Origin of the sequence: Streptomyces sp. AC512_CC834 (genome assembly GCF_019049325.1) — a bacterium.
GTDB lineage: Bacteria > Actinomycetota > Actinomycetes > Streptomycetales > Streptomycetaceae > Streptomyces.
The window spans coordinates 1-46,146 of the sequence record NZ_JAGMUO010000008.1; the positions used below are offsets into that span (position 1 = coordinate 1).

The 46,146-nt window shown below is 70.9% G+C and carries 46 protein-coding genes and 1 pseudogene; 19 read left to right on the forward strand and 28 right to left on the reverse strand.

Translation table 11 applies throughout. From position 1 onward, the window contains the following. Positions 1-263: 263 nt before the first annotated feature. Positions 264-2,183 (reverse strand): NAD(P)-binding protein, encoded by a 1,920-nt coding sequence (locus KUM40_RS01195; RefSeq protein ID WP_217161931.1) that lies wholly within the window; start codon positions 2,181-2,183, stop codon positions 264-266. A gap of 233 nt (positions 2,184-2,416) precedes the next feature. On the opposite strand from KUM40_RS01195, the gene KUM40_RS01200 reads away from it, so the two are divergent. Both KUM40_RS01200 and KUM40_RS01205 read left to right on the forward strand, forming a co-directional pair. Next, on the forward strand, positions 2,417-2,926 hold the full coding sequence (locus KUM40_RS01200) for an NfeD family protein (protein WP_217161864.1): 510 nt from the start codon (positions 2,417-2,419) through the stop codon (positions 2,924-2,926). 112 nt (positions 2,927-3,038) lie between these two features. Then, complete coding sequence (locus KUM40_RS01205) at positions 3,039-4,571, forward strand: flotillin family protein (RefSeq protein ID WP_254394362.1); 1,533 nt, start codon at positions 3,039-3,041, stop codon at positions 4,569-4,571. Between the two features lie 54 nt (positions 4,572-4,625). On the opposite strand, the gene KUM40_RS01210 is transcribed toward KUM40_RS01205, so the two are convergent. From KUM40_RS01210 to KUM40_RS01220, 3 genes are all read right to left on the reverse strand, one after another. Next, complete coding sequence (locus KUM40_RS01210) at positions 4,626-5,795, reverse strand: helix-turn-helix domain-containing protein (RefSeq protein WP_308401029.1); 1,170 nt, start codon at positions 5,793-5,795, stop codon at positions 4,626-4,628. A gap of 99 nt (positions 5,796-5,894) precedes the next feature. Next, on the reverse strand, positions 5,895-6,818 hold the full coding sequence (locus KUM40_RS01215; RefSeq protein WP_217161935.1) for an MOSC domain-containing protein: 924 nt from the start codon (positions 6,816-6,818) through the stop codon (positions 5,895-5,897). Between the two features lie 8 nt (positions 6,819-6,826). Beyond that, the gene (locus KUM40_RS01220; RefSeq protein WP_217161866.1) at positions 6,827-7,159 is read right to left on the reverse strand and encodes a zinc-ribbon domain-containing protein; all 333 of its coding nucleotides are present in this window, start codon (positions 7,157-7,159) and stop codon (positions 6,827-6,829) included. A 348-nt stretch (positions 7,160-7,507) separates the two neighbouring features. Between KUM40_RS01220 and KUM40_RS01225 the strand changes: the two genes are divergently transcribed. The 3 genes from KUM40_RS01225 to KUM40_RS01235 all read left to right on the forward strand — a co-directional run bounded on the left by KUM40_RS01225 (position 7,508) and on the right by KUM40_RS01235 (position 11,129). Further along, positions 7,508-7,798: a DUF3040 domain-containing protein gene (locus KUM40_RS01225; protein ID WP_217161867.1), complete on the forward strand. Its 291-nt coding sequence runs from the start codon at positions 7,508-7,510 to the stop codon at positions 7,796-7,798. Positions 7,799-7,861: 63 nt separating this feature from the next. Further along, positions 7,862-9,403, forward strand: a complete 1,542-nt coding sequence (locus KUM40_RS01230) for a potassium/proton antiporter (RefSeq protein WP_217161868.1) — start codon at positions 7,862-7,864, stop codon at positions 9,401-9,403. Positions 9,404-9,860: 457 nt separating this feature from the next. Further along, the gene (locus KUM40_RS01235) at positions 9,861-11,129 is read left to right on the forward strand and encodes a cation:proton antiporter (RefSeq protein ID WP_217161869.1); all 1,269 of its coding nucleotides are present in this window, start codon (positions 9,861-9,863) and stop codon (positions 11,127-11,129) included. A gap of 47 nt (positions 11,130-11,176) precedes the next feature. On the opposite strand, the gene KUM40_RS01240 is transcribed toward KUM40_RS01235, so the two are convergent. Further along, positions 11,177-11,662: a TrkA C-terminal domain-containing protein gene (locus KUM40_RS01240; RefSeq protein WP_217161871.1), complete on the reverse strand. Its 486-nt coding sequence runs from the start codon at positions 11,660-11,662 to the stop codon at positions 11,177-11,179. 103 nt (positions 11,663-11,765) lie between these two features. Further along, a complete protein-coding gene (locus KUM40_RS01245) occupies positions 11,766-12,302 on the reverse strand; it encodes a helix-turn-helix domain-containing protein (protein WP_217161873.1) in 537 nt (178 codons plus the stop codon). A gap of 64 nt (positions 12,303-12,366) precedes the next feature. Between KUM40_RS01245 and KUM40_RS01250 the strand changes: the two genes are divergently transcribed. From KUM40_RS01250 to KUM40_RS01265, 4 genes are all read left to right on the forward strand, one after another. Then, positions 12,367-13,323 carry an alpha/beta hydrolase gene (locus KUM40_RS01250; protein WP_217161875.1) on the forward strand — a complete coding sequence of 319 codons (957 nt, stop codon included), beginning with the start codon at positions 12,367-12,369 and terminating at the stop codon, positions 13,321-13,323. Positions 13,324-13,412: 89 nt separating this feature from the next. Further along, positions 13,413-14,330: a CPBP family intramembrane glutamic endopeptidase gene (locus KUM40_RS01255; protein WP_254394364.1), complete on the forward strand. Its 918-nt coding sequence runs from the start codon at positions 13,413-13,415 to the stop codon at positions 14,328-14,330. 62 nt (positions 14,331-14,392) lie between these two features. Continuing rightward, positions 14,393-14,902, forward strand: coding sequence for a glyoxalase/bleomycin resistance/extradiol dioxygenase family protein (locus KUM40_RS01260; protein ID WP_217161876.1), 510 nt, complete (start codon positions 14,393-14,395; stop codon positions 14,900-14,902). A gap of 176 nt (positions 14,903-15,078) precedes the next feature. Next, a complete protein-coding gene (locus tag KUM40_RS01265) occupies positions 15,079-15,717 on the forward strand; it encodes a response regulator transcription factor (protein WP_217161878.1) in 639 nt (212 codons plus the stop codon). Between the two features lie 56 nt (positions 15,718-15,773). Here the strand turns inward: KUM40_RS01265 and KUM40_RS01270 are convergent, their stop codons facing one another. The 8 genes from KUM40_RS01270 to KUM40_RS01305 all read right to left on the reverse strand — a co-directional run bounded on the left by KUM40_RS01270 (position 15,774) and on the right by KUM40_RS01305 (position 23,990). After that, positions 15,774-16,931, reverse strand: a complete 1,158-nt coding sequence (locus KUM40_RS01270; protein ID WP_217161880.1) for an LLM class flavin-dependent oxidoreductase — start codon at positions 16,929-16,931, stop codon at positions 15,774-15,776. A 23-nt stretch (positions 16,932-16,954) separates the two neighbouring features. Then, positions 16,955-17,845: a type II CAAX prenyl endopeptidase Rce1 family protein gene (locus KUM40_RS01275; RefSeq protein ID WP_217161882.1), complete on the reverse strand. Its 891-nt coding sequence runs from the start codon at positions 17,843-17,845 to the stop codon at positions 16,955-16,957. Next, positions 17,842-18,705, reverse strand: coding sequence for a CPBP family intramembrane glutamic endopeptidase (locus tag KUM40_RS01280; RefSeq protein ID WP_217161883.1), 864 nt, complete (start codon positions 18,703-18,705; stop codon positions 17,842-17,844). The genes KUM40_RS01275 and KUM40_RS01280 overlap by 4 nt, the downstream gene beginning before the upstream one ends. Beyond that, positions 18,683-20,050, reverse strand: a complete 1,368-nt coding sequence (locus tag KUM40_RS01285) for a YcaO-like family protein (protein WP_217161885.1) — start codon at positions 20,048-20,050, stop codon at positions 18,683-18,685. Before KUM40_RS01285 ends, KUM40_RS01280 begins: the two co-directional genes overlap by 23 nt. After that, positions 20,043-21,122: a TOMM precursor leader peptide-binding protein gene (locus KUM40_RS01290; RefSeq protein ID WP_217161888.1), complete on the reverse strand. Its 1,080-nt coding sequence runs from the start codon at positions 21,120-21,122 to the stop codon at positions 20,043-20,045. The genes KUM40_RS01285 and KUM40_RS01290 overlap by 8 nt, the downstream gene beginning before the upstream one ends. 69 nt (positions 21,123-21,191) lie before the next feature. Next, on the reverse strand, positions 21,192-22,469 hold the full coding sequence (locus KUM40_RS01295; protein WP_217161890.1) for a coproporphyrinogen-III oxidase family protein: 1,278 nt from the start codon (positions 22,467-22,469) through the stop codon (positions 21,192-21,194). After that, a complete protein-coding gene (locus KUM40_RS01300; protein WP_217161892.1) occupies positions 22,466-23,392 on the reverse strand; it encodes a SagB/ThcOx family dehydrogenase in 927 nt (308 codons plus the stop codon). The genes KUM40_RS01295 and KUM40_RS01300 overlap by 4 nt, the downstream gene beginning before the upstream one ends. Before the next feature lie 34 nt (positions 23,393-23,426). Next, positions 23,427-23,990, reverse strand: coding sequence for a VOC family protein (locus KUM40_RS01305; RefSeq protein ID WP_217161896.1), 564 nt, complete (start codon positions 23,988-23,990; stop codon positions 23,427-23,429). 488 nt (positions 23,991-24,478) lie between these two features. Between KUM40_RS01305 and KUM40_RS01310 the strand changes: the two genes are divergently transcribed. Both KUM40_RS01310 and KUM40_RS01315 read left to right on the forward strand, forming a co-directional pair. Beyond that, on the forward strand, positions 24,479-25,498 hold the full coding sequence (locus KUM40_RS01310) for an ABC transporter ATP-binding protein (protein WP_217161898.1): 1,020 nt from the start codon (positions 24,479-24,481) through the stop codon (positions 25,496-25,498). A gap of 1 nt (position 25,499) precedes the next feature. Beyond that, positions 25,500-26,240, forward strand: a complete 741-nt coding sequence (locus KUM40_RS01315) for an ABC transporter permease (RefSeq protein ID WP_217161900.1) — start codon at positions 25,500-25,502, stop codon at positions 26,238-26,240. A gap of 20 nt (positions 26,241-26,260) precedes the next feature. Here the strand turns inward: KUM40_RS01315 and KUM40_RS01320 are convergent, their stop codons facing one another. The 3 genes from KUM40_RS01320 to KUM40_RS01325 all read right to left on the reverse strand — a co-directional run bounded on the left by KUM40_RS01320 (position 26,261) and on the right by KUM40_RS01325 (position 28,452). Next, positions 26,261-27,145: a hypothetical protein gene (locus KUM40_RS01320; RefSeq protein WP_217161902.1), complete on the reverse strand. Its 885-nt coding sequence runs from the start codon at positions 27,143-27,145 to the stop codon at positions 26,261-26,263. Between the two features lie 295 nt (positions 27,146-27,440). Next, complete coding sequence (locus tag KUM40_RS40945; protein ID WP_308401031.1) at positions 27,441-27,578, reverse strand: DUF397 domain-containing protein; 138 nt, start codon at positions 27,576-27,578, stop codon at positions 27,441-27,443. Beyond that, on the reverse strand, positions 27,535-28,452 hold the full coding sequence (locus KUM40_RS01325) for a helix-turn-helix transcriptional regulator (RefSeq protein WP_217161937.1): 918 nt from the start codon (positions 28,450-28,452) through the stop codon (positions 27,535-27,537). The genes KUM40_RS40945 and KUM40_RS01325 overlap by 44 nt, the downstream gene beginning before the upstream one ends. A 150-nt stretch (positions 28,453-28,602) precedes the next feature. On the opposite strand from KUM40_RS01325, the gene KUM40_RS01330 reads away from it, so the two are divergent. After that, positions 28,603-29,142, forward strand: a complete 540-nt coding sequence (locus KUM40_RS01330; protein ID WP_308401032.1) for an ATP-binding protein — start codon at positions 28,603-28,605, stop codon at positions 29,140-29,142. 33 nt (positions 29,143-29,175) lie between these two features. Here the strand turns inward: KUM40_RS01330 and eccCb are convergent, their stop codons facing one another. Both eccCb and KUM40_RS01340 read right to left on the reverse strand, forming a co-directional pair. After that, the gene (gene eccCb / locus KUM40_RS01335) at positions 29,176-33,651 is read right to left on the reverse strand and encodes a type VII secretion protein EccCb (protein WP_217161906.1); all 4,476 of its coding nucleotides are present in this window, start codon (positions 33,649-33,651) and stop codon (positions 29,176-29,178) included. A 42-nt stretch (positions 33,652-33,693) separates the two neighbouring features. Next, a complete protein-coding gene (locus KUM40_RS01340; protein WP_217161907.1) occupies positions 33,694-34,077 on the reverse strand; it encodes a hypothetical protein in 384 nt (127 codons plus the stop codon). Between the two features lie 207 nt (positions 34,078-34,284). Here KUM40_RS01340 and KUM40_RS01345 point away from each other — a divergent pair, with 207 nt between their 5' ends. Beyond that, positions 34,285-34,512 (forward strand): type II toxin-antitoxin system VapB family antitoxin, encoded by a 228-nt coding sequence (locus KUM40_RS01345; RefSeq protein ID WP_217161909.1) that lies wholly within the window; start codon positions 34,285-34,287, stop codon positions 34,510-34,512. Further along, positions 34,509-34,916 (forward strand): PIN domain nuclease, encoded by a 408-nt coding sequence (locus KUM40_RS01350; protein WP_217161911.1) that lies wholly within the window; start codon positions 34,509-34,511, stop codon positions 34,914-34,916. The genes KUM40_RS01345 and KUM40_RS01350 overlap by 4 nt, the downstream gene beginning before the upstream one ends. A 20-nt stretch (positions 34,917-34,936) precedes the next feature. On the opposite strand, the gene KUM40_RS01355 is transcribed toward KUM40_RS01350, so the two are convergent. From KUM40_RS01355 to KUM40_RS01375, 5 genes are all read right to left on the reverse strand, one after another. Continuing rightward, on the reverse strand, positions 34,937-35,611 hold the full coding sequence (locus KUM40_RS01355) for an NAD(P)H-binding protein (protein WP_254394367.1): 675 nt from the start codon (positions 35,609-35,611) through the stop codon (positions 34,937-34,939). A 200-nt stretch (positions 35,612-35,811) separates the two neighbouring features. Further along, positions 35,812-36,510 (reverse strand): type 1 glutamine amidotransferase domain-containing protein, encoded by a 699-nt coding sequence (locus tag KUM40_RS01360; protein WP_217161913.1) that lies wholly within the window; start codon positions 36,508-36,510, stop codon positions 35,812-35,814. A 92-nt stretch (positions 36,511-36,602) separates the two neighbouring features. Continuing rightward, a complete protein-coding gene (locus tag KUM40_RS01365) occupies positions 36,603-37,190 on the reverse strand; it encodes a TetR/AcrR family transcriptional regulator (RefSeq protein WP_217161915.1) in 588 nt (195 codons plus the stop codon). An 87-nt stretch (positions 37,191-37,277) separates the two neighbouring features. Further along, positions 37,278-38,114, reverse strand: coding sequence for an alpha/beta fold hydrolase (locus tag KUM40_RS01370; RefSeq protein ID WP_217161917.1), 837 nt, complete (start codon positions 38,112-38,114; stop codon positions 37,278-37,280). A gap of 239 nt (positions 38,115-38,353) precedes the next feature. Next, complete coding sequence (locus KUM40_RS01375) at positions 38,354-38,902, reverse strand: TetR/AcrR family transcriptional regulator (protein ID WP_217161919.1); 549 nt, start codon at positions 38,900-38,902, stop codon at positions 38,354-38,356. Between the two features lie 135 nt (positions 38,903-39,037). Here KUM40_RS01375 and KUM40_RS01380 point away from each other — a divergent pair, with 135 nt between their 5' ends. After that, positions 39,038-39,898: an enoyl-CoA hydratase/isomerase family protein gene (locus KUM40_RS01380; RefSeq protein WP_254394368.1), complete on the forward strand. Its 861-nt coding sequence runs from the start codon at positions 39,038-39,040 to the stop codon at positions 39,896-39,898. A gap of 53 nt (positions 39,899-39,951) precedes the next feature. On the opposite strand, the gene KUM40_RS01385 is transcribed toward KUM40_RS01380, so the two are convergent. Together KUM40_RS01385 and KUM40_RS01390 are read right to left on the reverse strand one after the other, a co-directional pair. Further along, positions 39,952-42,108: a toll/interleukin-1 receptor domain-containing protein gene (locus KUM40_RS01385; RefSeq protein ID WP_217161921.1), complete on the reverse strand. Its 2,157-nt coding sequence runs from the start codon at positions 42,106-42,108 to the stop codon at positions 39,952-39,954. A 226-nt stretch (positions 42,109-42,334) separates the two neighbouring features. Then, positions 42,335-43,024 (reverse strand): hypothetical protein, encoded by a 690-nt coding sequence (locus KUM40_RS01390; RefSeq protein WP_217161923.1) that lies wholly within the window; start codon positions 43,022-43,024, stop codon positions 42,335-42,337. Positions 43,025-43,252: 228 nt separating this feature from the next. Here KUM40_RS01390 and KUM40_RS01395 point away from each other — a divergent pair, with 228 nt between their 5' ends. The 3 genes from KUM40_RS01395 (at position 43,253) to KUM40_RS01405 (ending at position 44,290) form a co-directional block, all read left to right on the forward strand. Then, positions 43,253-43,558 carry a type I restriction enzyme endonuclease domain-containing protein gene (locus KUM40_RS01395; RefSeq protein ID WP_308401033.1) on the forward strand — a complete coding sequence of 102 codons (306 nt, stop codon included), beginning with the start codon at positions 43,253-43,255 and terminating at the stop codon, positions 43,556-43,558. 97 nt (positions 43,559-43,655) lie between these two features. Then, a complete protein-coding gene (locus KUM40_RS01400; RefSeq protein WP_217161926.1) occupies positions 43,656-43,913 on the forward strand; it encodes a hypothetical protein in 258 nt (85 codons plus the stop codon). Between the two features lie 35 nt (positions 43,914-43,948). Next, a complete protein-coding gene (locus tag KUM40_RS01405; RefSeq protein ID WP_254394376.1) occupies positions 43,949-44,290 on the forward strand; it encodes a hypothetical protein in 342 nt (113 codons plus the stop codon). A gap of 2 nt (positions 44,291-44,292) precedes the next feature. Here the strand turns inward: KUM40_RS01405 and KUM40_RS01410 are convergent, their stop codons facing one another. Then, the gene (locus KUM40_RS01410) at positions 44,293-44,472 is read right to left on the reverse strand and encodes a DUF433 domain-containing protein (RefSeq protein ID WP_308401034.1); all 180 of its coding nucleotides are present in this window, start codon (positions 44,470-44,472) and stop codon (positions 44,293-44,295) included. 33 nt (positions 44,473-44,505) lie between these two features. On the opposite strand from KUM40_RS01410, the pseudogene KUM40_RS40950 reads away from it, so the two are divergent. Then, a pseudogene (locus KUM40_RS40950) lies at positions 44,506-44,670 on the forward strand (adenylyl cyclase); the annotation flags it as partial. Positions 44,671-45,355: 685 nt separating this feature from the next. On the opposite strand, the gene KUM40_RS01415 reads toward KUM40_RS40950, so the two are convergent. Continuing rightward, positions 45,356-46,075: a type ISP restriction/modification enzyme gene (locus KUM40_RS01415; RefSeq protein WP_217161930.1), complete on the reverse strand. Its 720-nt coding sequence runs from the start codon at positions 46,073-46,075 to the stop codon at positions 45,356-45,358. Positions 46,076-46,146 lie beyond the last annotated feature (71 nt).

Here is a 46,146-nt window from a genome sequence, read left to right on the forward strand (position 1 = left end):
TTCCTCGACAGCTCCACTCCACAACCGGAGGCCTTCGCCGTCCTACAGATTCAGACCGTGTCGTCGCACAAACTCGACCAACCTGGCTGGGCAGTACAACTAGCCCCACGACCGCCCGAGCCGGTCTCCGGCGGGCCCCGCGACCGCCCGAGCCGGTCTTCGGCCAGCTCCTTGGCCGACCGAGCCGGTCTTCGGGGTGGCTTCTTGGCCGACCGAGTCGGGTGGTGGGTGGGCATAGGGCGGGGGTCCAGGGGGCGGAGCCCCTACACGTCCGTCCGCTGCCTCGCCCGCCGCCCCAGCAACTCCGCCAACCCTCGCCGCGTCGCCGCCAGCACCACCCGATCCGAGCCCCGCAGGACATACGTGTCGGGCAGTTCCCACACCAACCGGGACTCCCGCGCCCCCTCCGAGTCACCACCACCCGCCCGCTCACCGTCCCAGACCTCGAGCGCCAGCACCCGCCACGCCCCCGCCCGGAACGCCTCCCCGACCGTCCTCCCCTCGAGCTGCGGATGCCCCGCCACCTCCACCGCCGCGAACAGCAGCACCCGCCGCTCGACGGGGATCGCCCCGAGGATCTGGCGGCCCATCATCGCCCCGGCGAACGAGGGCGCCGCCAGGTGCGTCACACTGCGGCTGCGGGTCAGCGCGCGCGGGTGTGCGGCGCGCAGGGTGCGGTACACGGCGGTCGCGAAGTCGTCGTCGTACAGGCGCAGTACGACCCGCATCCGCGACCGTACCGACCGGGCGTACAGCACCGCCTCCAGATTGGTCGTGTCCACGCTGGTCAGGGCGAGCAGCGAGTGCGCGCGGTGGATCTTGGCGGCCTCCAGGACGCCCTCCTGGGTGACGTCCCCGAGTATCACCGGCACGCGCAGCCGATGAGCGGTCGCCATGCCGCGCGCCTCGGGGTCGGCCTCGACGCACACCACGGGGATGTCCATCTCCCGCAGCCGGGTCAGTACACGCGTGCCGATCTTGCCGAGACCGAGCAGGACGACATGCCCGCTGAGCCCGCGCGGCGGCTTCCGCAGGGTCGAGGCGCTGCGGAAGGTCCCGAGGGCCTCCAGTACGGCCGCCAGCAGTACCGGCAGCAGCAGCAACCCGACGAACCCGGAGAGGAGTTGAAGGATCTGACGGCCGATGTCGGCCTTGTGCGCGGGCTCGTTGATGGAGAAGAGATCGAGCAGCGTCACGTACGTGGCGTGCAGCGGATGGTCGCCGGTGACCACCATCAGCGCCACCGCGAGCGCGACCACGCACGCCGCCAGACCGGCCAGCGACCACCGCAGCCGCCGCGAGAACAGTTCGCCGAAGTCGGGTACGCCGGCCCGTCCGGCGGGCAGCGAAGGACCGGAGTACGACACGTGCTCCAGGGCGACGGTGCCGCGCCCGGTGGCGGCCTCCACCGCCGCCGCGTCGGGCAGCAGTTGCGGCCCCTGCTCGCCGCTCTCCTCCGAACCGTCCGCGCCGGCCGGGTCGTTGCTGGTCGCGGAGAGCAGTGCGAGGGTGCACAGCCCGGGGTCGGCCACCTCCCCGGGGCGGGGCGGGTCCCGTTCGACCGCGCGCAGCAGCAGACCGTCCGCCTCGACGATCTTGTTGGTGCCGACGAGCGCGGTGGCCGCCAGCGCGGGCGCGGCGGTGTCGGCGTCGGACAGCACGGTCGTCGACCCCTCGATCCCGTGGGTCCCCCCGGTCCCGTCGGTTCCCCCGGTCCCGTCGGTCCTGGAGCCCGGGCCGCCGCCGGTCGCCAAGGCGGCACTCTGGTCGAGGAGTTCCTCGATGTGCTGGCCCAGGCGCCGGTTGTACAGGCGCAGGACCAGCCGCAGACGGGGATTGAGCCGGCGGGCGGTCAGGGCGGCGCGGATGTTGGTCTCGTCGTCGTCGTACACGAGGGCCAGCGCGGTGGCCCGCTCGACGCCGGAGTCCGCGAGCACGTCCTCGGTCGGCTCGGTGGCCTCCAGTTCACGGACGACGTCGGCCGGTTCACCGTTGCCCGTGCGGTTGACGGCCGCGTTGACCATGTCGAGGAGCGCCGCCGAGGCCGCGCGGGCCCGTCCGACCACCGGCTGAGGCACCCGGCGCCCGGAGGGCGGGACGACGAGTGTGACCTGTTCGCGGTAGACGCCGCGCAGTTCGGCGGCCAGGCGGTGCGCCAGCCCGTCGTCGCCGCACACCACCATGTGCGCGTACGCGTCACCCTGCGGAACCTGGTTCGGAACGCTCCCCGTATGAGTCCCCATTTGAGAAAGGACAGTACAGGCGGCGGCCGCGGTTCCCGAAGCGCCGAAAGAGATCGAGGACGGCATTAAAGACGCGTAAAGATTGCCGGAACACGGCAATGACGTGCTAGGGCGCCGCGTGTGACGATTCGTCTTACCGAAGCTCAGCGACGGGCGAGAGGGGGACGGCACGCATGACCTGGTTTCTCGGGCTGGGTATCACGGGGGTCGTGCTGCTCGCCCTGTCGCTGGTCTTCGACGGACTGCTGGAAGGCGTGTTCGACGGAGTGCTGGACGGCGTCCTGGAGGGGTGGCTGTCGCTGCCGGTCGTCGCCGGGTTCGTGGCGATGACCGGCTTCGGTGGCGCCATCGCCCTCGGCACCGGCTGGACCGGACCCGCGGGCGCCGCCGGGGTCGGCGCGGTCGCCGGGGTGGGGGCCGGCTGGCTGACGTACCGCTTCAGCCGTGCGCTGATGCGCGATCAGACCGCCGTCACGCCCAGCACGAACGACCTGCTCGGCACGTCCGGAAAGGTCGTGACCGCCATCCCGGCGGGCGGCTACGGCGAGGTGCTGCTCCGGCTCGCCGGCCAGCCGCTGAAGTGTGCGGCGCGCAGCGCGGAGCCGGTGGCGCGGGGCGCCGAGGTGTGGGTCGAGGCGGTGCCGACGGGAACGTCGGTCGTGGTCCGCCCGGTGGACCGCTGAGCTTTCTCCCTGTCGTTTCGCTACTTGTTCCAGCTACTTGTTCTTTCTTTCTTCTTTTCCGCTCTGCTTGTTCTCTCTGTTTGTTCTCTCTGTGTGATTCGGGGGCGTTGTCATGAGTCCTGTCGTCATCGCGGTGCTGGGAGTCGTCGTACTCCTGGTGCTGCTCGCTCTGGTGGTGGTCAGCCGCTACAAGGTGGCCGGTCCGAGCCAGGCCTTCATCGTCACCGGGCGGCGCGGCAAGAAGTCCACCGATCCGGATACGGGCCGTGTGATCACCGACAACAGCGGCCAGAAGGTCGTGGTCGGCGGCGGCGTGTTCGTCGTGCCGTTCGTGCAGCAGCGGTTCACGCTCGACCTCTCCTCGCGGCACATCCCGATCGCCGTGCGCGGCGCGGTCACGCTGCGCGGGGTGAAGGCCAACCTGGAAGGCGTCGCGATCGTCAAGGTCGGCGGCACGGAGGACGCGATCCGCGCGTCGGCCCAGCGGTTCTTGATGCAGCAGGACGGCATCGTGGGCTTCACCCAGGAAGTGCTGTCCGGCGCGCTGCGCGCGATCGTCGGCCGGATGTCCGTGGAGGACGTCATCCGGGACCGGGCCGCGTTCGCCGGCCAGGTCGCCGAGGAGGCGGAGGCGAGCCTGTCCGGGCAGGGCCTGGTGCTCGACGCCTTCCAGATCCAGGACATCACCACCGAGGGTTCCTACCTGGAGGACCTCGGCCGTCCCGAGGCGGCGCGCGCGAAGCAGGAGGCCGACATCGCGGAGGCGGTGGCCCGGCGGGCGGCCGAGCAGGCCCGGCTGAAGGCCGAGGAGGAGATCGCGGTCGCGCAGCGGACCCTTTACCTGAAGCAGGCCGAGATCAAGGCCGAGACCGACCAGGCCGCGGCCCGCGCCAACGCCTCCGGCCCCCTCGCGGAGGCGGCCCGGCAGCAGGACATCCTCGCCGAGCAGGAGAAGGTCGCCGAGCGGCAGGCCGCGCTGAAGGACCGCCAGCTCGACACCGAGGTGCGCAAGCCCGCCGACGCCCAGCGGTACGAGGCCGAGCAGGAGGCGGAGGCCCGCCGGGTGGCGCGGGTGAAGCAGGCGGAGGCCGAGCGGTCCGCCGAGATCGCCGCCGCCCAGGCCGAGGCCGAGCGGGCCCGGCTCACCGGTGAGGGCGAGAAACAGCGGCGTGGCGCGCTGGCCGAGGCTCACGCCATCGAGGGCCTCAAGCAGGGTGAGGCCGAGCGCTCCCGGCGTGCGGCGATCGCCGAGGCCGTACGGCTGGAGGGCGAGGCGGAGGCCGCCGCGATCGGTGCCAAGGGCGCGGCCGAGGCCGAGGCGATGCAGAAGAAGGCCGACGCCTTCGACCGGTACGGCGACGCCGCCGTGCTCCAGATGCTGGTCGAGGTGCTGCCGCAGGTGGTGGCCAAGGCGTCCGAGCCGCTGTCGGCCGTGGACAAGATGACGGTCATCTCGACGGACGGCGCGAGCCGGCTCTCCCGTACGGTCGCCGACAACGTGGCGCAGGGCATGGAACTGCTCAACTCGACCACGGGTGTGGACCTGGCGTCCCTGCTGAAGGGCATCACGGCCAAGGACGACTCCACCGAGTCGGCCGAAGCCGTCCCGGACCAGCGCAACGGCAAGGTGGAGATCACGGGCTGACCCGTGCAGATCACGGGCCGGCTCCACCGGTGACCCGCTTGCCGGGTGGCTCGCTCAGATCTCCTGGGCGGGCCACCTGAGCAGCCTGGCCCCGATGACCGCGGTCTGCAGCGTGTAGCGGTGCACCGGATCGGAGGCGTCGGCCCCGGTCAGTTGGTGGATGCGGTCCAGCCGGTAGGTGAGCGCCCGCACGCTGAGCGTGAGCCGCCGGGCGGCCTCGGCGGCGGTGCAGCCGGCGTCGAAGTACACCTCCAGGGTCCGCAGCAGCGGCTCGGCACCGCCGCGGGCCTCGCGCAGCGGACCCAGCACGCTCAGCACCAGGTCGGCCATCGCCTGCCGGTCCCGGGTGAGGACCGGGTAGACCAGCAGGTCGGCGGCGCGCACCACGGGCTCGTCCAGCTCCAGCCGTTCGGCGAGTTCGAGGGTGCTGAGCGCCTCCTCGTAGCTGTGCACCACGCCGCCCGCGCCGGACTGGGGGCGCCCGATGGCCACCCTGCCGCCCCCGGTGGCGGCGTACGCCTGCTTGGCGAAGACGGCGAGGACGTCGTCCTGGTCGCCGGGCGCGATACAGATCAACTGCCCGTTCTTGGTGGTGATCAGGATGCGCCGGTCGCCGAAGCGGGAGATGAGGGCGGTCTCCACGATCCGGGTGACCGGCGCGGTGTCGTCGTACGCCTCGGGCCCCTCGGCCACCGCGACGGCGTGGCCGCGGGAGAGGACCAGTCCGAAGCGCTCGGCCCGTTCGGCGAGCCGGCCCAGGTCGCTGCGCCCGTAGAGCAGGTCGTCGATGAACTCCCTTCGCGCGGCCTCCTCCTGGCGTACGGCGAGACGCTGCGCGCGTTCGTATCCCTCGGCGAAGGCGTCGACGGCCTGCGCGACGGCGGCGAGCACGCTGTCCGCGTCGCTCGGGCCGAAACCCGAACCCGGGCCGGAGCTTGAACCCGAGCCCGAGCCCGAGCCGGAGCCGGAGCCGGAGCCGGATACCGCGGCACCGCCGGGCCAGGACGTGCGCGTGGCGTCCAGATGCAGCCGTACGAGGCTGCGCAGACTGTGCCCCGCCTCGGCGGCCCGCTCGCCGAAGAGCCGCCGTTCCTCCAGCTCGTCACGGGTCAGCCGGCGCCCCGTCCCGGCGACCCCCGCCAAGATCTCGGCGTATCCGGTCAGATACGTCTCCTGCTGGTCCGTCGGCTGGTCCGTGTGCAGGTCCGTGTGTAGGTCCGTCACCCCGTGCCTCCCCTGCCGTTCACGCCCCGTGCGGTGTCCGGCAACGTGAGGGTAGTCAACGCTGCCGGAAACCGGCAACGCGGAAGGAGGAGTCAGCCGCTATCCTCCCCGGCTCTCCTCCCTGGCCCTCGACGGACCCGGCGGCACTGGCGGCACTGGCGGAACCGGCGGCAACTCGGACTCTCCCCACCGCCCGACGCTCACGCCGTCCCCGACGCGGATCGGGCCGGGCCGCAGCACGGAGAACTTCGCCCCGAACGCGATGCCTCCCTGGGCGGCCCGGCGGTAGTCGGCGAGGGTGCGCAGCGGTTCAGGGCCCGCCCGTGTGCCGGACGACTGCTCGACCATGGTCACGGCACAGCGGACGGCGAGCTTCGCGTAGCCCAGTTCGGCCGCTCCGAGGACGAGGTGATGGGCGCGGTCCTCGGTGTGGGGCGCGTCCCAGCCGTCGACGACGATGTTCGGGCGGAAGCGGTTCGCCGGCAGCGGGGTCTCGCCGCGCCCGGCCAGCCTGCGCCCCAGTTCGTCCAGGGTGGCGCGGGAGAGGAGGTGGACGGCGCTGCTGTCGGCGTAGCCGGAGGTGCCCGGCGTCCTGCCGTCCGTCACCCGTTCGTGTTCCGGCGGCACGCGGACCAGCCTGCTGGGCGCGCCGAGAAAGTCCGACAGCCACTCGGCCACCGCGTCGCCCTGGTCGATCCCGCGGTACGCCGTCCCGAACAGGTCGACGGTCCGCCGCGCCCCGGTCGTGTCGACCTCGACGTCGATCCGGCTGTCGCCCTCGTGGGTACGGGTACGGGTACGGGTGCGGGCGTGCAGGGTGAGCAGCCCGCCGTCGGCACGGACCTCCGGCCGGATCACGGCCAGCCGCGGATCGCGCCGCTGGGTACGGAAGACGCCCTGGTCGCTGACGACCATGAAGCTGCGGTCGTGCGCGAGACCTGCGGGCGTCAGCATCGCCTCGCGCACCTGGACACCGGCGCACCCCTTGACGGGGTAGTACGTCAGCTCGACGACGCGGGCCATCGCCCGCGTCACGGCCGCTGGTGCGGCGGCTGCTGCTGCGACTGCCCGTACGCCTGGCCTCCGGGCCCGCCGGGTCCGCCAAGGCCCCCCTGTCCGCCCTGTCCGCCGGCGTTCTGAGACTGGAGCTGCTCCGCCTGTTCCTTGGTCACCTGCTGCTCGGCGCCGCAAAAGGTGCACTGCGTCGCGTACTTAGTGGAGAACGGGAACAGCGGTACGAAGAACAGCGTGAACTTCGTGACGCGCTTCCTGAGTGTGTGCGCGGAGGGGTTGCCGCACTGGCCGCACACCAGCGTCAGTATCGCGAGCTGGTAGAGGTATCCCTTGGTGCCGAAGATGATCACGAGCTGGGTCCTTCCCGGTCGGCCCCCGCGAGCATCGCGGGACATGCGGATCTTCTCCCAGATTGCGCCGGGAAGGGCCCCGGATGCCACTGGCGGCCCTACAGGTCCGTACAGGTCCGTCTCCGCCGCATTTGGGCTCTGCCCCGGATGGCGGGCCGGTGCCGGTGAAGGAGAGGCTGGAGGCACGCCCCCTTCCTTCCTTTCCTGCCCTTCCTGCCTTTCCTGCGGATCAGACGTCTCCGCGCCACACCCGGCCCTCCCGGGCCACCTGACCACCTACGGAGAGCACATGGCCCGCCCCACTGACCGCGTCGCCCGCCCAGGGCCCCGCGTCGGGAGGAGGACACCATGCCCGTACCCGATGACCACAGGCTCGGCGAGATCGAGTCCCGGCTGCACCACGAGGATCCCCGGTTCGCCCGGGCCTTCGCCGACGGCCGTCCCCGCCGGCCACGCGAGTACCGCTACCGCCGCGCCTGGCTGCTGCTCGCCGCCGCGCTGGGCGCGCTGGCCACCGGCATGTTCCTGGCCCACGGGCTGCTCATCGCCGCCGGGCTGGTCTTCGCCGGCGTGGCCGGTGAGCTGTTCGACCCGCACCGACGCGAGCGCCGGACCCGATGGCCGCCATCCGGGACCTGACCGGCGGCGTACCGGCCACGCCGGCCGCCGTCCGGTCGCCGCGAACGGCACGGAGCCCGGTCGATGACCCTGGCCGAGCTGTACGTGGTGCTGCTGATCGGCGGCACGGTGCTGCTGGCCAGCATCGCCGCCGCCCGCGCCGCCCACCGCATCGGCCTGCCCAGCCTGCTGCTGTTCCTGTGCGTCGGCCTGGTCGCGGGCGAGGACGGGCTGGGGCTGCGGTTCGACGACGCCCAGTTGGCCCAGGCGCTGGGCGCCGCCGCCCTCGCGCTCATCCTCGTCGAGGGCGGTCTGACCACCCGGTGGAGTGACGTCCGGCGCCTGCTCGCCCCGGCCGGTGTGCTGGCCACCGTCGGCGTGGCGATCTCCGTCGTGTTGACCGCGGCGGGCGCGCACTGGCTGCTGGGCATCGAGTGGCGGCTGGCCCTGCTGATCGGCGCCATCGTCTCCTCCACCGACGCCGCCGCCGTCTTCGCCGTACTGCGCGCCCTGCCGCTGCCGCGGAGGGTGAGCGTGCTGGTGGAGGCCGAGTCCGGCTTCAACGACGCGCCGACCATCATCCTGGTCCTGATCTTCTCCACCACCGCCGACCTGCCCGGACCCGTACCCGTCGTGGGCAACCTGCTCTACCAGCTCGTGGTCGGCGGCGTGCTCGGGGTGCTGATCGGCCGCCTGGGCGTCGCGGCGCTGCGGCACATCGCGCTGCCCGCCACCGGTCTGTACCCGCTGGCCACGGTCGGGTTCGGCGTCATCGCCTTCGCCGCCGCCGGAGCGCTCAACGCCAGCGGCATCATCGCCGCCTACCTCTCCGGCCTCGTCCTCGGCAACGCGAAGCTGCCCCACCGCGGGGCCACCCGCTCCTTCGCCGAGGGCGTCGGATGGCTGGCCCAGATCGGCCTGTTCGTCATGCTCGGCCTGCTCGTCGACCCGAGCGAACTGCCCTCCGCGATCCTCCCGGCCCTCGGCGTCGGCCTGGTCCTGCTGCTGGTCGCCCGCCCCGTCTCGGTCCTGCTCTGCCTGCTGCCCTTCCGCGTGCCCTGGCGCGAGCAGGTGTTCATCTCCTGGGCCGGACTGCGCGGCGCGGTCCCCATCGTGCTGACCACGTTCCCGGTCGTGGCCGGGGTGACCGGTGCGCGCGACGCCCTGAACATCGTGTTCGTCCTCGTCGTCCTGTTCACCCTCCTCCAGGGGCCGACGCTGCCCGCCGTCGCCCGGTGGACGGGCGTGACCCGCCCCGACGCGCTGCGCGAGATCCAGGTCGAGACCGCGCCGCTCGACCTCCTGGACGCCGACCTGCTCACCGTGTCCGTCCCGCCGGGCTCCCGCCTGCACGGCGTCGCCGTCTTCGAACTCCGGCTGCCGCACCCGACGGTCGTCACCCTGGTCATCCGCGACGGGGCCAGCCTCGTACCGGACCGCGACACCGTGCTGCGCGCCGGTGACGAACTGCTGCTCGTCACCACACCCGGGGTCCGGGAGGCGGCGGAACGGCGGCTGCGCGCCATCGGCCGACGCGGCAAACTGGCCCGCTGGCTGGGCGAGAGCGGAGCCCCCGAGTCGGGGCCGTTGCTCCCCGTACAGCACGAAAAGCATCACAATGCGTAATAAGTGATGCGGTAAACTTCTTTACCGAGCCGTGATGCTTCGTTGAGCGGGCGCGTGCTCAATTTACGCAGACCGTGCGGTGGTTGGAAGAGACGGGGGGACGCGAGATGCACCGAGCTGCCCCGACCGCCCCGACTGTACGGAACGTACGAACCGCCCGGACCGGCCGAACCGCACGCACCGTACGGATCGACAACACCGCCCGCGACAGCGTGCCCGACGCCTGGCGCCCGACGCTTCCGACGCCCGCGTAGCTCCGGGCAGTCGTGCCTCCTCCAGTGCCTGAGGCCCTGAGGCCCTGAGGCCCTGAGGCCTGAAGCCTGAACCGCCTGGGAGGTACACGCGCCATCCGGCCCCGGCCGCACTCGCACGCCCCGCCACTTCGCCACTCCGCCACGCCCTCGGCCGAGAAGGGCACTGACGCCGTCACCGAACCACACCCGGAGGACAGACGCCCGTGCACAACACGACCGCCATGCTCATCGAACTGGGAGCGATCATCCTCGCCCTGGGGCTCCTGGGCCGCCTCGCGGGCCGGGTGGGCTTCTCGCCCATACCCCTCTACCTGCTGGCCGGGCTCGCCTTCGGCCACGGCGGCATCCTGCCCCTGCAGGCCAGCGAGGAGTTCACCGCCACCGGCGCGGAGATCGGCGTCATCCTGCTGCTGCTCCTGCTCGGCCTGGAGTACAGCGCCTCCGAACTGGTCACCAACCTCAAGACCCAATACCCCTCCGGCGCGGTCGACTTCGTCCTCAACGCCGTCCCCGGCGCCGTCGCCGCACTGATCATGGGCTGGGGTGCGGTGGCCGCCGTGGCGCTCGCCGGCGTCACCTGGATCTCCTCCTCCGGGGTGATCGCCAAGGTCCTCGGCGACCTGGGCAGGCTCGGCAACCGCGAGACCCCCGTCGTGCTCGGCGTCCTCGTCATCGAGGACCTCGCCATGGCCGTCTACCTGCCGATCCTCACGGCCCTGCTCGCCGGCGTCAGCCTGGCCGGGGGCGCCGTCACCCTGCTGATCTCCCTGGGCACCGTCGGCGTCGTCCTCTACGTGGCGCTCCGGCACGGTCGGCTGATCAGCCGCGCGGTCTCCTCGGACAGCTCGGAGATGCTCCTGCTGGTGGTCCTCGGGCTCACCCTCCTGGTGGCGGGCCTCGCCCAGGAACTCCAGGTCTCCGCGGCGGTCGGCGCGTTCCTCGTCGGCATCGCCCTGTCCGGCGAGGTCGCCGAGGGTGCCAGCAGCCTTCTGACCCCGCTGCGCGACCTGTTCGCCGCCGTCTTCTTCGTCTTCTTCGGCCTGTCCACCGACCCCGCCGACATCCCGCCCGTCCTCGTCCCCGCCCTGCTCCTCGCCGTCGTCACCGCGCTCACCAAGGTCGCCACCGGCTGGTACGCCGCCCACCGCGCCGGAATCCAGGGCGCGGGGCGTTGGCGGGCGGGCGGCACGCTGGTCGCCCGGGGGGAGTTCTCGATCGTCATCGCGGGACTCGCGGTGGGCGTCGAGCCCCGCATGGGCCCGCTGGCGACGGCGTACGTCCTGATCCTGGTCGTCGTCGGCCCCCTCGCGACCCGCTTCACCGAGCCCCTCGCCCGCCGCGTCACTCGCCGCATCGCCCGCCGCCCCGGCACGCCGTCCCCGGCGGAGACGCCCACCGAACCGGAGCAGGCGGCCACGGAGTCGACGGCACCGGAGCCCACGGCCCCGGGTTCGTCGCACGCCAACGCGTGAGAACGCACGCCAACGCGTGAGAACGCGTGAGGGCGCCGCGCCCGGGTTCACTCCCGTCCGAGGATCTCCGCCGCCGCGTCGACGCCTTCCCGCGTGCCGATCACGATCAGGGTGTCGCCACCGGCCAGCCGGAAGTCCGGCCCCGGGGACGGCAGCGCCTCGGTCCGCCGCAGCACCGCGACGATGGACACGCCGGTCTCGGAACGGGTGCAGGTGTCGCCCAGCAGACGCCCGTTCCAGTGCGAGACTGCCGACAGGCCGATCCGCTCGGCGACCAGCCCCAGTTCGGTCGTCGACAGCAGGCTCGGACTGTGATGGGCGGGCCTGAGCGCGTCCACGATCACCGCCGCCTCGTCCGCGTCCAGCCGCACCGCCAGCGCGCGGTCGTCCGGATCGTTCTTGCGATACGCGCTCAGCGTCCGCGCCCCGCCCGGCTCCGCCACGACCGACAGCCGGCGCCGCTCGCGGGTGACCAGGTCGTAGCGCACCCCGATCCCCGGCAACGGCGTCCTACTCGTACGCGCAGCCCCCACGGCCGCCTCCCTGTCTGCCCCGCACTGACATCCGGCAACCCGGGACACCCTAGAGTGCCGCCGCCGAATCCGCTCCAGGGGGTGTGAGAGCGACGGGCATCCCTCACCCCCCGCCCTCCTTGTCGGGCACGACGACGAGGCTGACGAGGTGGCGGACGCGGCCGTCGTCGGGACTGTGCCCGGTGTGACGGGCGACCACGGCCTCCAGTTCCTCCACCAGCTCGGTGAACTCCTCGTCGGTCAGCCAGACCGCGCCCTGCCGGTAGAGGACGCCTTCGCGGACGGGCTCGGTGTCGTCGCGGGAGAGGTAGCGGTCGAAGTCGGCCATGAGGGCGCCGGTGAAGACGGTGAAGGCCTGCCGGTGGTCGTCCTTGGTCATCGCGGCGCGGGCGTCCTCGTCGACGAGCGCCTCGTCCTGACGGACCCGGTAGCTGCGCTCGACGGTGCCGCGTACGCGCCTTTCCTGGCTCACCTCCAGGACACCGGCCTCGGTGAGGGTGGCCACGTGCCGGTACATGGATGCGGGCGAGACGTCGGGGAGCCGTTCGCGCAGTTGGGCGGTGGTCAGTTCACCGGCGCCGACCAGGGTCTGCAGGATGCGCATGCGGACCGGGTGCAGAAGGAGATTCGAGGTAGCCATGAGTCCAATGGTCTCACATCTGATAACGTTCTCGTAGTTGAGAGCGATCGAGAGAGGCGGAGCCTTGCCCGAAACCGACCTGACGGTCATCGCGGACGATGGAACCGGCCTGGCCGGCACCCTGACCCTGCCGACCGGCCCCGGGCCGCATCCCGCCGTCCTCCTGCTGCACGGTTCGGGCCCTCTGGACCGTGAGGGCAACGCGCCCAAGCTGCCCGTGAACCTCGGCCGCCCGCTGGCCGACGTCCTGGCGGAGGCGGGGATCGCCACGCTGCGCTACGACCGGCGCGGTGCGGGTGCCACTCCCGGCGTCTGGCGGGAGAGCGGCTTCACCGACAACTGCCGGGACGCGGCCGCCGCCCTGCGGACCCTGAGCGCCCACGCAGCCGTACGCGCCGAATCCGTCGCCGTCGTCGGGCACAGCGAGGGCGCCCTGCACGCGATGACCCTCGCCGCCCGGCACGACGTGCGGGCGGTGGTGCTGCTGGCCGGGTTCGCCCGCCCGGGCGAGGAGGCGTTCCGATGGCAGGCCGGCTCGGTCCTCCAGGGCATGCCCGCCCCCGTACGGCTGCTGCGCCGCCCGCTGGGAGCACTGGGCGAGCGGGTCCTGGCCCGCGTCGAGCGAACCCGTACCGACGTCGCGCGCATCGCCGGAATCCCGGTCAACGCCCGCTGGATGCGCGAGATGCTGGTCCACGACACCCGGGACGACCTCGCCGCCATCCCGGTCCCGGTCCCCGTCCTGGCCGTCACCGGCGACAAGGACGTCCAGGTCGACCCCGCCGACCTTGCCGAGATCCGGCGCCTGGTCCCCGGCGGGGACACCGAGACCCACCGCGTCCCCGGTCTGACCCACATTCTGCGCCGCGACGGGGGGCGCCCCACGCTCCGCTCGTACCGCCGCCTCCTGCGCGAGCCGGTCGACCCGGCCCTGCTCGCCCTCGTCGCCACGTGGCTCACGGCCCGCATGCACGCGAACGCGAGCGGCCCTCTGGGCGAACGGCGAACAACCCACCCCTGACCTCCCTGACCGCCCAGACCCCGACCCACCTCACGTCACGCAAGGCACACGAGGTCACCCCCACACCCGAACACACCCGAAGGTTTGGCATGCCCACTTCACGAAGCGCAACCACCCCCACCACCGCCGGCCCCCACTGCCACTCCCACTACCGCGCCGACCTGACCCTCTTCATGGTCATCGCCTTCGCCGTGAGCTGGCTCGCCTGGGGCGTGGCGATCGCGCTCGGCGGCACGGAGACGAACGAGGCCGCCAACGCCCCTTTCATGCTCGGCGCCTTCGGCCCGCTGATAGGCGCCCTGGTCATCCGCGTCCGCCGCCGCAGGCGACGCGAGCCCGTCCCCGAGTACGTGGTCCCGTTCCGCCCGTTCCGCGCGGCACTCCTGCTCCGGGCGGCACTGCTCCTGGTGCTGGGCTCGGCGACCGTGCTGGTGGCCGCCCTGCTGGCGAGTCGGGCAGGCGGCCCCGAGCTGAGCCTGGACGTGGCGAAGGACGCCATCGAGGACTTCGGCGGCCCCGCGGCGTTCTTCGTCGGCATGCTGGTCAGCGGCCCGCTGTCCGAGGAGCCCGGCTGGCGCGGCACCGCCTACCCGAGGCTCCGCGCGAAGATGGGCACCTTCCAGGTCTGCCTGGTCCTGGGCGTCACCTGGGCCGTCTGGCACCTCCCGCTGTTCTTCATCGACGGAACCGTGCAGCACGACCTCGGCCTCGCCACCCCGAGCGGTGTGCTGTTCGTCGCGAGCAACATCCCGATGGCCATGCTGGTCACCGCCGCCTACGAGCGCGCCGGCATCGTCGCCTCGATCGCGGTGCACTTCGCCGTCAACGCGACGATGATCCTGCTGGCCGTGGAGGAGCCGAAGGTCCAGGCCATGATCCTCGGCGTCCAGCTCATCACGGTGACGGTCCTCCTCCTGTCCCGCCGCGCCACCCCCACCCCGTCTGACGACCGAGACGGCGATGATCGCGGGGCGGGTCCGAAGACGCTTGACCTGAACCAAGCTTGAGCTTCTAGCTTCGTTGCAGAGCCGCCGGCACCGGCCGGCGGTTGTTGCTGAGGAGATCCGTCATGGACGAGCGCACCACGGACGCCATCGAGATCCCGGACCGCTACCGCTACGCGGTGATCCCGCACATCATGGTGGACGACGCGGCGGCGGCGATCGACTTCTACCAGCGGGCGTTCGGCGCCCGCGAGGACGTCCGGATCGACGCGCCGGGCGGCGGCGGGGTCATGCACGCCGAGATCACCGTCGGACGGTCGGTACTGATGCTGGGCGACGCCGGCGCGGCAGAGGCAGACACAGACGCAGAGGCAGGGCCCAGCTCCTTCACCGCGCCGAGTTCGCTCGGTGGAGGCACGTCCGTCATGCTGCACGTTTTCGTCCCGGACGTCGACAGCCTGGCGAAGCGCGCGCAGGCGGCAGGCGCCGAGATCCTCCAGCCGCCGACCGACATGTTCCACGGCGACCGCACCGTCATCCTCAAGGACCCCTCGGGCCACACATGGGTCTTCCTGACCCACCTCGAGGACGTCCCCGAGGACGAACTCAGGCGCCGCCTGGCCACCGCTGGGTGACGCGACCGGAACGCAGACCCGCGTCGGCTTCGACCGACGTGTGAACACGGGAGCTCGACAGGCAGGCTCGTGGGGCGGGAGTGGCGTGTTCCGTGTGGCTGAATTCGCCTGGCTGGGGCCGGAGCCGGGGCCGGGATCGTGGCAATCTGGGAAGGAGGAAACGGGGGAGACACGGGGTGGAGAACAGCGATGTGCTCAGAACCGTTCAGCAAGACATCACCGTCCTGGTGGCCGAGAGCGACGATCTCGACCGCCGGGCCTTTGTCCATCTCCTCCAGCACACGTCCGGCCTGCGCCTCCTGGGCGCGGCCACGACCATGAAGGACGCGGTGCAGGAGGCCGTACGACTGGGTCCGGACGTGGTGCTGGTGGACCTGGAGCGGACCGAGGACGCCCTCGGGACGGTGGCGGAGCTGCGCAGGCAGTGTCCGCGCGTCCACTGCGTCGTCCTCACCACGGCGGGAGACGTGGCGCAGTTGCGCAGGGCGGTGGCCGCGGGGACCAGCGGCTTCGTCACGAAGAGCGTGTCCGTCGCGGAACTGCGCGAGGTCATGCTGCGGGTGGTGGCCGGGGAGCGCGTCCTCGACCCGGAGCTGTCCGTGCAGGCACTGCTCGTCGAGCCATGTCCGCTGACCCTGCGCGAGGGCGACATCCTGCGGGTGTCCCGGGGCTGTACGACGGTGGCCGAGATCGCGGCCACCGTCTCGTTGACTCCGGGCACGGTACGCAACTACCTGTCGCGGGCCATCAGCAAGACCGGCGCGCGGAACCGCCATGAGGCGGCCGAGGAAGCCGGGCGGCGGGGCTGGATCTAGACGTCCTGTCGTAGCATTTCCGTCAGTCCCGCGGTGAACACAGGACCTGGCGAACCTCAGCGCCCTGGGCGGTCGGTCTCCCGTCCGGCCTCCTGTCCGGTTTCCTGTCCAGTCTCCCGTTCCGCCTCCCGTCCCTGCGAGACGGCGAGTTGCGGCAGTACGTCCGTGCAGAAGAGCTCCACGCTGGCGCGGGCCCGCGCGCCGTCGACCGCGCCGAAGTCGACCTGCCACAGGAAGCCGTCCACGCCGAGGACCTCCGCGATGGCCTGGACGCGGTCCGCCACCCGGTCCGGCCCGCCCACCACGGCGCCGCCGAGGGTGCGGAACGACTCGGGGGTCATCGCGCGGATCGCCCGGCTCATGCCGGTGTATCCGCGGTAGTCACTGCTGACCGTGGTGGTCCACGCGTCCGTCGACTCGGCCCAGACCCGCAGGTAGTGGGCCAGCAGCGGGTCCGCTGCCGCGTAGGCCGCACGGTCGTCGGCGCCGACGTACAGCGGAAGGCTCGCCAGCACGCGCCCCCGTGACGTGCGGTGTCCGCCGTGCGCGGTGTGCCCGCTGAGCTCGAAGCTCTCGCGGTAGACGGCGATGTGGTCCGCCATCTCCTCCAGCGGCGTGAGCGCCGGGGTCACCAGGAGGCCGTGGCCCTGCTCGCCCGCCCAGGCGAAACTCGAGCGGGACCGGACGGCCGCGATCCAGGTGGGCGGGTGCGGATCCTGCACCGGACGGGGCAGCGTCGTCGCCTCGGCGAATCGGAAGAACGGGGTGTCGGCGGTGACCTTCTCCTCGGTCCACAGACGGCGCACGGCGTCCACCGTCGCCACGAACCGTTCCCGGCTGCCGTCCATGGGCACCCCGAACGCCTCGAATTCGTAGGGGAGATAGGCCCGGGCGAACCCGACGTCGAGGCGACCGTCGCTGAGCGCGTCCACCATCGCCGTCTCGGAGGCGAGCGCGAGGGGATGGTGGAAGACCGGCAGGACGCAGCCGGTCATCAGGCGCACCCGCGTCGTCACCGCCGCGACGGCCGACAGGAAGGTGAGAGGGCTCGGGCAGTAGCCGCCGTACGTGCGCAGATAGTGCTCGGTGATCTTCACATGGCTGAGCCCGGCCTCGTCGGCGTACCGGCTGAGATCGAGGGCCGTGCGGAAGTACTCCGGCGCGGGCAGCGTGGAGTGTTCGGCATCGGGGAGAAACGACAGACCGTGTTCCATGGCGTAAGCGACCTCTTCTCGCTCTAGATGACGGCGAAGACGAAGAACACGACGTGCGCCACGACGAGTGGCGCCACGAAGGGAGTCGTCCAGAACACCAGGCCGTGCACGACCCCCATGACCACGCCGCCCACCACGGGGAACATCGCCCCCCGCCAGGACGACATGAAGAACGCCTGCATGAGGACGAACAGGACGATGGAGGTGGTGAGCGCCACGACCGGTCCCGCGTCGCGCAACCAGGTCAGGGCGACGCCGCGGAACACCAGTTCCTCGGAGGCGACCTGGACGCCCGTCAGGCCGAGGGCCGCCCACAGGGGCAGGACTTTGAGGGCGGTGAGATGGTGGCGGATCCAGCCGCCGCGCGAGCGTCCCAGCCAGGACCGCAGGGACTGCCCCTGGTCCTCGGAGTCCGCGGCCGGGCGGCGTGAACGGCGCCCCGGGCGGGGCGGGTCGAGCACGCGTACCGGGCCCGCCGGACCCACTGCGCCCGCCGCGCCCACCGCGCCCGCCGTCCCCCGGGCGGGTGGCCGCGTCCGTACGGGTGGCCGCGTCCGCGACCGGCGTGCCAGGCTCACCTCGATCAACGCCCGGCACAGCAGCGACCCGAGCGCCAGCTCCCCGATGCCCAGCAGGACGCCCAGCACGAGGAGGTCGGGCCTGGCGAGGCCGCTCACCAGCACTCCGGGCCCGATCCCCGTCACGGCGAGCAGCGCGACCACCACGACGACATGACTCGCGCCCGCCGCGGCCAGTTCGAAGACGTCCGCGCGCTGCGCGGTGCCCCAGTGGGACGGGCCGATCCGCGTCACTGCCGCGAGCCGGCGTGCACCGCGGAACAGGAGGGCCTTGCCGAACCAGTAGTAGACGACCACCACGGCGGCCAGCGTCAGTACGCGCAACGGTGTACTCACCGGGCCGCCCCCCACACCGGGGCGCCGGTCCGGGCCCGTCCGGCCGCGCTGGGGCGGGCCCGGTGGTAACGCCAGACCCATGTGTTGAACAGGGCATGGCCGACGACGGCGGGCAGCACCGTCCCGGTCAGGAGCACGGCGCCGGCGCACAGCCCGGCGAGCGGCAGCTTGGACAGCACCTGCCCCCAGCCGAAGAACACGTGGGACACGGCGAAGACGAGCTGCACCCCGAGCAGTGCCCCCACCACCGCGACCGCCGATCCGGCGCGCAGCGCGAGCGCCGTCAGGACGCCCCGGTACACGAGCTCCTCTGCCACCGCGACCGCGAGCAGCAGTGGCAGACGCACGCGCAGATCGGCGGAGGTCGGTGCGAAGTTGTTGCGGGCCTCGATCAGCCCGGTGCGCCGGGTGGCCGAAGCCGACACGGCGACCCCGGCCGGCCTCGCCTGCCCGGAACGCAGCGTCACCGACCGTTCGTCGCGTACCGCGTGCCCGGCCCGTCGCCCCCACCACCGGGTGAGCGACCGGTCGGCGCGGGTGGCCGCGTACGCCACGAGCGGGCCGAGCAGCAGACCCGCGAGCAGCCCGGCGGGGAGGGAGCCGAGTCCCGGCACCCAGCCACCGCCGACCGGGCGCAGCACCCCGACGCCGAGCAGGAGGCCGCCTCCCGAGAGGACGAGCACACAGACACCGGTGTGCAGGGCCAGCATCGGCACGCGGCGCAGTCCGGCCCAGCGCGTGTGGAGATGGGCGGCGACGGTCATCGAGGCCAGGCCGAGGACCACCACGGTCGCCGTGAGAAGGGGCCGCGTGTCGGCGGGGACGAGGTGGAGGGGCTCAGGGGAAGGGATGAGGGGCATGTCGCCGGAACCCTCCGTACGCCGCGAACCGGGGATGGGCCGCCGTCGGCGCACTGGGCAGCGGCAGGGTGAGCAGGTCGGGACTCCAGAAGCGCGCTACGACGAAGCCGAGTGCCGCCGCGTCGACGGTGGTCAGGTCCCCGGCGTACAGACGTTTGCCGGTGTGGTGGAAGGCCGAGACGAGACGGCGTACGGAGTGCGCGGCACCCAGGTTCTCGGCGTCCGGCGGGAGGTCGTCGGCACTGGCCTCCTCGCAGTCCCCGTAGCGTTCCTCGACGACCCGGGCGCCCTGCGGGGAAGCGGCCAGGACGACGTTGCTCTCCAGGTCGAAGATGGCCTCGTCACCGGAGTCGTCACCGGAGTCGGTGCCGGACGCGTGATCCTGCACGCTCGTCCACGTGGCGAGCGCGCGCACCCCCACGCCCTCCAGGAACGCCTTGTACATCGCGGCCTCCAGGCGGTCGTCGATGCCGAGGCCCACGGCGACCGCGGGCACTTGGCCGCCCGGCTCGCGCAGCAGGCAGGCGATGGTGAAGCCGGGCAGGTCGGCGCTGGGCAGCAGGTGGAACTCCGGCTGCCCGCCGAGGGGATGACAGTGCCGGGCCACCAGCCGCAGGAGCGCGGCGGAGCGTCGGCCCGGACGGATGCGCACGGATCGGGTGGCGCCGTACCAGTGGCCGACCGCCGCGTCGATCTGCGCCATCTCCTGAAGCGCGCCGAGCGCGGCCTTGTCCGGGTCGGTGTGCGCGGCCGTGCCGGTGGTGACGGCGGGCTGCACCCACGGCTCGCCCTCGGTGTCCCGCACCACGTAGCCGACGGTTGTGAGCTGCGCCGGCAGCCAGGTGGGCCGGCCGTCGCGCAGGCGGGTGAAGCGGCTCCAGCCGAACCGGTCGTCGGGTCCGGGGCGTTGGAACGGAAAGCCCGGACTCGCGAGCTGTTCCTCGGTGAAGGGGAGGTAGGAGCCGACGGGGAAGTGCGGCTCGTCGCCGAGCTCCGCCTCGGTGGCGACCCGGACGGGGTAGGCCCCGCTCACGGCCGCGACGTACCCGGCGTAGCGTTCCACCACCTCACCGAGGGTGCGGATGTGCGACTCGTGGGGGCGTACCCCGTACCCGCCGATGTGATAGCTGCCCAGCTTGGGACGGGGCTGGTCGCGCAGGACGTGAACGCCGGTGAGGTCGCCCCCCGAGACCAGCAGGCGCGGGCCGTACCGGGGCCGGGAGAGGAAGCCGAGCTGCGGCATGAGCCCGCAGAGCGGGGAGTGCATCCGGCGGCGCAGCCGGGCGGTCTGGGCGTCGGGCGGCTCGACCACGCGCAGTCCCGACGTGGTGCGCAGCTCAGGCATCGATCCACCGCCTGACGTCGAAGTAGACCTCCGTGCCGTCCCGTTCGGGCACGGTGCCGCACGACGGACAGCCCGGCAGCCTGAGCACCTCCGAGTAGACCATCTCCATCGACGGGAGATAGATCCCGAGCACCTTGCCGACCGTGCTGGTGGTGCCGGTGACCGCCATGTTCACGGCTTCGAGCGCGGCGTGCGAGGCGAGGAGCGACGACAGGACCCCGGCGCAGCCGTCCTCCGCGACCTGCCCCTCCGCGATGGCACCGGCACCGGCTCCGGCTCCGGTTCCTGCTGCGGCGAGCGCCTGCTTGTAGCGTTGATAGGCGGCGCCCTCACGGAGGTTCATGACCACGCGGGTCTCGAAGCAGGTGAAGCAGGCCGTACTGTCGGGCACGAACGTCGGGCCCACCAGCAGCAGTGGGCCGTCGACGGCCGCCTGGATCCAGGGAGTGTCCAGCGCCAGGGCGACGCGGTTGAGAACGGCCAGACGCAACGGGTGTACGGCATCGGCGACATGGACGAGCAGGCAGCCCCGCCAGTCCTCGAAGTTCTCCACGAACCGCTCGAAGGCAAGACCGTCCTCAAGGACGTCCAGCGGGCAGTCGTCCAGGAGAGCGACCAGCCGGTCCCCGTCCCCCTGGTCCGGTCCGCTCACCGTCAGTTGTTCGTGGACGCCGAGGAGCCGCGACACCTGGGCCGCGGCGGGCCCGCCGCCGAGGAGCTTCACGTTCTGGAAGGCGGCCCGCTCGACGCGTCCGCTCGCCATGCGGTCCAGGAACGCGTCGAGCGCCGTGGACGGACCGTGCTCCAGGACGGCGAGCTGATCCAGGTGATCGATGAGCGCCTCGAGTTCGGTGCGGGTGACCCCGGCCTCCTTGGCGAGCTGGGCCCGGTCCCGGGTGCCGTCGAGCCCCGTGACGAGCGTGCTGAGACGGCCCGCGCCGCTGTGGTCGACGAGCGTGATCGACTGTGGGCTCCACACCCCCGAACGCAGCTCGACCGTGTTCTGGTCGTGCGGGACCACTGAATAGACGGACTTGATGCGCACGGTGCGGCTGGTGCGTCTCGTGGACACGGACGTCTCCTCTCGTTCGGCTCAGCTCTCGCTCGGGTCAGGCCTCGTTCGGGTCGGCTCTCGTTCGGGTCAGCCCATGAGCGTGGCGGCGGTCACGGACAGGTCGGTACGCCCCTGCTGGGGCGAGTTGAGGTACTGCAGCTCGATGAACGCGTCGGCGATGTCGCCGGGAGGCAGCCGGAGCCCGTCGCCGTCGCGTGTCACCGTGGTGACGGAGTCGAAGAAGTCCAGGAGGGTGCGGCAGGCCCGCTGGCCCGTCACGTCGTCGAAGGACTGTCCGGTGCGCTGCTCCCACCAGTCACGCCGCGCGCCCTCGTACGTCGTCAGGGACTGGTAGAGCATGCGGGGTGCGATGGCGGCCGAGGCGAGGTCGTAGTCCTCGTCGAAGGCGAGCGGGTCGCGGTTGTAGTCGAGCAGCCTGCCGCGGGCGTGCGCGAGATAGCGGCCGCCGAGCACGGACGTCGCTCCCGACCCGAACCCCGCCCAGTCGCAGCGCAGTTGGAAGTAGGCCAGATCGCTGTGACAGAGCAGGCCGCCGGTGCCGAAGTGGCTCATCGCGTACTCGTCGAAGCCCGCCCCGGTCAGGAGCTCGGCGCCCGCCGTGTAGCCGCGCTTCTGCTCGCCGCGGTCGATGTGGCGGTTGCCGCGTCCGAGCTGGCGTCGCATCACGGTGCCGTGCGCGGGCCGGTAGGGGTAGAGCGCGACATGGGTGAGGGGCAGGTCGAGGGCGACCCGTACGGCCTCCCGGGTCTCCGCGCTGGGCTGTCCGGGGAAGCCGCAGATCAGGTCGATGCTGATGTCCTCGAACCCGGCGTCCCGCGCCTGCTGGACGATGGTGCGGGCCTGGCGGGCGTCATGGCTGCGGCCCAGCGTGCGCAGGCGCTTGTCGTCGAAGGACTGCACGCCGCTGCTCAGCCGGCGAAAGCCGATGTCGCGGAAGGCCGCGAGTTTCTCGGGCTCCAGGGTCTCGGGGCTGCACTCGATCGTCGATTCCAGCAGCTCGCCGCCGAGGGCGGGAAACGCCTGGCGCAGGGCCGCTCCGACGCGCGCGATCTCGTCGAGGGAGAGGATGGAGGCCGTGCCGCCGCCCCAGTAGAGGATCGTGGGGCGATAGCCGGCCTCGGTCAGCCGGGCGCCGCGTTCGGTGAGTTCGTGGCACAGGGCGTCGATGTAGCGCCGGCGCGGCTGGTCGGTCTCGGTGAGCAGGAGCTCGGAGGTGGGGATCTCGGTGACCCAGTCGCAGAAGTGGCACTTGGAGCGGCAGAAGGGGATGTGGAGATAGACGAGGAGGTCACGGTCCTGAGGGGTGGTGGTCGTTCCAGGAGCCGGGTTGTGGGACGTGGTCACTCCAGCCTCCCCAGGACCACCGCGTGCACGGCCGCCCGCAGTACCCCGTCGATGCCGAGCGCGGCGTGCAGCCGGTCGTCCACGAAGCTCGCGCAGTCCGTGGAGCCGAGGCCGACGGACGTCACCGCCAGATGCATGTTCTGCGTGATGCACCCCGTCTCGTGCAGCACGAAACGCAGGCCCCGCGGCCCGTACTTGCGCATGCTGCGCCACGGGCTCGCGACCATGACCACCAACGCCGAAGCGGTGTCGAACGAGATCGCCGTGCCGGGAGTCGTGAAGGCGTCGAGCACTCGGTCGACGACCGCCTGGCCGCCCTCCCGCACCAGCACGTCACGCACGGGCTGGTATCGGTACACGCCCACGTCCAGACCCGTCACATCGAGTGCCACCACATGCAGGGCGACCGGAAAGAGGCCGCCGCCGCTCGGCGCCGTACGGAAGCGGTACGTCTCCTGGCCGCCGCGCAGCAGCTCTATGTCGGCCTCCGCCGTCACCCCGTCGGCAAGACGCAGCACCGTCGCCAACTCGTCGGCCGCGACGGGGTCACCGCTGTAGCCGCGGACACTGCGGCGCCGCATCAGGGCCTCGCCGAGCTCCATCGTCGCGGGCACCGACGCGGGCAGTTCGACCCGTTGGTGGTCGGGTACCGGCTCGTCGTCGAGCTGGGCGAGCGTGGTCACCATCGTGTCGCCGAAGTAGTCCGACGCGGACAGCACGCCCTCCCGGTCGGGGTCCCGCAGCCGGCTGGCGGTGAGGAAGTCCTCGGCCACCCTGCTGCTCACGCTGCCCGCCGTCTCGGCCCCGAGGTTGTCGAACCGGAGCTGGTGGGTGCGCACGCCCACGGACCGCGCCTCGGGCGCCAGCACGCGGTAGGCGTTGATGCCGACGCTGAACTCGTCGAACCCGGAATCCTGTTGCATGCTGCGGCCCTCCCTGAGCCTCGGTGACCTGACCTCAGCCGTCCGACGGGTCGTCGAACATCTGGGTGGTGGCGGGCACTCGACGGGACAGCGCGATCGACTGATCGGCGAGCTGCTCGGCGGTGACCGGGTTCGCGTAGGTGCCGAGAGCGAAGGTCGCATGGGCCCATTCGCTGAACTCGACGATGCCGAGGCGGTTTCCCTCGGGGTCGTGGAGGCTGGCGCCGCGGCCCATGGAGTCGCCCGCCTCGCCCCGGTAGAAGGGGCTGTCGCGGAATTGATCACGGAACTCGTCGCGGATCCGCTTGGGCAGCGGAAGGTCATACGGACCGGCCACTACGGTGCCACCCGCCGCCTTCCACTCGTCGAGTGTCCGGTCGAGGTCGTCGACGGCGAACATCACCGTCACGCCCTCGCCCTCGAAATGTCGCTCATTGACAGTCAGCAGGATTCCGTCGCTCGACACCGGGGCGTGGAAGGAAATCTTTTCGGGCGAGAGTGATCGCGCGAGACGCAGTCCGAGGAAACGCTCGTAGAACTCTATTCCGACGTCCACGTCGTCGACCGGCACATTGATGATGACGGGCTTGGGAATCATCTCTCTCCTCCGTGCTCCTGGAGGTGCCGGGCACACTTGGCCCGGCACCTCGTCGATCAGGCGGTCGGACGCACTACGGCACCGCAGGACGTAGACGTACAGCCGGCGCAGCAGGAAGAAGCACCAGGCACGACGACGCCGAACGCACCGCTGTCAGTGCCCACGACGAGTCCCGGCTGAAGCGCGGAACTACGGTGCTCGACAACGACCACACTCTCGATCTTCATGTCAATTTCACCTCCTGACTCCATATCGATCGACGGATTTTGGACGGGAATGGTGAACACCCCGTCCAATTGGGCAAGTATCCGAACGCGCTTACCGGAATGTCAATGTTCGAATTCCGAAGGGAATGTCATCAATTTCCGGTTACATATGTCATTCCGGAGTGATTACAGAAGGGGAGTGAATGGAATGCGTGAGGGCTGTTTTCGAAAAAGATCTCATGCTAGGGTGACGCAGCTCAGCGGCGGCCGGAATGAGGCGAGATGATCGCAGCAGATGCCCAGCCCTTGGTCCGCATTCGGAATGTGGGCGTCGTGCGGCGACGCGGTGGCACGCGGGTGCGTGCGCTGTCCGGGGTGAGCCTTCAGGTGCGTCGGGGCGAGAGAGTGGCGCTGCTCGGTGCCAACGGCGCGGGCAAGACCACACTGACGTACGTCCTGCTCGGTCTGCTCAGGCCCGAAAGCGGCAGCGTCGAGGTGCTCGGCGGCCGGCCCGAACCGGCGCTCGCGGCCGGCGAACTCGGCGCGATGCTGCAGGAGACCGGCCTGATGCGGGGCGCACGCGTCGGCGAACTCGTCGCCCTGGTCACCGACTTGTACGGCCGCCGCACCAGCGCGCAGGTCCTGGCCGAGGCCGGCCTCGAAGAGCTGCGCGCACGGCAGGTGACGCAGCTCTCGGGAGGAGAGCGCCAGCGCCTGAAGCTGGCCCTCGCACTCGCGGGACTGCCTCGCCTGCTCTTCCTCGACGAACCCACGGTCGCCCTCGACGTGGCGGCCCGAGCCCGCTTCTGGCAGGTGCTCAACGAGCGGGCCGAGGGCGGAGCGACGGTCCTGTTCACCACCCACTACCTGCACGAGGCGGAGCAGTTCGCCGACCGCGTCGTGGTGTTACGGGCCGGGGAGGTCGTCGCCGACGGCACGGTCGCCCAACTGCGGTCCTCCTTCACCGAGAGCCGGATCTCCTTCCGTACGGCCGAACCGCTCGCCGAAGGCATGCTGCGCGGCCTGCCGGGCGTGCGGTCGGTCGACGAGGACGGCGCCGCCCGTACGGTGACCACCACCGACAGCGACGCGACGCTCGCCGCGCTCTACGCCAAGGTCGGCGACCGGGACGGCGACGGCGTCGTACTGCGGGACGTCGCCATCGCCTCGGCGTCCCTGGAGGACGCGCTGGGCGAACTCCTCAGCGACGACGCCGCCCACGCACACGAGGACAGCAGCCACCGAGACAGCCACGGAGACAGCCACCGGGGCAGCCGCGTCCCGGGCGAAGGAGAAGGCTGACATGCTGCGTTACGCGAAACTGGACACCCTCTGCCTCATCCGCAGCGCGTACTTCCTGACCTTCTCCGTACTGTTCTCCGCGGGCTTCTACGTGATGTTCACGATGGTCGCCCAGGACGCCCTCTCCGACAGTCCGCTCTTCGCCCGTGACTACATGCTCTCCATGTCGGTGTCGGGCGCGTTCTTCGGCGCGCTCAACGGCGCGGGCATCCGCCTCGGTACGGAGCGCGGCGAGGGCTGGGCCCGCCAGATCCTGCTGACCCCGCTCTCGGGCCCCGCCTACCTGGGCGCGAAGGCGCTCACCGCCTGGCTGGCGACGCTGCCCGCGGCCGTGGTCGTCTTCGCCCTCGGCGCCTTCGCCAACGACGTCTCCATGCCGGCCGCCGACTGGATCGCCGCGCTCGGCGTGATCTGGGGCGCCAGCCTCGTCTTCGTGCTGGCCGGCCTGGCCGTGGGACTCGTCGCGGTCGGCGAGTCGGCGCAGTACATCAGCCTGGGCGTGTTCTTCCCGCTGGCCATGCTCGGCGGCCTGTGGTTTCCCCTCGACGACTTCCCCTCGGGGCTGCGCCGCGCCGCGGACTTCCTGCCGACCCACTCCCTCGACGAACTCGCCACCCTCGTCACGCCGGGCGGCGACGGGGCACCTGTGCTGCGCCCCGTCCTGGTCCTGCTCTGCTGGGGCGCGGCGCTCGCCACGGTGGTCCTCACGCGCTCTCGGGCCGTCGTCCTGGCCCGCGTGTAGGAGCCGGAAGTCTGTCCGTCTCAGCCGGCCGCGCGCAGGCGTTCTCCGACGAGGTGTTCCCGGCAGTTGCGGCAGTGTCCGGGCTCATGGGAGCGGAACGCCCGCTCGCAGCCGTCGCACGTCTGGAAGGGCAGTACTGCCGGTCGGGGCTCGACGACGGGCTGGGGCGGCGCCGGCAGGGGCGTTTCCCGGAGTCGGAAGGCGAGGACCCTGGCCGGTCGGGCCTGGAAACGGTCGGGAAGCCCTGCGGTCAGCAGCTCGGTGAGCTCCCGTGGTGCGACTCCGGCCGCGAGCCACTCGGCCACGGCCGGTGCCAGGAGTGCGGCCTCCTGTGTGGAGAGGACGAGACGGGCGTCGATCCGGCGCAGGGCGGCGAGTACGGCGACCGCCTTCGGGTCGGCGTCGGCGAGCGCGGGCGCCGGGTTCTCGGACCTCTCAGGGCTGGGGGCGGGGCTGGGGCCGCCGGGGCCGGTCGCGGGCCCCGACTCCGGAACGACGGGCCGTGCCCGGGGCCGGGGCGGCTCCGGCGGCTCGGGCGGGCTGTCCGGCTCCTCACCACCGGGTACGCCGTAGAAGTACGTCCGCGTGCGGACCTGCCCGGAGGCCAGACGCTCCCGTCGGCGTTCCAGGTACCCGGCGTCTTCCAGCTCCTGAAGTGCGCGCGAGATCAGGATCTCGCCCTCGCTGAAGTGCTCGCACAGGGCGGCGATGGTCACGGGGGCGCCGGTGGGCAGGGAGAGGATGTACACGGCCACGCCGACCGTGACCGCGCTGCCGCGCCGCTGGGCGAGGGCGTTGGAGATCACCGTGAAGTCGGCGGTGAGCCGGGTGCGTACGTGGATCACGCCGGAGGTCGGTGCTCCGGCGTCGGCGCGCAGGCGCGCGTTAGACTGCGAGTCAGCCATCGGGAAGCGTCTTCTTCCTTGATCGGTTAGGCCCTCGTCCGGGACGGCGAATCCCGGTCGGGGGCTGCTCTGTTGTGTGGACTGGTGGTGTGCTCTTGCGGTGAACGTAACGGCCCGATTCCCGCACTCGCAAGCCAGTCACTCGCACGAGTGACACGCGCGCACCGGCGCGGGGAGGGTGGGCGGGTGGGTAGTTCTTTCCCCGGTTCTTTAAGGAGTTCAGCGGCCCACCGGCACCTCGCGAACGAGGCACCGGCGGACCCGGGGTACCGCTGTCGACCAGCACCCGGTTGACTCAGAGGCGGCGGCGACCGCCGTCGAACTCCCTTATGAACGTGGACCAGGAGTCGTCCCCGAAGGACACCACGGGACCGCCCGCGACCTTGCTGTCACGAACGGGCACGACGCCCGTGAACCCGTCGGCGACCTCCACGCAGTCGCCGCCCTCCTGATTGCTGTAGCTGCTCTTGCGCCAGGCGACGCCGTTCGGATCGGGAAGGAACGTTCGCTTCACGGTAGTAGCCCTTCATCGCGGACCGGATCATGTCGAGCGACATGACTGTGGGCAGGGCATCCGCCCGGACCCGATCGTAATTCCCCGACAAGTGCCTGACATCGGCCGGTTCCTCGACGAGTTGGCCGTAGTGGGCGCCCTCCGTGTAGGCGACCTCCGAGCCGTCCGGCAGCGTCAGAACAGTCAGGGAACCGCCCAACGCGTCGTGCCCGCCCTGCTCGAACGGGAACACCTGCACCGTGATGTGCGGCTCCGCCGCCACCTCCACCAGCCGCTCCAACTGCGCCCGCATGACGTCGTCCCCGCCGATCGGCCGCTTCAGCACCGCCTCGTCGAGCACCACCCACAACTCCGGTCGCCCGGGAGCCGTGAGCCGCTCCTGCCGCCCCATGCGGGCGGCGACCCGCTCCTCCAACTGCTCGGCGCCGCCGTCCAACGTCATGCCGAGACTCAGCACGGCCCGCGCGTACTCCTCCGTCTGCAACAGACCGGGCACCAGATGCGCCGCGTACTGCCGGATCGACACCGCCCGCTCCGAGTGGGCGATGAACGCGCGCGACCAGTCCGGAAACGCCTCCCGGTACACGTACGGCCACAGCTCCACCAGCAGCTCCTCCGCGCCGAGGGCCGCGTCCAGCGCACGCGCCAGCTCCAGGGTCGGCTTCGCCCCGGACGCCCGCTCGATCTGCGTGATCCGCGTGCTCACCACATGCGTCAGCTCACCGAGCTGGGCCTGGGTCAGCCCGGCTGCCGTCCGGAGTCTGCGCACCCGCGTACCGAACAGGGTGGCCATCGACGCGCTGGGATCAATTCCCTTGACCAAGGCTTCACTTCCGTTCCTTACGTCCTGAAAGGTAAGGCTGCGCCCCCTGTCGAGCGTATGACGATCGGTCGACTCTTGAGTACGGAACGTGACGACTCGACGGAAAGGGACGGACCGACCGTGCTCACAGAAACCGCCACCCCAGGAGACGAGCCGCAGCGGAGCGCCGCACCGCTCGCGGGACCCGACGGCGACGACCCCGAACACCGGTCGCTCACCGCGCGGTTCCCCTCGTCCCCGCGAGGCGCGCAACTCGCCCGGCGTCGCGCCGTCCGGTGGATGGAGGGTCGGGGCCACTCGCCCATGTCGGACGCGTCCTGCGCCGTCGCCCTCGTCGTCGGCGAACTCGCGGCGAACGCCATACAGCACGGTCGGGTCTCCGGCCGTGAGTTCGGCCTCCGGCTCACCCTCGACCGGGCTGCGGCTCTGCTGAGGGTCGAGGTCGACGACGCCGCCTCGTCGAAGCGGCTGCCCGCGACCGCTCCCCCGTCGTATCCCGAGGGCGAGTCCGGCCGTGGACTGCTCCTGGTGGACGTTCTGGCCGTGCGGTGGGGCTGGACACCGCGTCGACCGCTCGGCAAGACCGTTTGGGCGGAGGTGTCGTTGAACGGGACGGAGAACGGGACGGATGAGACGACGCTCGGCCCGAACCCGGTATGAGCCCGGCCTGCGGACCGGTCACAGGTCCCGCACTCACGCGTCGTCGGGTGCCTCGTCACCGTCGCCCCCGACCAGCCCGACCTGGACCAACGGCCTGCCCCCTCGACGCGACGCGTACACGCCCCGTCCCGGAGGCAATTGCATGGGCCGAACGCCGAGCAGCGCCCCGACCTCGTCGGGACCACGCGAGAGAACGACGCCCTGGGCACCGAGATCCGTGAGACGTGGCAGCAAGGGGTCCGAGAAGGCCATCCTTCCCGCACCTGCGCCGGAACAGGCGATGACGAGACGGAGACCGATGTCCCGTGCGAAGGGGAGGAGCTCCAGCAACGGCATCAGCGGGTTGCCCGTGGGCGTGGCGACGAGGTCGTAGTCGTCGACGACCACGTACACGTCGGGGCCCTCCCACCAACTGCGGTCGCGCAGTTGCTGGGGCGTGATGTCCCGTGGGGGCAGACGATCCTTCAAGGACGTGGCGAGAGCGTCGATGTCCTGCCGGGCCGGGACCTCCGAGAGGCTGTACGACCCCGGATGGTGCCCCGGGACCGCGTCCAGCAGCGAAATGCGGTAGTCGATCACGAACAGCCGGAAGGAGTCCTCGTCGTGCCGCTCGGAAAGTCGTTTGACGAGCAGTTTCAGCAGGTTCGACTTGCCGGACTCGACCTCGCCGAAGACGAGGAGGAACGGATCCTGGTCCAGGTTCAAGAAGACTGGCTGGAGACTGTCGTGATCGAGTGCGAACACGACGCCGCGGTCCGGTTCGGTGTCCCCGGCAGGAAGCTGCGAGGCCGGGAGTATGCGTGGGAGCAGCCGTACCCTGGGCGCGCCGGGCTTCGGCCAGTGGTGGGAGACGGTATCGACGAGCAATCGTGTCGCCGTGGTCAGGCCCGTGTCGGAGGACACCCCGTCGATACGGGGGACCGCCGCCATGAAGTGCTGCCTCGACTGCGTCTGTCCACGGCCCGGCACGTCGCCGGGTACGGCGGCCGCGACCTCGGAGTCCAGTTCGGACAGGGCCGGGTCGTCCAGCCTCAGTTCCAGGCGCGTGCCCAGGCAGTCCTTGACGCGCCCTTCGACGTCCGCGGGGTGCGAGGCGGTGAGGACGAGATGGACTCCGTAGGCGAGGCCGCGTGTCGCGATGTCCTGAACGAGCGGCACGAACACCTGGTACTCCTGGCAGAACTCCCGCCATCCGTCGATGACCAGGAAGACGTCGCCCCACGGGTCGTCCGCCGTGTCCCGCTGCGGACGGTACTCGCTCATCGAGGAGACGCCGGACTCGCGGAACCGCGCTTCGCGAAGGGTCAGGACGTCGTGCACCGTGGCCGTCGTCCGCCGGACCCGCTCCGGGTCGAGGGGTGTGGCCACGCCGCCCACGTGCGGCAGCGCGTCCATGGCCGACAGACCGCCGCCACCGAGGTCGATGCCGTAGAACTGCACGTCGTCCGGGGCGTGGGTGAGGGCGAAGGACGCGATGAGGGAGCGCAGCAGCGTCGACGTGCCCGACCGGGCACCGCCCACGACCTGGAGGTGCCCGGCCGCGCCGCTGAAGTCCAGGTACAGCGGCGCCTGTCGTTGCTCGAAGGGCTGGTCGATGATGCCGATCGTGACGACGAGGCGGGGGCCCGTGGACAGGGACGCGAAGCCTGCCGCATTCGGGGACAGCAGCGGGGAGAGACCGGCCAGCACGGTGTCGAGCGAGGACGGGCTCTTCAGCGGGGGAAGCCACACCTGGTGGGCGGGTGGCTGCTGTCCCTCCAGGCGATTGAGGACGACCTCCATGGGGGAGTCTCCGTTGGCAGACCGCGCGTCTCCGGCGAGCCGGCCGGAAGAGTAGGCGACGCGGAAGCCGACCATGTGATCCTCGTCGTACTTCAGATACCCGGCGCCGGGAACGGCTGGCAACTGGTAGGCGTCCGGAACGCCGAGCACGGCGCGTGACTCCTCCGCAGAGGAGGTCCGCAGAGCGATGCGGTACGACAGGTGGGTGTCCAGGCCCTTCAGACGGCCGGCCGCCATGCGCTGCGTGGACAGCAGCAGATGGACACCCAGGGAGCGGCCGACGCGGCCGACCTGGACGAGCGTGTCGAGGAGGGCGGGCGCGAGGTCCGGCAGTTCCGCGAACTCGTCGATGACCAGGAGGAGCGTCGGCAGGGGCGCGAGTGCGGCACCCGTTGAACGGGCCCGTTCGTAGTCGCGGATGTTGGCGTAGTTGCCCGATCCGCGCAACTTCTCGAAACGACGGTCGAGTTCTCCGCTCAGGGCCTGGGCCATGCGCGAGGCCAGGGCCGGTTCGCCGGCCAGGCCGTTGACGACCGCCGCCGTGTGGGGCAGCCGCTCCATTCCCGTGAACGTCGCAGTGCCCACGAAGTCCACCAGGACGAAGTTGAGCGTGTCGGAGGGCTGCGTGGCGGCGAGGCCGAGCACCAGGGTCCGCAGGAGCTCCGACTTGCCGGAACCGGTCGCTCCGACGCACAGACCGTGCGGTCCCCAGCCCCCCTGTGAGGCATCGCGCAGGTCCAGCAGGACCGGGGCACCGTTGGTTCCGATGCCCACCGGGGCGGTGAGCGGCTGGGCGGGTTGCGTGGCGCTGACCGAAACCGTGGCGTGGACCGAAGCCTGGGACCCGACGTGAACCGCGGATCCGACCGGCGCAGTGGCCGGGTCGGGCAACGTGACCCGAGCGTCCGTCGGCGGGGCGGTGTCCCGGCCCCAGGGTGGCGGTGGAGGCAACAGGTCCAGGAGCCCGTTGACGTCGTCGTTCCGGCCGGAGGCGCTCAGCGGGACCGCGGCCGGGCCGCGCCAGGCACCGGCGACCGCGAGCACCAAGTCGTCGAGTACCTCACCCTCGTAGGAAGAGCCGGAGTTGGGCGCCGCGCCGTCCTCGGTCTCCGCCTCGTCCTCCACGCGGGCAAGGGCGGGAGCGGCGAGCCGGACGTAGCGCCGTCCCCGGGTCAGTCCGTAGCCCGGCTGCCCGGGTGGGATGTCACCGGCGAGGTCGCTGTCGATGAGGGACTCGCGTGGCTGGACCAGGGCGAGTTCGAGCCACGTCCCCAGGTGCGCCAGGAGGTCCTCGGACAGGTCGCCCCACCGGTCCGCGGAGACCGCCAGGTGGATGCCGTAGTAGACGCCCTGCCGTGCGACGCGCAAGAGTTGACGGGACTCCTCGGGGTATTGACGTATGAAGTCCCGCCAGGAGTCGACGAGAAGGAACACCTCGCCGTACGACTCGCCCTCCAGCGCGCCTTGCAGACGCTTGTGCCGGAAGACCTTGGGGGAGCGGATGCGTAGCGTGGCGCAGAGCTTCTCGCGGCGGTTCAGGGCCGCCATGACTCCGTCCACGAGGAGACGGACGTCGGCACTGTCGGCGTAGTCGGCCACCACCCCGACGTGCGGCAGGTCTCTCAGCCGGGCCAGCCCGTCCGGTTCGCCGTGCAGGCCGTATATCTGCACCTCGGCCGGTGTATGCGTCAGAGCCAGAGAGCAGGCCAGGGTCTGCAGGACCGAGGTCTTGCCGCTCCACTGGCTGCCCACCACTCCGACGTGGGGCGCGCCTCCGGACAGATCGACGGTCAGGGTCTCCTGCAGGCCCCGTACCGGGTCGTACATCCGACCCAGAGGCACCGCGAGTTGCCCGTTGGGCGGCCAGTCCGGCGCGCACAGCCCGCGCTCGTGGTCGGCCGCGAGCGTCGGCAGCAGGTCTCCGAGAGTGAGGCCGTCGCCGGTGAAGGGGTCGGTCCCGGCGTCCCGGCCGCGGTGCCACAGGGCGGCCTTGGCGAGGGGGATGTTGCCCTGTACGCCGGACCGGAACTCGGTCGGGGTCTGCGGGGCCCCGCTCTCCTTGACGTGGTGTTCGATGTGCTGGAACAGCTCGTGCGCCGTGATGACACCGTCGTTGTCGGCATCGGCGCGGCCGGTGCTGAGACCGTCGATGACCGCTTCGGTGAACACGGAGTGGTACGCCCCCGAGCGGCTCTTCACCGTCTCACCCTCGAAGGCGAACTCCAGGCGGTCCGAGGCGGTCATCACGTACGTGCCCTTGCCGGCCGCCTGTTGCGACAACTGGCCGTCGTCGGCCGCGAAGGGCGTCATCCCCTGTACATAGGTACCGCCGAAGCAGCAGTCGAGCAGGAGCACCTTGCTCCGGGCGCGGCAGCGGGTCATCTGTTCCTCCACGAACCGCGCGGAGACCGCTGTCGCTTCGGGCAGATCGCGTTTGGTGCGCAGAGTCGTGAAGAAGAGGCGTGCGTGCCGGTCACGGAGGCCGTGGCAGGAGATGTAGAGGAGCAGTGTGTCGTCGGGCTTGAGACCCTGCAGCGTCCGCTCGACGTGCTCCTCGATCTCCGCCTTGGAGTCGTTGACCAGAGGTACGACGCTGTCGAAGTAGCCGATCGCCTCGTCCTCCAGGAGCGCGGCCAGACGACGTGCGTCCGACGCGGGTGAGCGCAGGCGGCTCAGTTCGGGGTCGATGTAGTCGGTGGTGGCGACGAGCAGGGCGACGCGGCTCAAGGCCTCTCTCCTCTTGGCTGCCGACTGCCGGCAACCGACTGGTTACGGCTGCGGGTCGTCGCCGGACCGCCGCTGCAGCCACGCGTCGATGAGCTCGTTCTGCTTCCTTGCCGAAACGCCCTCGACGATCAACGAGTCATCGCCCTCGACGAGTTCCACTCGCCGTGCCTGCGCCCGCTGCCGCCATTCGCTCACCAGGCCGACCAGCGCCTTCATCGCCACTGGCGAGAACACTCCGGTGACGACCAGGGCACCGACCGTCGTGACTGTCCCGCTCTTGGCGCCCGCCGGAGCCGTGTCGCCCTCGGGCCGCGACACCGTGTCGGCCGCGTCGAGCAGGAGCAGCTCCTCCTCCAGCTCCCGCGTCAGGGAGTCCAGCCCCTCGGCGTCGAGATCCCCCGCGGCGACGGCGATGCTGATCCGCATGGCTCGCAAACTGTGCCCCCTGATGCTCTCCAGCCGACTCCAAGGGCATCAGCGTGACACAGTAACCGTCCTCCCGGCAGGCCCGTGGAACACCCGAAATGGTGCAGCCAGGTGGCGTCCCGGAAGGCGCGGAACTGGCCCGAGCTCTCAATATACATTCGATCATGTATATTGATACTCTGTCCAATGTATACGGAGGTGGGGCTGGTGAGCAGAACCGTCATTGATCTCGATGACGACGCCCTGGAAGCTGCGGCGGAGGAGTTGGGCACTTCCACGAAGCGGGACACCATCAACACGGCCCTACGTGAGGTCGTCGCCCGCAACCGTCGCCTGCGTGCCCTGCATGAGCTGCAGGATCTCGCGGATGAAGGCGCCCTTGACGTCGGACTCCTTCTGGACAAGCGCAACTATCGAGGCGGTTCCGCCCGGTGAGCGTTGCCGACTACCTCATCGACACGTCGGCCCTGGCTCGCGTTCTGCTGCGTCAGGCAACCGAAGAGTGGGAACAGAGTACGGGCGCCGGGCTGATCGCCCTGTGTGACCTCACCGAGCTGGAAGTCCTCTACTCCGCACGTTCGGCTAAGGACCGCGAGGTCGTCCAGGAACTGCTGAACCGGTTCACCTGGTGCCCCATGCCCGACGGCATCTACCGGCGCGCCCGCGTCGTCCAGCGCGAGCTCACCGCCAAGGGCGAGCACCGCAGCGCCGGACCCGTCGACCTTCTCGTGGCCGCGGCCGCGGAGGAAGCGGGACTCACGTTGGTGCACTACGACCGTGACTTCGAAACCATCGCTCGCACCACCGGGCAGCCGGTCCGAATGATCGACCTCAAGTAGCCGGTCGGCTCACCCAGATGTCAGTCCCGGATCTGCCGACTGACAGCGTCGCTGATCGGGTCCGGGCCCTGGGTGAGTTCGAGGATCTCGCGGCGGATCCGTGGGGCGTGGACGAGCTCGGCGAGGGTGGCTGCGACGTCGTCGCGGGCGATCCGGGTGTGGATCAGGGCGGGGGAGAGGCTGATCCGGCCGGTGCCCGCGTCGTCGGTGAGGGCGGCGGGGCGCAGGATGACCCAGTCCAGGTCGGTGGCGGCGAGTTCGACGTCCGCCTTCTTCTTGACGTCGATGTAGTGCTCGAAGGCGTCGGACCTTTCGCGATCGCGCCAGGCTTCGGGGAAGACGGAGACGAGCAGCAGGCGACGGACACCGGCGAGGCGGGCTGCCTCGATGGCGGTGGTCAGGCCGGCACCGTCGATGGCGCTGGTGGCGCCGGCGCCCCCCTCGCCTCCGGCGCCGGCGGCGAAGACCAGGACGTCGGTGTCGTGCAGCAGGCCGGCGAGGGCGGGGGCGTCGAGGCGGGTCAGGTCACCGTGGGTGGCATGGATGCCGTCGGCCGCGAGGCGTTCGCCCTGTTCAGAGCGGCGGTAGAGCCCGTCGACCCGGTCACCGGCGACGGTCAGCAGACGGGCCAGACGACTCCCGACGCCGCCGGCGATGCCTACGATGAAGACCTTCGTTGCGTCCATTGCGTCCATTGCGTCACTCTCCTTGATCGGGCGCCGGCCTGAGCAGGCGTGGGGTTGCGATCGGGGTGCTTCCCGGCGGCCGGGAAGCACCGTGTCGGGCCGCCGTAGAGCGCCGGGCCCCGCGAGCCCGCCGGGCCGGGGCCGTGCGGGCGTCCGGGCCCGGCGGGGTCACTCGTCTGTGCGCCCGGCAGTGTTTGTCGAGGCGCTCGCTATGCACGACCCCCTTCGACCTCGGCGACGAGGGTGAGGAGGGCGTCGGCGGCGGGGCCGGAGGAGGCCGGGCTCTGGCCGGTGACGAGCAGGCCGTCGGTGAGGACGTAGGGCTGCCAGACGTCGGTCTTGGAGTACTCGCCGCCGAGTCGCTTCAGTTCGTCCTCGACGAGGAAGGGGACGATTTCGGTCAGGCCGACGGCGGCTTCCTCCTCGTTGGTGAAGCCGGTGACCTTCCGGCCCCGTACGAGGGGTGTGCCGTCGGGGTTGGTGGCGTGGCGCAGGGCGCCGGGGGCGTGGCAGACCAGGGCGAGGGGCTTGCCCGCGCGCAGGGTGGTCTCGATCAGGCGGACGGAGGCGGGGTCCTCGGCCAGGTCCCACAGCGGGCCGTGGCCGCCGGGGTAGAAGACGGTGTCGAAGTCGTCGGCGGAGACGGTGTCGAGGCGGACGGTGTGGGCGAGGGCGGCCTCGGCCTCGGAGTCGGCCTCGAAGCGGCGGGTCTCGTCGGTGCGGAAGCCGGGCTCGTTGCTCTTGGGGTCCAGCGGCGGCCTGCCGCCCTTGGGGGAGGCGAGGACGACTTCGGCGCCCGCGTCCTTGAAGCGGTAGTAGGGGGCGGCGAGTTCCTCCAGCCAGAAGCCGGTCTTACGGCCGGTGGTGCCGAGCTGGTCGTGCGAGGTGAGGACGATGAGGACCTTCATGGTGACTCCTTGTTGAGTAGACCGGTCGTCTCCACCGAGACGAACGGAATGACGGCAGTGAGGCCGGGTCGGCCCAGGTTCGGGTTCAGGTCTTACAGGTGCAGGAGTTGACGGGTGACCCGCGTCGTGGTGTCCAGCGGGCCGATGTCGCGGTGGATCTTGGCCATGACGCTCGCTCCGAGCCACATGTCGTACAGGACCTGCGCGGTGTCGCGGGGGCTGCCGGTGACGGCGATCGATCCGTCCTTCAGGCCGGTCGTGATCGTCCGTTCCAGTCGGTCGATGATGGCGGTGGTGCCTTCCTTCAGGGCGAGCCGCATCGACTCCGACAGGTCGGAGACCTCCGCACCGAGCTTCACGGCCAGGCACTTGCCCTGGCACTCGTCGAGGCTCTGCGTCTCGCGCCAGTTCCGCCAGTAGTTCATCAGCCGCTCTGCCGAGGTCAGGTCCGGCTCGGCGAGGACGCGGTCCATGTCCGCCAGGTAGTCGGTGAAGTAGGCCCGCATCATCGCCTCGCCGAAGGCGTCCTTGGATCCGAAGAAGTGGTAGAACGAGCCCTTCGGCACCCCGGCCGCGGTGAGGACTTCGTTGATGCCCACCGCGGAGAACCCCTTGCGGGACATGATCCGCTGCGCGGCGTCGAGAATGCTGCGACGGGTGTCGCCCTGAACGGCTGCCATGTGACTCACTGTACCGTCGATTAGACCAGTCGTCTACTGCGCTCCGTGGGCCAGCCGGCCCGGCCAGGACCGGCGCGGCCCGGCGCGTCACCGGCCGAGGAAGTCCAGGAGGACCTCGTTGACCTCGGCGGTGTGGGTGGTGAGCAGCCCGTGCGGGGCACCGTCGATCTCGACGTACCTGGCGGCGGGCAGGGCCTTGGCGAAACGGCGTCCGGTGGCGTCGACGGGCAGGGTTCGGTCGGCCGTGCCGTGCACGATCAGGGTGGGTACGTCGATGCGGGGGATGTCCGCCCGGAAGTCGGTGGGCCAGGTCAGCGGGGCGGCGGCCGAGGCGATCGGGCCCGCGCCGGCCGCCACGTTCCAGGCGTTGCGCACGGCCTCCTCGCTCACCCGGGTGCCCAGGTTCTCGTCGAGGTTGAAGAAGTCGGCGTAGAAGCCGGTGAAGAAGGCGTAACGGTCCTTTTCCACCGCCTCGGAGACGCCCTCGAAGAAGGAGAGCGGGGCTGCGCCGTCGGGGTTGTCGTCGGTGATGGCCAGGTACGGCTCCAGCGACGCGAGGAAAACGGTCTTGGCGACCCGGCCGGAGCCGTGGACGGACAGGTAGCGGGCGACCTCACCGGTGCCCATCGAGAAGCCGACCAGGACCGCGTCGCGCAGGTCGAGGGTCTCCATCACGGTGTGCAGGTCGGCGGCGAACGTGTCGTAGTCGTAACCGGTGGAGGGCTGGCTGGACTTGCCGAAGCCGCGCCGGTCGTAGGTGATGACCCGGTGGCCGGCGGCCAGCAGGGCCGGGATCTGACCCTCCCAGGAGTTGCCGTCCAGCGGGTAACCGTGGATCAGGACGACCGGCTGCCCCGTTCCCTTGTCCTCGTAGTGCAGTTCGATGTCGGTGCTGTTCTCCGTGCCGACCTTGATGCGTCCCATGATGGCTGCCCCTTCTGGGAGTTGGGTGTCTGCCGTGTTCCGACACCAGAACTATACGACCGGTCTACTCGGACGGCAACCCCCTCCACCGCTGACGCCGGCCGGCGGGTTGGCGCCGCAGGGTCCGGCGGCGCCCGCAGCGCCCGAGCCCGAGCCCGAGCCCGAGCCCGGGGCTGAGCCCGGGGCCGGGGCTGAGCCCGGGACCGGGTACGAGGGCGGGGCCGGGTACGAGGGCGGTGCTACGCCGGCCAGGCCCGGCCCGCGTACCGGGCCGCGTCCAGGAGCCGGGCCCGGTCGGCACCGTCGCGCGCCCCGGCGGCCATGCCGGTCAGTACGGTGTCGACGAACGCGGCGATCCCGTCGGCCTCGGCGACGGACGCGAGTTCCCCCTCGGCGGCGGCCCGGCGCAGACGCGCCCGGATCATGCCACGTGTCCTGTCGCGCCGCTCGGCGAGCCGCGGCTCCCCCATGACGAGGCAGCCGGGGGGCTGCCCGGACGCGGTGAAGTGCTCGGCCGACGACCGCAGCAGACGCTCGATCGCCTCACGTGCCGTGGGCGCCGACAGGTCGCGCTCCAGGTCCTCGTCCAGGTGCGCGGTGTACAGCGCGCACGCCTTCTCGAACAGTGCGTTCTTGTCGCCGAAGGCCGCGTACAGGCTCGGCGCGGCGATCCCCGCCTCCGCGCACACCTGCGCGACGCTCACTCCGTCGTATCCGCGCTCCCAGAACGCGCGCATGGCCATCCGGAGTACCGCGTCCTTGTCGAACGTCCTCGGTCTGCCTGTCATACGCAAACTGTAGCGCACGCTAAACAACGTGCCGAGAACGTGCTACGGTCCTTCTGTAACACCCACTAAACAACGAGGGCGGACGACGGCGGACGGCGTGCCGCGCCTGCCCGAAGGAGCATGAGGAGCACAGCGATGAGCTACAGCGGTTACAAGTCCCTGGTGGTCCGCGCGGAGGACCGGATCGCCCGGGTGACCATCGACAACCCGCCGGTGAACACCGTCGACGCCACACTGGCCGGTGACCTCAAGGCGTTCGCCGACGAGGTGGCCTCAGACGAGGGCATCGCCGTGATCATCCTCCAGTCGGCCAACCCCGAGTTCTTCTCCGCCCACGCGGACTTCGAGTGGTCCTTCGATCCGAGCACCCTCATGGCCCTGGCCGACCCCGACGCCGACCCGGCCCTCAACCCGCTCCAGCAGCTCAACGAGCGGCTGCGCACACTCCCGCAGGTGACGATCGCGAAGCTGCGCGGCTACGCCCGCGCGGGCGGCGCCGAGTTGGCGATGGCCGCGGACATGCGGTTCGCCGCCGCGGACCGGACGTGGCTGTCCCAGCCGGAGTCGCTGATGGGCATCTTCCCCGGCGGGGGCGGCACCCAGTACCTCAACCGGCTGGTCGGCCGGGCCCGTGCCCTGGAGATCGTCCTGGGCGCCGAACTGTTCGACACCACCACCGCCGAGCGCTACGGGTGGATCAACCGCGCGATGCCGGACGAACACCTCGACGCGTTCGTCGACGCTCTCGCCCGCCGCATCGCCGCCCTGCCCGAGGGCGTGGCGGCCGCGGCGAAGGAGGCGTTGGACGCGGCCGAGGCGAGCGGCCCCGTGCCGGACCTGGCGCAGGAGGCGGCCGCCCACGCGAAGGTCTACCCCTCCCCGGACGACGTCGTCGACCGGCTGCGCGTGGTGATGGACCACGGCGGGCAGACGCGCGACGGCGAACTGCGGCTGGAGCGCCTGCTCGAATCCATCCCCTGGGCCCACCGGTCCTGAACGGCCGCCGACGCCCGGTGCTCAGTTCGGGTCCAGTTCACTTCCAGTCCAGTTCACTCACCGGGTGGAGAAGCGGCCAGGAGGTCGATGCCGCAGAGCCCGGCGAGGTCCTTGGCGACGCTGGTGAGCGGCTGCTGCAGCTCGGCCAGATCGGCGCGCATGTCGGGGGAGCGTTTCCACCGCCTTTCATGTTCGACCGGGCTGACCTCCGGTGGTCGAACGGCCTCGTGCTCCTGGAGCGCCGGGTGCCAGGTCGTGAGGAAGGGACGCAGGTGCGTGTTGGTCAATCGTGCGGCGATGCCGGGAAGAGTCAGCGGGGTGGCGGTTTCGGTCGCGACCCGGTGGAGCAGCTCGCGTGTCGTGGCGAACAGCGAGTGCAGGGACGTCAGTGCTTCCCGCAGGGAGCCGTGGTCCCGGGGAAGCGGTTGGACACCGACTCGGGTGACCAGCTCGACCTGGAGGTCGAAGGCCGCGGCCCGCTCCAGCGGGCTGGGGCGGGTGCCGACCGGGGCAGTGGTCGAGAGCCGAGCAGCCTCGGGGAGACTCGTCGCCGCAGGCCGGTCCGGAACCGGGATCCGGGCCGAGGTGTCCGGAACGAGCGTATGCAGGAGAACGCGACGGAGGTCCTCCTGACGGGCCACGTTCGTGTCATGGCGGTGTACGGCCCGGGCGAGCAGCGGATGGATGGTCCAGGACCGGTCGCGCAGCGGTTCGTGCCGCAGCGCGCCGGAGCCGCGAAGTGCTTCCACGGCCTCTGAGACGAGGGCTCCCGTGTCCCACGGGTCGTAGGGGCCGATGGAGGACAGGATGTCCTCCAGGGCTGTTTGGGACAGCGGCGCCGGGCAGGCGAGAGCAAGCAGCCGCAAGACGTCGTCAGCCGGATCCGCACCGGACAGCGGCCTCGGCAGCAAGGCCGTCGCGAGTGGCCGACGCGCCGGCGCGCCGCTGCCGGACACCGATCGGCGGGTGGCCAGCACGTCCGGCCCGTGGCCGTGCAGCCGATTGCGTACGTCGATGAAGCCACTGGTGGCCGTGAGGTCGGCGAGCAGATCCAGCGCCTCCGGATGCCCGCCGACATCACGGACGAGCGCGAGAGCGGCAGCGTGTTCCAACTCGTCGTGGGGCTGGGGCACGTGGCGGGAGGTGAGGAGGCGGTAGCCGTCGGCGTCCGACAACGGGGCCATGTCGACGCACTCGGCGAAGGCCGTGTACCGGAGGGACCGTGTCGTGATCAAGGTGGCCGTGAGCAGGTGCGGGCCGCGCAGGAGGTTGAGCTGGTCCGCGGTGAGTCCGTCGGGAACGCCGTCGACCACCCACAGACAGGGCAGTTTGCGCTCTCCCAGCGCGACCGCGAGGTGGCTGAGCAGGCCGGGCAGCGAGGACGCCGAGGACGCCGAGGACCTCGAAACTGTCACCCGGAGAGCCGCCAGCACCGTGGAGACCTGTTCCGCGTAGGACTCCATCGCCTCCGAGGGCGCCCCTTCGTACGGGTGCAGGTCGAACCAGAAGACGCCGCCGGGAAAGGCCGAACTGAAGTGCAGGGCGTATTCCTGGGCAAGCAGCGACTTGCCAAGACCGGGCATGCCGCGCACCTGCGCGCCGCGTCCTCCGCCGGCCTGTGCGACCAGTGGAGCACGGTGACGGTGGAGGGCCGTGTGGATGCGCCACTGCTCGGGCAGGCGGCCGGTGAAACGGAACGACCCCGTGCGGGCCGGCGCGGGCAGCCACGGAACGACGGGCGCGTCCGCCGCGTCCCCCATGAACGTGGCGACGGTCTCCACGTGGTCGGCCACGCGTGCGGCGAGGCGGTCGAGTCCCTCGGGGGTGGTGGGCCAGGGCCAGTGCCGGGCGTCTCGCAGTTCGACCGGGTGCACGTGGTCGGAGGCGGGTTCCGGGTTGAGTACGAGTGTCCGCCGGCGGGGATCACCCTCGCGCTGTCCGGTCAGGTACGCGTAGGTCAGCTCCCACTGGCACGCTCGCCGTTGCGGGTAGTCCGCCGAGTACAGGGCGAGCAGTATCCGGGAGTGGGCCAACGCTTCCGTGATGGTGGCGGTGATGGACGCGAAGTCGTCCACAGCGGTGTCGTCGACGAAGACCCGCAGGCCGCGTGCCTGGAGCGCGGAGACCAGCGCGCTGACCTTGCCGGAGTCGGACCGGCTGTAACTGACGAAGACGTCCCACTCCGGCCCGGAGGCGTCGGGCGTGATCATTTCCGCCTCCTCGTAGGGACCTCAGCCGACGGCCTGCCCCCTCTCTCTCGCCCCTCTCGCCCCTCTCGACCCTCCCGTCCCTCTCGACGTTCGAAAAATCGATGGGGGGGGGTGAGCAGATTGCCTGGTCGTCCGGGGCCGACCCACGAAGTGCCTGCACGATGAAGATCGTCACCTTGCCATCATGCGACACCGCGTCCGCTGCGCGAGGTCGTCCGGTGCGCCGTCATTCCCGCGGGCCGGGTCTCGCCCCGTCCTGTCGCGGCACCGGGGGACCGGCCTGCGTGGAGCGGCCCGAAGGGCGCAGATGCCGCTCCGGATCCCGGATGCCCGCGATGTCACCGAGCCCGATCACGTACGGCCGCAGCCGTTCCTGCAGTTGGCGGAGCTCCGCGCGGAACGCGGCGTTCTGCGGCCACTCGGACTCGTCCTGGTCGGGGTGGTGGTCTTCGAAGTCCTTCAGGCCGGGGTGCCACTTGGCCAGGAACGGAGCGAGCTCGAAGTTGAGGATGTCCAGAGCCAGTTCGTACACCGAGTCCCCCTTGGCAGGGGGAGGAGGCGTCGTGTGACCCTCCAGGGGCTCGCGATAGAGGTCGAACAGCGTCTTGAGGGAGGTCAGGGCCTCGCGCAGGTTCCCGCTGCCGTCCTCCAGCGGGCGCGTGGCGACCCGGGTGGCGGCTTGGAAGAACATCCGTTGCGCGGCCTGGCGCATGTCCGTCTTGGTGGTGAACGACATCTCGTTGCCGAGGAGGACGAGGCGGACCTCTGTGAGCTGGGCGGACCTGCGGTACAGCTCCAGTCCGAGGGCTACGGCGACGCCGATGAGACACCCCACGATGACCGACAGCCGCTGCCCGCCGGTCTGGCTGATCGAGTACGCGGCAATACCGATCACGCTGCCCGTGACGCCGGCCAACACCGCACGTAAAGCCATACGAACGGCGCCGCCGCCCTCACTCCAGCTCCGCCTCGCCACCGGCCCCCCTTGTTGCGCTGACGCTCCGTCCCACCTGGCGGCGGCCCTCGCCCCGACGCGGCGGCCGCCCCCTGCTCTCCTGCTCTCCGGGGCTCACTGGGCTCTGCTCCGGCGAACGTGGCCATGCCATTCTAGAGGGGGCGCGCCGGGAGCTGACAGGTCGACAGAGTGCTGCCGCTCAACCATGCGGAGCTGGCGTTCTACGACGCCGTTGCCCACCGCGACATGGCGAAGCCGATGGAGGGCGGCGACGACGCCCTCGCCAAGATCGCCCGTGCTCTCGTCAAGGACATCCAGAAGAACCTCTCCGTCGACTGGCTCTCCCGCGAGCCCGTCCGCGCCAAGCTCCGCACCCGCATCCGCCGCGTGCCGGCGATGTTCGACTACCCGCCTGAGGAGGAGCGCGAGGCGGTCGACCTCGTCCTCAAGCAGATGGAGATCGTGGCCGCCCTCTGGGCGCCCGCGGCGAAGTAGCGGACGGTGGTATCAGCGGGCAGGCTAGTATGGCACTACGGGTACGTACCCGTACCCACCCGTACCCACCCGGGGTGAGTAAAGAGGAGCTCGCATCATGTCCGATGCCAACGTTCGTATCCCCGCCGATGCCCGCGACCGGCTTGCCGAGATAGCTGCTGAGGAGGGGCTGTCCCTGCGTTCCTACCTGGCCCGGCTCGCCGATACCCTGCTCACCCCGGCCGAGCGGGCCGAGCGGGCGGAGAAGGCACGGGCAGTGCTGCGGAAGTGGAACGGCTACGACCCTGACGAGCACGAGCAGGCCGAGCTGGACGCCGAACTGGACCGCCGTATGACCGAAGCGGGTGCAGTGTGACCCGTGACGTGTATGTGTTTCTCGACGAGAGCGCGATGGTGGCTGCTGGGCGAGGTAACGCCTTGACTTCCCGGCTGATCCATCGCGCTCACGCTGAGCCGGACTGGTTCCTGTACGCAACCGTGTGTGCGCTGGTCGAGGCCGACCGAGCCCGACCAGGCACCGCGGAGCACATTGCTGCCCTGCCCGGTATCGCGATCGTCGACCTTGACCTGCCGGCTGCCCTGTCGGTGGCCCGCGCGACTACGTGGGCCGACGCGCACACGCTTTACGCGGCCCAGCCCAGCCCCGACCGGCCGGATGGTGCGGTGATCGCGACCACCAGGCCGCACACGTGGAAGGGCCAGCCAGTACGCATCCTGGACGTCAGCCCCTGAAGTCAGGCGGCAAGACGCACCGTTGCGTGGCGCAGCACACCGATCTGCTCAGGCGTCATGTCGAAGTCGTACGCGATGTCCTCGACGCTCTCCCCGGCCTCCCAGAGGTCGGTGATCGCCTTGACCGCGACACGGTTGGCGGCCACGACGGGCCTCTCGCGCCCGAACCTCGGGTCGATCACGACAGGTACGGAGTCCGGGTACTGCCTGAGCCGCAGGCCGCCGCGCTGCTGGACCTCGACTACTCCGAAGCCCGCTTCGGCAGCGTCGACGAGATCTACAAGAGCGAGGCCGGCCGCGACATCCTCGCCGAGCCCACCCTCCTGTTCTCCGACGCCGAGAAGCAGGAGGATGCTTCCTCGGTTGTCCACATCCACTGACCCAATAGGGCTGACAAGCCATGCTCGCGGAAGCCGCCTACGGCACGGGGCGCTCCCCCAGATCGCCGAGTTCGCAAGCGGAGGACTGCCTGCCCCAGCGGCCACGGACGACGGCGGCGAGTGGGTCGGCGGGGTTTGCTGCCTCCGGCACCTGCCGTCTTCCGTGGCACGGGTTTTATGACCAGGGCGGGCCTTAGGTTGGCTCCCGGGTGGCCCCCAAGAGGGATTCCGGAACCACTCAGGGGCCCGACCCGCCAAGCGGATCAGGCCCCTGACCTGGAACTTCACTGTAGGGGTGGCGGGATTTGAACCCACGACCTCTTCGTCCCGAATGAGGTTCGATCAAGATTGGCACCTGCTGGTTTGCTGTTTTGCCTGGTCAGGGTGCTGGTGTTCGGCGGTCTCGGGTGGTCTGGAAGGGGCTCGGGGAGCGGGTCGGCTCCCAGATGGCTCCCCAAGGGCGGCCACCCAGCTAACGTCGGTACGGCGGAGGACGTGGTGTGTCCTCCGCCGACACTGTCAGTGTTTGCCCGGCCAAGGCCCGCACGTTCTCGAGCAAGGCGTGAAGGAGGAACGGCGGATCCGTTGTGGCGGTGCGGGTCACCTCCAGACACATCGCCGCATTCTTGTCTCCGCCACCCTCGCCTGGTGTATGCCGAGGACTATGCGTCCGCTCGAACTCGGCTTAGCTCGGGAAATCGAAGGTCCTCTGGCCGGCTCCCGGGGCGCGACGAGACGCTCGCGGTGCCTTCGGTTCCTTGGCTGCGTAGGGCGGGACTGGTAGGACGCCCTGCTCCTGGAGATCGTGAGTGGTGATGAGCAGGCCCGCGCTCACGGCGTCCAGGAGCCTGGCCTGTTCGGGTTCGAGCGCTATCAGAAGGGCGAGCGCGTTGATGAGATCCAATAGATCAACGGTCCATCGTGCTGGCCATGTTGGGGGCAGGATGTCGTTCAACGGGCTCTGCCACTCGACGTCGGGTTTGTGCTTGCGGAAGCCGAACCATTTACGGATCACCTGTACGCCGCCGATTCGGTAGTCCCAGACCTCTGGCGCCACAGGTCCGATGGAGCCGGCTCCGACCGTGAGGGTGCGCGTCTTCGCGTCGTAGGAGATGCTGTCGGGCACCCCGCTGCCGTCCTCGCCGATGGGGACGGTGCAGATGGGTTGTTCCGCTACAGGAAGTCTCGGGGTCTGTCCGGACGGGCGGCCGTGCTGTGGCGACGCGAAACGCTGGCCGTACGTGTGTATCCACACCGTACGGCGGCCGGCCTCAGCTACCTCCGTCCACAGGCCGGGGTCCCGAGTCAGCGGGATGTGCGCGCCACGGGTGGTCAGGTGCTCCGCGAAACGGCGGGTGTAGCCGCTGTGGCCGGCTATCAGGGCCCCGGCAAAGTCGTTGCTCACGCCGCCAGGAGCAGGTTGATGGGGCGGTCGGTGTCGCGTGCGTGATGCCGTAGGGCAGCGGCGATGTTGTG

What these genes read in the sequence shown, in the direction of transcription:
- KUM40_RS01195 (WP_217161931.1), bottom strand. Translation starts at nt 2,183, where the DNA reads ATGGTGGTGTGCGGCGACGACGGGCTGGCGCACCGCCTGGCCGCCGAA.
- KUM40_RS01200 (WP_217161864.1), top strand. Translation starts at nt 2,417, where the DNA reads ATGACCTGGTTTCTCGGGCTGGGTATCACGGGGGTCGTGCTGCTCGCC.
- KUM40_RS01205 (WP_254394362.1), top strand. Translation starts at nt 3,039, where the DNA reads ATGAGTCCTGTCGTCATCGCGGTGCTGGGAGTCGTCGTACTCCTGGTG.
- KUM40_RS01215 (WP_217161935.1), bottom strand. Translation starts at nt 6,818, where the DNA reads ATGGCCCGCGTCGTCGAGCTGACGTACTACCCCGTCAAGGGGTGCGCC.
- KUM40_RS01225 (WP_217161867.1), top strand. Translation starts at nt 7,508, where the DNA reads ATGCCCGTACCCGATGACCACAGGCTCGGCGAGATCGAGTCCCGGCTG.
- KUM40_RS01230 (WP_217161868.1), top strand. Translation starts at nt 7,862, where the DNA reads ATGACCCTGGCCGAGCTGTACGTGGTGCTGCTGATCGGCGGCACGGTG.
- KUM40_RS01245 (WP_217161873.1), bottom strand. Translation starts at nt 12,302, where the DNA reads ATGGCTACCTCGAATCTCCTTCTGCACCCGGTCCGCATGCGCATCCTG.
- KUM40_RS01255 (WP_254394364.1), top strand. Translation starts at nt 13,413, where the DNA reads ATGCCCACTTCACGAAGCGCAACCACCCCCACCACCGCCGGCCCCCAC.
- KUM40_RS01260 (WP_217161876.1), top strand. Translation starts at nt 14,393, where the DNA reads ATGGACGAGCGCACCACGGACGCCATCGAGATCCCGGACCGCTACCGC.
- KUM40_RS01270 (WP_217161880.1), bottom strand. Translation starts at nt 16,931, where the DNA reads ATGGAACACGGTCTGTCGTTTCTCCCCGATGCCGAACACTCCACGCTG.
- KUM40_RS01280 (WP_217161883.1), bottom strand. Translation starts at nt 18,705, where the DNA reads ATGCCCCTCATCCCTTCCCCTGAGCCCCTCCACCTCGTCCCCGCCGAC.
- KUM40_RS01285 (WP_217161885.1), bottom strand. Translation starts at nt 20,050, where the DNA reads ATGCCTGAGCTGCGCACCACGTCGGGACTGCGCGTGGTCGAGCCGCCC.
- KUM40_RS01300 (WP_217161892.1), bottom strand. Translation starts at nt 23,392, where the DNA reads ATGCAACAGGATTCCGGGTTCGACGAGTTCAGCGTCGGCATCAACGCC.
- KUM40_RS01305 (WP_217161896.1), bottom strand. Translation starts at nt 23,990, where the DNA reads ATGATTCCCAAGCCCGTCATCATCAATGTGCCGGTCGACGACGTGGAC.
- KUM40_RS01310 (WP_217161898.1), top strand. Translation starts at nt 24,479, where the DNA reads ATGATCGCAGCAGATGCCCAGCCCTTGGTCCGCATTCGGAATGTGGGC.
- KUM40_RS01315 (WP_217161900.1), top strand. Translation starts at nt 25,500, where the DNA reads ATGCTGCGTTACGCGAAACTGGACACCCTCTGCCTCATCCGCAGCGCG.
- KUM40_RS01320 (WP_217161902.1), bottom strand. Translation starts at nt 27,145, where the DNA reads ATGGCTGACTCGCAGTCTAACGCGCGCCTGCGCGCCGACGCCGGAGCA.
- KUM40_RS01325 (WP_217161937.1), bottom strand. Translation starts at nt 28,452, where the DNA reads ATGGCCACCCTGTTCGGTACGCGGGTGCGCAGACTCCGGACGGCAGCC.
- KUM40_RS01340 (WP_217161907.1), bottom strand. Translation starts at nt 34,077, where the DNA reads ATGCGGATCAGCATCGCCGTCGCCGCGGGGGATCTCGACGCCGAGGGG.
- KUM40_RS01355 (WP_254394367.1), bottom strand. Translation starts at nt 35,611, where the DNA reads ATGGACGCAATGGACGCAACGAAGGTCTTCATCGTAGGCATCGCCGGC.
- KUM40_RS01360 (WP_217161913.1), bottom strand. Translation starts at nt 36,510, where the DNA reads ATGAAGGTCCTCATCGTCCTCACCTCGCACGACCAGCTCGGCACCACC.
- KUM40_RS01365 (WP_217161915.1), bottom strand. Translation starts at nt 37,190, where the DNA reads ATGGCAGCCGTTCAGGGCGACACCCGTCGCAGCATTCTCGACGCCGCG.
- KUM40_RS01370 (WP_217161917.1), bottom strand. Translation starts at nt 38,114, where the DNA reads ATGGGACGCATCAAGGTCGGCACGGAGAACAGCACCGACATCGAACTG.
- KUM40_RS01375 (WP_217161919.1), bottom strand. Translation starts at nt 38,902, where the DNA reads ATGACAGGCAGACCGAGGACGTTCGACAAGGACGCGGTACTCCGGATG.
- KUM40_RS01380 (WP_254394368.1), top strand. Translation starts at nt 39,038, where the DNA reads ATGAGCTACAGCGGTTACAAGTCCCTGGTGGTCCGCGCGGAGGACCGG.
- KUM40_RS01385 (WP_217161921.1), bottom strand. Translation starts at nt 42,108, where the DNA reads ATGATCACGCCCGACGCCTCCGGGCCGGAGTGGGACGTCTTCGTCAGT.
- KUM40_RS01400 (WP_217161926.1), top strand. Translation starts at nt 43,656, where the DNA reads ATGTCCGATGCCAACGTTCGTATCCCCGCCGATGCCCGCGACCGGCTT.
- KUM40_RS01405 (WP_254394376.1), top strand. Translation starts at nt 43,949, where the DNA reads ATGGTGGCTGCTGGGCGAGGTAACGCCTTGACTTCCCGGCTGATCCAT.